The sequence below is a fragment of the Exiguobacterium sp. s59 genome (assembly GCF_018617475.1).
Lineage (GTDB): Bacteria > Bacillota > Bacilli > Exiguobacteriales > Exiguobacteriaceae > Exiguobacterium > Exiguobacterium aestuarii.
In genome coordinates, this window is sequence record NZ_JACSKG010000001.1 from 461,372 (window position 1) to 519,042 (window position 57,671).

60 protein-coding genes (2 of these 60 running past the window's edge) are annotated in these 57,671 nt (G+C 47.4%); all 60 read left to right on the top strand.

What is annotated here, in order from left to right; genetic code table 11:
• Positions 1-435: the 3' portion of a DNA-processing protein DprA gene (gene dprA / locus KNO91_RS02385; protein WP_214815903.1), read on the top strand. Its footprint begins 360 nt before the window's first position; 435 of the gene's 795 nt are visible here — the last part of the coding sequence; the start codon falls outside the window, past its left edge; its stop codon occupies positions 433-435.
• A gap of 65 nt (positions 436-500) precedes the next feature.
• Entirely contained in the window at positions 501-2,597 is a 2,097-nt protein-coding gene (gene topA / locus KNO91_RS02390) for a type I DNA topoisomerase (RefSeq protein ID WP_214788844.1), read from the top strand.
• Positions 2,597-3,907, top strand: coding sequence for an FADH(2)-oxidizing methylenetetrahydrofolate--tRNA-(uracil(54)-C(5))-methyltransferase TrmFO (gene trmFO / locus KNO91_RS02395; protein ID WP_214794107.1), 1,311 nt, complete (start codon positions 2,597-2,599; stop codon positions 3,905-3,907). Before topA ends, trmFO begins: the two co-directional genes overlap by 1 nt.
• Positions 3,908-4,091: 184 nt before the next feature.
• Complete coding sequence (locus KNO91_RS02400; RefSeq protein WP_214815906.1) at positions 4,092-4,973, top strand: tyrosine-type recombinase/integrase; 882 nt, start codon at positions 4,092-4,094, stop codon at positions 4,971-4,973.
• Between the two features lie 11 nt (positions 4,974-4,984).
• Complete coding sequence (hslV, locus tag KNO91_RS02405; protein WP_214788835.1) at positions 4,985-5,533, top strand: ATP-dependent protease subunit HslV; 549 nt, start codon at positions 4,985-4,987, stop codon at positions 5,531-5,533.
• Positions 5,530-6,900 (top strand): ATP-dependent protease ATPase subunit HslU, encoded by a 1,371-nt coding sequence (gene hslU, locus KNO91_RS02410; protein WP_214788832.1) that lies wholly within the window; start codon positions 5,530-5,532, stop codon positions 6,898-6,900. The genes hslV and hslU overlap by 4 nt, the downstream gene beginning before the upstream one ends.
• A 36-nt stretch (positions 6,901-6,936) precedes the next feature.
• Positions 6,937-7,716: a GTP-sensing pleiotropic transcriptional regulator CodY gene (gene codY / locus KNO91_RS02415; protein WP_214691812.1), complete on the top strand. Its 780-nt coding sequence runs from the start codon at positions 6,937-6,939 to the stop codon at positions 7,714-7,716.
• Positions 7,717-7,989: 273 nt separating this feature from the next.
• A complete protein-coding gene (gene flgB / locus KNO91_RS02420) occupies positions 7,990-8,358 on the top strand; it encodes a flagellar basal body rod protein FlgB (protein WP_214794100.1) in 369 nt (122 codons plus the stop codon).
• Positions 8,359-8,361: 3 nt separating this feature from the next.
• The gene (flgC, locus tag KNO91_RS02425) at positions 8,362-8,790 is read left to right on the top strand and encodes a flagellar basal body rod protein FlgC (RefSeq protein WP_214815910.1); all 429 of its coding nucleotides are present in this window, start codon (positions 8,362-8,364) and stop codon (positions 8,788-8,790) included.
• 13 nt (positions 8,791-8,803) lie between these two features.
• Positions 8,804-9,085, top strand: a complete 282-nt coding sequence (gene fliE / locus KNO91_RS02430) for a flagellar hook-basal body complex protein FliE (protein WP_214788822.1) — start codon at positions 8,804-8,806, stop codon at positions 9,083-9,085.
• A gap of 22 nt (positions 9,086-9,107) precedes the next feature.
• On the top strand, positions 9,108-10,679 hold the full coding sequence (fliF, locus tag KNO91_RS02435; RefSeq protein WP_214815913.1) for a flagellar basal-body MS-ring/collar protein FliF: 1,572 nt from the start codon (positions 9,108-9,110) through the stop codon (positions 10,677-10,679).
• Between the two features lie 5 nt (positions 10,680-10,684).
• The gene (fliG, locus tag KNO91_RS02440) at positions 10,685-11,692 is read left to right on the top strand and encodes a flagellar motor switch protein FliG (protein ID WP_074034724.1); all 1,008 of its coding nucleotides are present in this window, start codon (positions 10,685-10,687) and stop codon (positions 11,690-11,692) included.
• Positions 11,676-12,401: a FliH/SctL family protein gene (locus KNO91_RS02445; RefSeq protein WP_214815916.1), complete on the top strand. Its 726-nt coding sequence runs from the start codon at positions 11,676-11,678 to the stop codon at positions 12,399-12,401. The genes fliG and KNO91_RS02445 overlap by 17 nt, the downstream gene beginning before the upstream one ends.
• The gene (gene fliI, locus KNO91_RS02450) at positions 12,388-13,707 is read left to right on the top strand and encodes a flagellar protein export ATPase FliI (protein ID WP_214794088.1); all 1,320 of its coding nucleotides are present in this window, start codon (positions 12,388-12,390) and stop codon (positions 13,705-13,707) included. Before KNO91_RS02445 ends, fliI begins: the two co-directional genes overlap by 14 nt.
• Entirely contained in the window at positions 13,704-14,138 is a 435-nt protein-coding gene (locus KNO91_RS02455) for a flagellar FliJ family protein (protein ID WP_214788810.1), read from the top strand. Before fliI ends, KNO91_RS02455 begins: the two co-directional genes overlap by 4 nt.
• 1 nt (position 14,139) lies before the next feature.
• Positions 14,140-14,709: a MotE family protein gene (locus tag KNO91_RS02460; protein ID WP_214794085.1), complete on the top strand. Its 570-nt coding sequence runs from the start codon at positions 14,140-14,142 to the stop codon at positions 14,707-14,709.
• A gap of 22 nt (positions 14,710-14,731) precedes the next feature.
• Positions 14,732-15,796, top strand: coding sequence for a flagellar hook-length control protein FliK (locus KNO91_RS02465; protein WP_214815919.1), 1,065 nt, complete (start codon positions 14,732-14,734; stop codon positions 15,794-15,796).
• A complete protein-coding gene (locus KNO91_RS02470; RefSeq protein WP_214691822.1) occupies positions 15,768-16,196 on the top strand; it encodes a flagellar hook capping FlgD N-terminal domain-containing protein in 429 nt (142 codons plus the stop codon). Before KNO91_RS02465 ends, KNO91_RS02470 begins: the two co-directional genes overlap by 29 nt.
• Before the next feature lie 17 nt (positions 16,197-16,213).
• Positions 16,214-17,083 carry a flagellar basal body rod protein FlgG gene (flgG, locus tag KNO91_RS02475; protein ID WP_074034702.1) on the top strand — a complete coding sequence of 290 codons (870 nt, stop codon included), beginning with the start codon at positions 16,214-16,216 and terminating at the stop codon, positions 17,081-17,083.
• On the top strand, positions 17,083-17,301 hold the full coding sequence (locus tag KNO91_RS02480; RefSeq protein WP_031421671.1) for a flagellar FlbD family protein: 219 nt from the start codon (positions 17,083-17,085) through the stop codon (positions 17,299-17,301). The genes flgG and KNO91_RS02480 overlap by 1 nt, the downstream gene beginning before the upstream one ends.
• Entirely contained in the window at positions 17,294-17,746 is a 453-nt protein-coding gene (locus KNO91_RS02485) for a flagellar basal body-associated FliL family protein (RefSeq protein WP_214788798.1), read from the top strand. The genes KNO91_RS02480 and KNO91_RS02485 overlap by 8 nt, the downstream gene beginning before the upstream one ends.
• 9 nt (positions 17,747-17,755) lie before the next feature.
• The gene (gene fliM / locus KNO91_RS02490; RefSeq protein ID WP_214788795.1) at positions 17,756-18,745 is read left to right on the top strand and encodes a flagellar motor switch protein FliM; all 990 of its coding nucleotides are present in this window, start codon (positions 17,756-17,758) and stop codon (positions 18,743-18,745) included.
• A complete protein-coding gene (gene fliY / locus KNO91_RS02495) occupies positions 18,742-19,860 on the top strand; it encodes a flagellar motor switch phosphatase FliY (protein WP_214794079.1) in 1,119 nt (372 codons plus the stop codon). The genes fliM and fliY overlap by 4 nt, the downstream gene beginning before the upstream one ends.
• A 13-nt stretch (positions 19,861-19,873) precedes the next feature.
• Positions 19,874-20,239: a response regulator gene (locus KNO91_RS02500; protein WP_074034690.1), complete on the top strand. Its 366-nt coding sequence runs from the start codon at positions 19,874-19,876 to the stop codon at positions 20,237-20,239.
• Positions 20,236-20,730 carry a flagellar biosynthetic protein FliO gene (locus KNO91_RS02505; protein ID WP_214794076.1) on the top strand — a complete coding sequence of 165 codons (495 nt, stop codon included), beginning with the start codon at positions 20,236-20,238 and terminating at the stop codon, positions 20,728-20,730. Before KNO91_RS02500 ends, KNO91_RS02505 begins: the two co-directional genes overlap by 4 nt.
• The gene (fliP, locus tag KNO91_RS02510) at positions 20,727-21,392 is read left to right on the top strand and encodes a flagellar type III secretion system pore protein FliP (RefSeq protein ID WP_074034688.1); all 666 of its coding nucleotides are present in this window, start codon (positions 20,727-20,729) and stop codon (positions 21,390-21,392) included. Before KNO91_RS02505 ends, fliP begins: the two co-directional genes overlap by 4 nt.
• 11 nt (positions 21,393-21,403) lie before the next feature.
• The gene (fliQ, locus tag KNO91_RS02515; RefSeq protein ID WP_015881403.1) at positions 21,404-21,676 is read left to right on the top strand and encodes a flagellar biosynthesis protein FliQ; all 273 of its coding nucleotides are present in this window, start codon (positions 21,404-21,406) and stop codon (positions 21,674-21,676) included.
• Complete coding sequence (gene fliR, locus KNO91_RS02520; RefSeq protein WP_214794074.1) at positions 21,673-22,443, top strand: flagellar biosynthetic protein FliR; 771 nt, start codon at positions 21,673-21,675, stop codon at positions 22,441-22,443. The genes fliQ and fliR overlap by 4 nt, the downstream gene beginning before the upstream one ends.
• A complete protein-coding gene (gene flhB, locus KNO91_RS02525; protein WP_214788782.1) occupies positions 22,440-23,534 on the top strand; it encodes a flagellar biosynthesis protein FlhB in 1,095 nt (364 codons plus the stop codon). The genes fliR and flhB overlap by 4 nt, the downstream gene beginning before the upstream one ends.
• Positions 23,535-23,547: 13 nt before the next feature.
• Entirely contained in the window at positions 23,548-25,569 is a 2,022-nt protein-coding gene (gene flhA / locus KNO91_RS02530; protein WP_256441797.1) for a flagellar biosynthesis protein FlhA, read from the top strand.
• Positions 25,570-26,631, top strand: a complete 1,062-nt coding sequence (locus KNO91_RS02535) for a flagellar biosynthesis protein FlhF (RefSeq protein WP_214815922.1) — start codon at positions 25,570-25,572, stop codon at positions 26,629-26,631.
• Positions 26,610-27,449: a MinD/ParA family protein gene (locus tag KNO91_RS02540; RefSeq protein ID WP_214788773.1), complete on the top strand. Its 840-nt coding sequence runs from the start codon at positions 26,610-26,612 to the stop codon at positions 27,447-27,449. Before KNO91_RS02535 ends, KNO91_RS02540 begins: the two co-directional genes overlap by 22 nt.
• Positions 27,450-27,468: 19 nt before the next feature.
• A complete protein-coding gene (locus tag KNO91_RS02545; protein WP_214815924.1) occupies positions 27,469-29,466 on the top strand; it encodes a chemotaxis protein CheA in 1,998 nt (665 codons plus the stop codon).
• A gap of 12 nt (positions 29,467-29,478) precedes the next feature.
• Positions 29,479-29,910 carry a chemotaxis protein CheW gene (locus tag KNO91_RS02550; protein WP_074034681.1) on the top strand — a complete coding sequence of 144 codons (432 nt, stop codon included), beginning with the start codon at positions 29,479-29,481 and terminating at the stop codon, positions 29,908-29,910.
• A complete protein-coding gene (locus tag KNO91_RS02555) occupies positions 29,900-30,499 on the top strand; it encodes a chemotaxis protein CheC (protein WP_214788766.1) in 600 nt (199 codons plus the stop codon). The genes KNO91_RS02550 and KNO91_RS02555 overlap by 11 nt, the downstream gene beginning before the upstream one ends.
• Positions 30,492-30,977 carry a chemotaxis protein CheD gene (locus KNO91_RS02560; RefSeq protein ID WP_214794060.1) on the top strand — a complete coding sequence of 162 codons (486 nt, stop codon included), beginning with the start codon at positions 30,492-30,494 and terminating at the stop codon, positions 30,975-30,977. Before KNO91_RS02555 ends, KNO91_RS02560 begins: the two co-directional genes overlap by 8 nt.
• Positions 30,978-30,989: 12 nt before the next feature.
• On the top strand, positions 30,990-31,760 hold the full coding sequence (locus KNO91_RS02565; protein ID WP_214788760.1) for a FliA/WhiG family RNA polymerase sigma factor: 771 nt from the start codon (positions 30,990-30,992) through the stop codon (positions 31,758-31,760).
• Positions 31,761-31,772: 12 nt separating this feature from the next.
• Positions 31,773-32,162, top strand: a complete 390-nt coding sequence (locus KNO91_RS02570) for a hypothetical protein (protein WP_214788757.1) — start codon at positions 31,773-31,775, stop codon at positions 32,160-32,162.
• A gap of 152 nt (positions 32,163-32,314) precedes the next feature.
• Positions 32,315-33,055 carry a 30S ribosomal protein S2 gene (gene rpsB / locus KNO91_RS02575; protein WP_015881415.1) on the top strand — a complete coding sequence of 247 codons (741 nt, stop codon included), beginning with the start codon at positions 32,315-32,317 and terminating at the stop codon, positions 33,053-33,055.
• A 117-nt stretch (positions 33,056-33,172) separates the two neighbouring features.
• Entirely contained in the window at positions 33,173-34,054 is an 882-nt protein-coding gene (gene tsf / locus KNO91_RS02580) for a translation elongation factor Ts (RefSeq protein WP_074034676.1), read from the top strand.
• Between the two features lie 110 nt (positions 34,055-34,164).
• Entirely contained in the window at positions 34,165-34,890 is a 726-nt protein-coding gene (gene pyrH / locus KNO91_RS02585; RefSeq protein WP_214740153.1) for a UMP kinase, read from the top strand.
• Positions 34,887-35,447, top strand: a complete 561-nt coding sequence (gene frr / locus KNO91_RS02590) for a ribosome recycling factor (RefSeq protein ID WP_214788751.1) — start codon at positions 34,887-34,889, stop codon at positions 35,445-35,447. The genes pyrH and frr overlap by 4 nt, the downstream gene beginning before the upstream one ends.
• An 84-nt stretch (positions 35,448-35,531) precedes the next feature.
• The gene (locus tag KNO91_RS02595) at positions 35,532-36,269 is read left to right on the top strand and encodes an undecaprenyl pyrophosphate synthase (protein ID WP_214788748.1); all 738 of its coding nucleotides are present in this window, start codon (positions 35,532-35,534) and stop codon (positions 36,267-36,269) included.
• A 1-nt stretch (position 36,270) separates the two neighbouring features.
• Positions 36,271-37,068: a phosphatidate cytidylyltransferase gene (locus tag KNO91_RS02600; RefSeq protein WP_214788746.1), complete on the top strand. Its 798-nt coding sequence runs from the start codon at positions 36,271-36,273 to the stop codon at positions 37,066-37,068.
• Between the two features lie 14 nt (positions 37,069-37,082).
• Entirely contained in the window at positions 37,083-38,240 is a 1,158-nt protein-coding gene (dxr, locus tag KNO91_RS02605) for a 1-deoxy-D-xylulose-5-phosphate reductoisomerase (RefSeq protein ID WP_214794051.1), read from the top strand.
• A gap of 3 nt (positions 38,241-38,243) precedes the next feature.
• On the top strand, positions 38,244-39,494 hold the full coding sequence (rseP, locus tag KNO91_RS02610) for an RIP metalloprotease RseP (protein ID WP_214788740.1): 1,251 nt from the start codon (positions 38,244-38,246) through the stop codon (positions 39,492-39,494).
• A gap of 32 nt (positions 39,495-39,526) precedes the next feature.
• Positions 39,527-41,227, top strand: a complete 1,701-nt coding sequence (locus KNO91_RS02615) for a proline--tRNA ligase (RefSeq protein WP_214794048.1) — start codon at positions 39,527-39,529, stop codon at positions 41,225-41,227.
• Positions 41,228-41,297: 70 nt separating this feature from the next.
• The gene (locus tag KNO91_RS02620; RefSeq protein ID WP_214815927.1) at positions 41,298-45,590 is read left to right on the top strand and encodes a PolC-type DNA polymerase III; all 4,293 of its coding nucleotides are present in this window, start codon (positions 41,298-41,300) and stop codon (positions 45,588-45,590) included.
• A 113-nt stretch (positions 45,591-45,703) separates the two neighbouring features.
• Positions 45,704-46,180: a ribosome maturation factor RimP gene (gene rimP / locus KNO91_RS02625; protein WP_214788732.1), complete on the top strand. Its 477-nt coding sequence runs from the start codon at positions 45,704-45,706 to the stop codon at positions 46,178-46,180.
• A gap of 14 nt (positions 46,181-46,194) precedes the next feature.
• Positions 46,195-47,358, top strand: a complete 1,164-nt coding sequence (gene nusA, locus KNO91_RS02630; protein ID WP_214691843.1) for a transcription termination factor NusA — start codon at positions 46,195-46,197, stop codon at positions 47,356-47,358.
• A complete protein-coding gene (gene rnpM / locus KNO91_RS02635; protein WP_214788727.1) occupies positions 47,355-47,630 on the top strand; it encodes an RNase P modulator RnpM in 276 nt (91 codons plus the stop codon). Before nusA ends, rnpM begins: the two co-directional genes overlap by 4 nt.
• Entirely contained in the window at positions 47,627-47,923 is a 297-nt protein-coding gene (locus KNO91_RS02640) for a YlxQ family RNA-binding protein (protein WP_214788724.1), read from the top strand. Before rnpM ends, KNO91_RS02640 begins: the two co-directional genes overlap by 4 nt.
• Before the next feature lie 21 nt (positions 47,924-47,944).
• Positions 47,945-50,146 (top strand): translation initiation factor IF-2, encoded by a 2,202-nt coding sequence (gene infB, locus KNO91_RS02645; protein WP_214788721.1) that lies wholly within the window; start codon positions 47,945-47,947, stop codon positions 50,144-50,146.
• Positions 50,147-50,164: 18 nt separating this feature from the next.
• Complete coding sequence (gene rbfA / locus KNO91_RS02650) at positions 50,165-50,512, top strand: 30S ribosome-binding factor RbfA (protein ID WP_015881430.1); 348 nt, start codon at positions 50,165-50,167, stop codon at positions 50,510-50,512.
• A 41-nt stretch (positions 50,513-50,553) separates the two neighbouring features.
• A complete protein-coding gene (gene truB, locus KNO91_RS02655) occupies positions 50,554-51,468 on the top strand; it encodes a tRNA pseudouridine(55) synthase TruB (RefSeq protein WP_251126020.1) in 915 nt (304 codons plus the stop codon).
• 16 nt (positions 51,469-51,484) lie between these two features.
• Complete coding sequence (locus KNO91_RS02660; RefSeq protein ID WP_214794039.1) at positions 51,485-52,411, top strand: bifunctional riboflavin kinase/FAD synthetase; 927 nt, start codon at positions 51,485-51,487, stop codon at positions 52,409-52,411.
• Positions 52,412-52,535: 124 nt separating this feature from the next.
• Positions 52,536-52,805: a 30S ribosomal protein S15 gene (rpsO, locus tag KNO91_RS02665; RefSeq protein ID WP_074034662.1), complete on the top strand. Its 270-nt coding sequence runs from the start codon at positions 52,536-52,538 to the stop codon at positions 52,803-52,805.
• Positions 52,806-52,933: 128 nt separating this feature from the next.
• Positions 52,934-55,150 carry a polyribonucleotide nucleotidyltransferase gene (pnp, locus tag KNO91_RS02670; protein WP_214815933.1) on the top strand — a complete coding sequence of 739 codons (2,217 nt, stop codon included), beginning with the start codon at positions 52,934-52,936 and terminating at the stop codon, positions 55,148-55,150.
• Between the two features lie 51 nt (positions 55,151-55,201).
• Entirely contained in the window at positions 55,202-56,419 is a 1,218-nt protein-coding gene (locus tag KNO91_RS02675; protein WP_214788709.1) for a M16 family metallopeptidase, read from the top strand.
• Positions 56,420-56,503: 84 nt separating this feature from the next.
• Positions 56,504-57,671, top strand: the 5' portion of a protein-coding gene (locus KNO91_RS02680) for a UDP-N-acetylmuramoyl-L-alanyl-D-glutamate--2,6-diaminopimelate ligase (RefSeq protein ID WP_251126021.1). It continues 293 nt past the right edge of the window; the window shows 1,168 of its 1,461 coding nt (coding positions 1-1,168); the start codon lies at positions 56,504-56,506; its stop codon lies off the right edge, out of view.

A 57,671-nucleotide genomic window follows, 5' to 3' on the forward strand; every position in this document is an offset into this window, starting at 1 on the left:
GGCGGAGCGCTTGGCATTGATGGTCTCGTGCACGAGCATGCTTTAAATAAAAATTGTCCGACCGTGGCGGTGCTCGGAGCTGGACTGAACAACCTCTATCCAGCAGCGAATCGAAATATGCTCTTGCGAATTCCGAAGCAAGGAATTCTCTTGAGTGAATATGCCCCGAACACACCTGTTCAAAAATTTCAATTTTTGGAAAGAAATCGATTGGTGAGTGGTCTAGGTGATACACTCGTCGTCTTACAGGCGAGACGAAAGAGCGGGACGATGAACACGGTCGGACACGCGCTAGAGCAGGGAAAGACGGTCTTCGCGGTACCGGGTTCACCGCTTGATCCTCTAGCGGAAGGACCGAATCGATTGATTGAAGAAGGGGCGATTCCATTGACGAATTCCGATCAAATTATTCGAGATCTCAGGATTGTACGTTGACAAACCGGTGAGAACATGAATATTATGGTAGGGATTTAAATGACCTCTAAAAGGGGAGCAGATGTATGGCAAAATATTTGGTGATCGTTGAGTCACCTGCGAAAGCAAAAACAATTAAACGTTATTTAGGTCCGAATTATATGGTCAAAGCTTCGATGGGACACGTCATCGACTTACCGAAGAGTCAACTCGGTGTAGACGTCGAACATGACTTTGAACCGAAGTATATTACCATCCGTGGTAAAGGACCGGTATTAAAAGAATTGAAGACAGCGGCGAAAAAAGCCACAAAAATCTTTCTCGCGGCCGACCCCGACAGAGAAGGGGAAGCGATTGCCTGGCACTTGGCTCGCGCACTCGGCGTAGACGAAACGACGGAATGTCGCGTCGTCTTTAACGAGATTACAAAAGATGCGATTAAAGAATCATTCAAACATCCACGTAAAATCAATCATGACCTCGTCGACGCGCAACAAGCTCGACGTATTTTAGACCGCCTCGTCGGATACGGGATGAGTCCTCTATTATGGAAGAAAGTCAAAAAAGGATTGTCTGCCGGACGAGTACAATCAGTTGCCGTGAAGATGATTATTGACCGTGAACGTGAAATCAATGCGTTCGACCCAGAAGAGTATTGGACAATCAAGCTCGACTTGAATCACGATGGGGAAACGTTTGAGACTTCATTTTACGGAAAAGATGGGAAGAAAATGGAATTGAAGTCTGAAGAAGACGCTCAAGCCGTTCTTGACGCCATCAACGACGAATTTAAAGTCATCGACGTGACGAAGAAAGAACGAAAACGAAACGCTTCGTTGCCGTTCACGACAAGTTCGTTGCAACAGGATGCGGCACGTAAATTGAATTTCCGTGCGAAGAAGACGATGATGCTCGCCCAACAATTATATGAAGGGATTGACCTCGGTAAGAAAGAGGGGACGGTCGGTCTGATCACGTATATGCGTACAGACTCGACACGAATCTCGGACTTGGCGAAGGGAGAGGCGAAAGAGTACATCGAATCGACATTCGGTGAAGAATACGTCGCCTCACAGAAGCAAAAGGAAAAGAAAGCGGCAAACGCACAGGATGCGCACGAAGCGATTCGTCCGACTTCAGCACTCCGTGACCCTGCTTCTCTAAAACCTTATTTGTCTCGTGACCAGTTGCGCCTCTATAAATTGATTTGGGAGCGTTTGATCGCAAGTCAAATGGCGCCGGCAGTGCTCGACACTGTCAAAATCGACGTCGAATCGAACGGGATGATCTTCCGTGCGAATGGCTCGACCGTCAAATTCCCAGGTTTCATGAAAGTGTATATCGAATCGAAAGACGATGACATCGAAGATACGAATCAAGAGAAAGAGGGCTTGTTACCACCTCTTGAAGTCGAAGATACGGTCAGCTTCGAAGCGATTGAACCGAAACAACACTTCACGCAACCACCGCCACGTTATACAGAAGCACGACTCGTCCGAGCGATGGAAGAGCTCGGTATTGGTCGCCCGTCGACGTATGCGCCGACACTCGATACAATCCAACGCCGTGGTTATGTCGTCTTAGAAGAGAAGAAATTCCTTCCGACAGAGCTCGGTGAACTCGTGATTGAAATGATTGACGAATATTTCAATGACTTCATCACCGTTCAGTTCACGGCAGACATGGAGACGCTCCTTGACTCGATCGAGCATAAAGAAGTCGAGTGGACAGAAGTCGTGGCCCCGATTTATCGTTCATTCGAGAAGCGCTTAAAACGTGCAGAAGAAGAGATTGAGAAAATCGAAGTAAAAGATGAACCTGCAGGAATTGACTGTGAAGTATGTGGTTCGCCGATGGTCATCAAAATGGGACGATACGGTAAGTTCATGGCTTGCTCGAACTTCCCGAACTGTACGAACACGAAGCCAGTTCAAGTTGAGATTGGTGTACCTTGCCCAGACTGTAAGGACGGACAAATCGTGGAACGTCGAAGTAAAAAAGGTCGCCTCTTCTATGGATGCTCGAACTATCCAGAATGTGAGTTCGTCTCATGGGACAAACCAGTTGCGAAACCGTGCCCGGTGTGCGACAGTTTGATGGTCGAGAAGAAAATTAAAGACGGCGTGAAATATCAATGTACGAACTGTACCCATACCGAGGTACATCAGCAAGAGGAGGATTAATGTTGCAACAACGTGTAACTGTAATCGGGGCCGGATTGGCCGGCTCCGAAGCGGCTTGGCAACTCGCCAAGCGTGGCATTCAAGTAGATTTGTATGAAATGAGACCGGTACGTCAAACGCCGGCGCACCACACGGATCAATTCGCGGAGCTTGTTTGTTCGAACTCACTCCGTGCGAACGGTCTTCAAAACGCGGTCGGTGTTTTGAAAGAAGAGATGCGAACGCTTGACTCACTCATCTTGAAGGCGGCAGACACGGCAAGCGTTCCAGCTGGTGGCGCACTCGCTGTCGACCGTCATGAATTCGCTGGGTTCATCACCGAGAAACTGAAGAACCACGAGAACGTCACAGTGCATACTGAAGAACTAAAAGAAATTCCTGAAGGGATTGTCATCGTTGCGACAGGCCCACTGACATCTCCAGATTTGTCGGCATCGCTCAAAGCGTTCACAGGTGAAGATTATCTTTACTTTTACGATGCGGCCGCTCCGATTCTAGACGGAGATACGATCGATCGTGATAAAGTGTATTTGAAGTCGCGTTACGATAAAGGTGAAGCTGCTTACCTGAACTGTCCAATGACGGAAGAAGAGTTTGACGTGTTTTATGAGGAACTGGTCAAAGCAGAAGTCGTTCCACTGAAAGAGTTCGAAAAGGAGATTTACTTCGAAGGATGTATGCCGTTTGAAGTAATGGCCCAGCGTGGGAAGAAGACACTTCTCTTCGGACCGATGAAGCCGGTCGGTTTAGAAGATCCGAAGACAGGTAAACGTCCTTATGCGGTCGTACAGTTGCGTCAGGATAACTCGGCAGGAACGCTTTATAATCTTGTCGGTTTCCAGACGCATTTGAAATGGGGCGAGCAGAAACGTATCATCCGTCTCATTCCTGGACTTGAGAATGCAGATATCGTTCGTTATGGTGTCATGCACCGCAACACGTTCATCAATTCGCCGAGCTTGTTGAAACCGACGTATCAAGCACGCACGCGAGACACACTCTTCTTCGCTGGTCAAATGACAGGCGTGGAAGGTTACGTGGAGTCAGCGGCATCTGGATTGTTGGCAGGAATCAACGCAGCGAAGATGATCGCAGGAGAAGAGCTCGTCGTGTTACCACGTGAAACGATGCTCGGTTCGATGGCACACTACATCACGACAGCTGACGGCAAGCATTTCCAGCCGATGAATGCGAACTTTGGATTGGTCCCAACGTTAGAGGACGCTCCGAAGAAAATGAAAAAACAAGAACGGTATGAGCGTTACGCCAACCGAGCTTTAGAAACGATTCAGCAGTTTAAGGACCTTTGAACAAGAGAGCCATTTTTTGGCTCTTTTGTTTTGAAATAAAATTTCAATTGTGTATTTTGTTTCATACTTTGAAAATTTTCAGATTATTGAACGACTATCTATTGTCACCATACATTCTGTATGCTATGCTAATTTCGATTTGACGAGAACATGCGTTTTTACGTGTCATCGAGGAGGCGATAAAATGGGATTCTTAGAGGATCGACAATCATTTTTACGCTACTGCCAAATTGAACGTCGACTGTCTCCTCATACGAAACGCTCCTACGAGCAAACGCTCGACCAGTACGCCGCATATTGCCAATCGACGCATCAAGATCCCTACGATGCACAGACGGCGCGGCGTTATTTATATGTCCTTTATGAGAAACAATTGGCCACATCTACGGTGTCTCAGAAAGTATCTTGCCTTAAACAGTTCGGGAAGTATATGGCAAGAGAGCACGGAGGAGAGCCCTTGTTTCATGACCTGACTTCACCGAAAAAGCGACAATCCTTGCCGACGTTCGCCGTCCCGACCGAGGTCGAACAATTGTTAGAAGCGGCTTCCATTCAAGATGACCCTTTTTTACAGGCGAGAGACGTCGCCATCGTCGAAGTGTTGTATGGAACGGGCATCCGCGTCGCAGAGCTTTGTGGGATGAACCTTTCATCCTTTGACGAAGTCTTAGCTTTCGTTCATGTGATGGGCAAAGGGAAGAAAGAACGGTACGTTCCGATTGGTCAATATGCCGTACAATCATTGAAACAGTACATCGAAATACGTAAAGACGTCGGACTCCCGACAGAAAACGCATTATTTTTGAGTCAAAAAGGGAATCGGATGACAACAGACCAAATTCGGTATGTCATGAAGCGCTTGAGAAAACAGAGTGGGGTACATAAGCCGTTGACCCCGCACTCGTTGCGACATAGTTTTGCAACGGACTTATTGGAGCGGGGAGCTGACTTGCGCGCTGTCCAAGAGTTGCTCGGTCATGAGTCGTTGTCCACGACCGGACGCTATACCCACGTATCGACAGAACGACTACGTTCGATTTATCAAGCGACACATCCAAGAAAGTAGGAGGTTACGATATGTTTCATGCAACAACGATTTTTGCAGTTCGACACAATGGCCAATGCGCGATGAGCGGAGATGGCCAAGTTACGTTCGGGAATGCCGTCATTATGAAAAACAAGGCGAAGAAAGTGAGACGCTTGTACGGTGGTAAAGTCGTTGCCGGTTTTGCAGGTAGCGTAGCCGATGCTTTCACATTGTTTGAGAAGTTTGAATCGAAACTTGAAATGTATAACGGTAACTTACCGCGTGCCGCGGTCGAGCTTGCTAAAGAGTGGCGCGGTGATAAAATGTTGCGACAGCTCGAGGCTCTATTGATTGTCATGGACGCGGAACATTTGTTGCTCGTCTCTGGGAATGGAGAAGTCATTGAGCCAGACGATGGCATCCTTGCAATCGGGTCAGGCGGGAACTATGCACTCGCGGCAGGACGCGCGCTCGTCCGCCATTCTGCTGAGAAGTCAGCAGAAGAGATCGCAAGAGCCGCTCTCGAAATTGCCGGTGAGCTTTGCGTGTATACGAATGATCAAGTCATTGTAGAAACGATCGGAGGCGTTGCTGAATGAATCGAGAGTTGACACCAAGACAAATCGTATCGGAACTAGACAAGTTCGTCATCGGACAAAAGGACGCCAAACGGGCTGTGTCGATCGCCTTACGTAACCGTTACCGTCGCCAGAAATTGAGTGCGGACCTTCGCGACGAAGTCACACCGAAAAATATTTTAATGATTGGTCCAACAGGGGTCGGGAAGACCGAAATCGCCCGCCGTTTAGCTAAGTTAGTCGGAGCACCATTCGTCAAAGTGGAAGCGACAAAGTTTACGGAAGTTGGTTACGTCGGTCGGGACGTGGAGTCAATGGTTCGAGATCTTGTCGAAGCGTCCGTTCGTCTCGTGAAAGAAGAGAAGAAAGAAGACGTCAAGGAGCCTGCAGAACGAGCAGCGACAGAGCGGTTGTTAGACGCCTTGCAAGGGAAAGCGAAAGCTGCACCGAGTGCTTCAAACCCGTTTGAGGCATTGTTCGGTGGACAGACCCAACAACCAGAATCGACAACCGATACGTCAAAAAATGATCGGGCACAACTTCGCCGTCTTCTTGAACTTGGTGAACTTGAAGAACGGGTCATTGAAGTCGAACTGGAAGAAAAGCAGACGATGGATTTGTTCCAAGGACAAGGGATGGAAGGGTTATCGAACCTTCAAGATATGCTCGGACAAATCGTTCCGAAGAAACGGAAGCAACGTAAGTTGACTGTCCGTGAAGCAAGACCACTCCTCGTGGCGGAAGAAGCTGAAAATCTTCTAGATTTGAATGAAGTGCATGACGAAGCGGTTCAGCGCAGTGAACAGATGGGAATCATCTTCGTCGATGAAATCGATAAGATTGCGACGAAGTCACAAGACCATGCTGGTGTCTCTCGTGAAGGTGTGCAGCGCGATATCCTTCCGATTGTCGAAGGGTCTACGGTCGTTACGAAGTACGGACCTGTCAAAACGGATCACGTTCTCTTCATCGCAGCCGGTGCGTTCCATATGGCGAAGCCGTCTGATTTGATTCCGGAGTTGCAAGGTCGCTTCCCGATTCGCGTCGAATTGAATAGTTTGACGGAGGAAGACTTCGTCAAAATCTTAACTGAACCATCTCAGGCGTTGATCAAGCAATACACCGCATTATTAGAGTCGGAAGAAATAACGGTCCGATTCACACATGAAGCGATTGAAGAAATTGCGAAAATTGCGACGCATGTCAATCGCGAGACCGATGACATCGGCGCACGTCGACTCTATACTATTATGGAGCGTGTGCTTGAAGATCTTTCATTTGAAGCGGCAGACATGCCACAAACAAGCGTGGAAATCACCCCCGCTTACGTACAAGCTAAAGTCGGGTCAATCGCAGATGACCGAGACCTCAGCCAATATATTTTATAAGATTCTGTATGCACATACAGGGAGGAAATAGACATTATGAACTTACTAGACAAAACTCGCCAATTAAACACGATGCTTCAACAAGAAGCGAGTGCGCACGTTGACTTTAAAGAAATGGCGGATAAAATGCGTGAAGTACTTGAATCCAATACGTTTATCGTAAGCCGTCGTGGTCGCCTACTCGGCTTTGCGATCAAACAACAGATTGAGAACGACCGCATGAAGGCATTCTTGGTGGACAGACAGTTCCCAGAACCGTATGCTTCTAACTTGTTTAACGTGAAAGAAACAACAGCGAATATCGATATTGATAGCGAATATACGGCGTTCCCTGTCGAGAACCACGATTTATTCCTAAACTCGAAGACGACGATTGTCCCAATCATCGGTGGTGGTGAGCGTCTAGGTACGCTCGTGCTAGGTCGACTGGCAAACGAATTCACAGAAGATGACCTCGTCCTCGCAGAATATAGTGCGACGGTAGTTGGAATGGAAATTCTTCGTGAGAAGGCGGCAGAAGCAGAAACGTCAGCCCGTAAGAAGGCCGTCGTTCAAATGGCGATCAATTCACTATCGTATTCTGAGCTCGAAGCGATTGAACATATTTTCGAAGAGCTTGGTGGGAACGAAGGGTTGCTAGTTGCTTCCAAAATTGCCGACCGTGTGGGAATCACTCGTTCTGTCATTGTAAATGCACTGCGCAAATTAGAAAGTGCGGGCGTCATTGAATCACGTTCTTTAGGAATGAAAGGAACGTATATCAAGATATTAAATGACAACTTCTTGTTTGAGTTACAAAAACTGAAATCAAACTGAAATACAACTTTCGATGTGCATTTTCCATTGAAAACACTTTAATTTGGGACTTTGTTCCTAAAAAACCGCTTTCCTCTTAGAGGGAGCGGTTTTTTTTAGTACAAAAGTAATCATTTTCAGGATTTGTCGTTAATTCGACAAAAAGATGCGAACCCATTTACCTATGTTTTAAAAAATATCTTTCAGAACTGTTACAGATTTGTTTCAATGAAATAGTGGAATTTCCAAATCAGGTATATATCAGTAGTTACCATATGAAAGTGAGTGAGCACCATGAATTGGATTGGTAGTGACTATCAATTATTGAAACAAGCCATCAATCATTCAGTCCTCAATCAGAAAGTAATTAGTCATAATCTTTCGAATATCGATACCCCAAACTTCAAAGCGAAGCAAGCCGTATTTGAACAGACGCTTCAAAGTGAGATGCGTCTCAAACTCCAAGGCGGACGTCCGAGTGATTCGACGCAGTCTACTGTCGTCGATCGAGCTGGTGGGGCGATGCGAAGTGATGGCAACAACGTCGACTTAGATTATGAGATGAGTGAACTGGCCCGTAATCAACTCCAGTACGAGGCGATGATGGAACAATTAAATCGTAGACTCGGCGGATTAAAATCTGTCATTCGAGGAGGTCGTTAATCGATGGGGATGTTTGATAGTTTTCATATTTCAGCTACAGCGTTAACGTCTCAACGTTTACGAATGGATACCGTTTCAGCAAACATCGCCAATGCCCAGACGACGAGAGGGAAACTTGTCGATGGAGAATGGCAACCGTATACGAGAAAGATGACAGTGTTACAGGAAGCACCTTTCCGAAAGCAGCTAAATGCAGTCAATGGCGGAGTGCAAGTGGCTCAAATCATCGAGGACGATACTCCTTATAAACTTGCCTACAATCCGAGTCATCCCGATGCGGACGAGCGTGGGTATGTCCAAATGCCGAACGTTGACTTACTAAAAGAAATGGTCGACCTGATGGGAGCGACCCGTTCTTATGAAGCAAACATTGCCGCGATGAATGCATCAAAAGCGATGCTCGTCAAAGCGATGGAGATTGGAAAAGGATAAGGAGTGACGAAGGATGCAAATTAACCCAATTCAATTGATGAGCCCAGAGATCACACCATCAATGAAGAAAACGAACCCATCTCAATTTGGGTCATATTTGAATGAAGCGATGAATGCGTTGAACGAAACACAACAAGCGACAAGTCAAGCCCGAAAAGATTTGGCTGTCGGAAAAGCTGACCTTCATCAAGTCATGATTCAAAGTGAAGAGTCGTCGATTGCGATGCAACTTGCTATCGAGGTGAGGAACAAGGCCGTTGAAGCCTATCAAGAAATGATGCGAATGCAAGTTTAATTGTAGAGGATGACAAGTTGCGATGAATGAACAATTAAAAGAACGATTCAAGTCGATGACCGATGCGCTGAAATCGATGCCGGCGAAGCGGAAACTCGTATGGGGAATCTCCATTGCGATCATATTGATCGCAGCACTCGTACTCACATTCTTCCTATCGAGACCGAACATGGCTCCTCTATACACGAACCTATCTGCACAAGAAGCGGGTGAAGTGACAGAGAAGCTGACTGCGGACGGTGTGGAGTCGGAAATTAAAGCTACTTCGAACGGGGTCAGTGTATATGTTCCGAATGAAATGGTCGACCAGTTGAAAGTTAGCCTTGCGGCAGCCGGGATCCCGAAATCTGGGTCAATCGACTACAGTTTCTTTAGTGAAAATGCCGGTTTCGGAACGACGGACCGTGAAATGGCGGTCATCGAACGAAGTGCGATGCAGACGGAACTTGAGCGACTCATCACCCAAATTGAAGGAATCAATCAAGCGAAAGTCATTATTTCGCTTCCTGAGAAGTCCGTTTTCTTAGCGGAAGATCAAGGAGAACCGACAGCTTCGATTGTGTTAAATATCGGGGCCGGAACCAATTTAGAACCGAACACGGTCAAAGGTCTCTATCATTTGATTAGTAAAAGTGTTCCAAACTTGAAGCCTGAAAACATCTCGATCATGGACCAATACTTCACGTATTATGACCTCGATCAGACAGTCGTAGCAGGAGGATCTTCTTCTGATCCGTTGGCACTGAAGCGTCAAGTTGAAAAAGATGTCCGTCAACAAATTCAACAGATGTTATCTGTCCTTCTCGGAGAGCGGAGCGTCCTCGTCTCTGTCACAGCAGATATCGATACGACCCAAACGGCCGAAGAGCAAAACCTCGTCACGCCAGTCAACGAGGAAAACATGGAAGGCATCGTAACGTCTGCTGAACGAATCGCCGAGGCTTACACGGGTGGTACGGGGACGGCGACAGAAGCGACCGGAACAGGTGAAAATGACACAATCAACTTCCCTGCTGCTACAGGGGATAGCACAGAAGAAAGTGAAAAAAACCATGAAATCATCAACTATGAAGTAAATCGCATCACGAAACAAATTCAAAATGCACCGTATACGATTCGCGACCTTGGGGTGCAATTGATTGTTGAACCACCAGATGGTGCTACGAGCATTGACCCACAGCTCGAAGGGGATCTCGAGACGATGATGTATTCGATCATTCGGACATCATTAGCGAAGACGGATGAAGCGATTACAGATGCGGAGCTTGAACAAAAAGTAGTCGTTGTATCGCGACCATTCGCTGAAGCAGAAGAAGTGGCAACAACGGAGCAACCTACCCCATGGTGGATGTACGCCTCAGCAGCTGGAGCGGTCGTTTTGCTTGCCCTCATCTTCTTCGCCATGCGTAGACGTAAACAAGAAGTGGTCGAAGAAACGAACGAGTGGGAAGTTCCATATGAAGATGAAGTACCTGACCTAGACCTCGAAGAACGAGGCGAAGGGGCTGTTAAGAAGAAACAGTTAGAAAAATTAGCTGAAAGTAATCCAGAAGAGTTTGCTAAACTGCTTCGTACTTGGATGTCTGAGGAGTGAGTAACGTGAACTATGCCAAACAATCGAATCGAGAAAAAGCAGCGATGCTCATGATCTCGTTAGGTCCAGAAGTGGCAGCGAATGTTTATAAACATCTTTCGGAAGAAGAGATGGAGCAGTTAACGCTTCAAATCTCTGCACTCAAAAAAGTGTCCCCAGAAGAGAAAGAGAGCATTCTTGGTGAGTTCCACGAACTCGCAATGGCTCAAAGCTATATTACCCAGGGTGGAATCGGGTTCGCCAAAACAGTTCTTGAAAAAGCAGTCGGTGAAGAAAAGGCAATGGCGTTGATTCATCGTTTGACGTCGACGTTACAAGTTCGACCGTTCGAATTTGCACGAAAAGCCGATCCGAAACAGTTACTGAACTTTATTCAGAATGAACATCCACAGACGATTGCACTCATATTGGCACATTTGGAGCCAGTCAAGTCTGGTCAAATCTTATCCGAGCTCCCTCCTGAAATTCAATCGGAAGTTGCGAAACGGATTGCGACGATGGACCGACTCAATCCAGATGTCATTCATGAAGTTGAACAAATCCTTGAAAAGAATCTCTCGCAGACAGATATGCAGGATTATGCTCAATCGGGTGGTATCGAGGCAGTCGTCGAAGTATTGAATGGTGTCGATCGGACGACGGAACGTACAATTCTCGATGCACTTGAAATCGAGGACCCGGAACTCGCAGAAGAAATCAAGAAGCGGATGTTTGTCTTCGAAGATATCGTCACACTCGATTCTCGGGCAATTCAGCGGATCATTCGAGAAGTGGCGAACGACGACTTGTTGCTAGCGCTCAAAGTGTCGTCGGAAGAAGTAAAACAAATTATCTTCAAAAATATGTCTCAACGGATGGTCGAAACGTTCAAAGAAGACATGGAATTTATGGGACCTGTTCGATTGCGTGATGTTGAAGAGGCACAAAGTCGAATCGTTGGAATTATTCGTCGCCTAGAGGATGTTGGTGAAATCGTAATCAGTCGAGGTGGAGGAGATGACATCGTTGTCTAATGTGATCAAACGTCAACGCGCGACATCGCATATTCCTCAACGGATTGAATCGAAACGATTGGAATCATCCATCCCTGATTCAACTGAGAGCACCGACCATCATCAAGTGATCGAGTCGCGTTATGAGAAGTTAAGACAAGACGAAGATGCGTTCCAGCAGTTTCAGTTAACCGAAATGGAGAGACTAGAACACTTAAAGCAAGAAGCGTTTGAACAGGCACGTTCGGAAGGTTATGAAGCAGGTCTCCTTCAAGGAAGACAAGACGGATATGCAGAGTTTGAGGACATTACAACGCGTTTAAACTCTGTTTCCACCGAACTCGAACAACTGTTTCAGGAAAAATGGAAACAGGCGGAAGTTTCACTCATTGACTTAGCGATTGCAGTAAGTGCGCATGTGACGACGGACCTTGTCCGAAAAGACGAGGCGTTGTTTGCGGCGATGATCCAAGAACAGATGGCTCAACTCATCGATGCGGAAGCATTGACGATTTACGTTCATCCGACTCGGCTTGCTTCAATCCAACGATTTGAATCGATGTGGCGCGATGAAGAGACGCCACCATTAAAATATCGTGGAGATAGTTCTTTAGATGAAACGTCTGTGCGGATTGAGTCACCACATCGAGGAAATGAAATCGATCTTTCGTATAGCTTCGAGAGAATCCAAGCCAAAATCGAGGAGGTTTTAGCGGATGGCGCTTATTGAGCAGGTCATCAATACGATCAAACAGTCTACGGATGGCGAGTTTACTCGCAAAATCGGTCGAGTGTGTCGGGTCGTAGGATTGATGATTGAGTCAAATGGACCGAGTGCATTTGTCGGGGAGCGATGTTTCATCATGCTCCCTTCAAATGAGACGGTTGAAGCGGAAGTGGTGGGCTTTAATGAAGAGCGCGTCCTTCTTATGCCATACGGTGAAACAACGCAGATTGCACCTGGTTGTTTAGTGAAAGGTACCGGGAAGATGCTCCAAGTCCCTGTTGGTGAGGAACTGATTGGACAAGTGCTCGACGGTCTGGGGCGTCCGCTTTCGGGAGACCGACTCGTAACTGGTAAGCGGTATGACGTCCAGCGAAAACCGCCTAACCCTTTGAATCGTCCCCGGATTTTAGATGCCTTGTCGACTGGCGTTCGTATGATCGATGGGTTGCTGACTGTTGGGAAAGGGCAACGTGTCGGACTATTTGCTGGTTCTGGGGTAGGGAAATCCACGTTACTCGGGATGATTGCCAAGCGCTCTTCGGCAGATATTAACGTCATCGCCTTAATCGGAGAACGTGGTCGAGAAGTAAAAGAATTCATTGAAAAAGAGCTCGGCCCAGAAGGCATGGCCCGGTCTGTCGTCATTGTAGCGACGAGTGACCAACCTCCCCTCGTCCGATTGAAAGGTGCTTACACCGCAACCGCAATCGCCGAGTACTTTCGAGACCAAGGTAAAGAAGTGGTGCTCATGATGGACTCGGTGACACGATTTGCGATGGCTCAACGTGAAATCGGGCTCGCGACTGGTGAACCACCGACATCGAAAGGGTACACACCTTCTGTCTTTGCGATGCTCCCTCAATTATTAGAACGAAGCGGTACGGCAGCAACCGGATCGATTACAGCGTTCTATACAGTACTCGTTGATGGTGACGATATGAACGAACCGATTGCCGATGCGGTGCGTGGGATATTAGACGGACACTTCGTTATGGACCGAGCGCTTGCAAACCGTGGACAGTTTCCCGCCATCCACGTGTTGAAGTCAATCAGTCGTGTCATGAACCAAATCGCTTCTCCAACACATCGTGAAGCAGCACAAACGTTTCGTAGTTGGCTAGCGACTTATATCGATGCCGAGGATTTGATTAACATCGGCGCATATAAAAAAGGTTCGAACCCAGCGATTGATACGGCAATCGAGAAATATCCATACTTACTGACATTTTTAAAGCAATCGATTGATGAAGATGCTGCATTCCAACAAACGATGGCTCATTTGTCAGACATCGCGCGAGGTGAATCATGAACAGACTCATTCTAGAACGAATCATGCCAATTGCTGAACATGAGAAAGAAGATGCCGCTACTGAAGTAAGAGGGTTGAAAGCAAAACTCGAAACGGAGATGGAAGCGTTGTATGATCTTCTCCTCATGTATGAATCGTTGATTAAACATCAAGATGAACAGCAAGGACGTATTGATTTACTCATGTCTCAGTATCGAGAAAAGACGCGTGAGCAAGTAAAACGTCAAATCGAAACACAACAGCTCGTCGTTCAACAAGCGCGCAATCGTTATCACGCATCACAAGAACGCTTGCTCGGAAAAGTAGTGGAAGAAAAGAAATATGTGACACTTCATGAAAAGGTCAGTTTAGAAGAGATGACAGCGGCAAAACTCACAGAGCAATTAATGATGGACGAACTCGCTGTGATTCATCATGGGAAAGGGAAGTAGCATGGCAAAAGAGAACAATAAACGAGGCAAACAAATGATTGTGGCGTTAGTCCTCATCCCAGCAATCTTCATCTTGGTTGGCGGAATGGTCGTCATGAACTACGCGATGGACCGTCCACTTTTATCCGTACCATTCCTACCAGTTAGTGAGGATGGAAAGACAGCAGAAACACCGAAGACTTCTGAGACGAAAGTAAACGTGACAGGGATCGACAGTGACGCCACGAACCGGTTGAAAGCAGCAAACAGTGAGATTGAAAAACTTCGAAATGAAAATGTGGAACTGACGAATGAAGTGAAAGCGCGACAAGAAGAAATCACCGATTTAATTCGGGAACGTGACCGACTCGTCTCCGAGCTAGCGGCAGCCACAACAGAAAAAGAAACCACTTCTGACATTGTCAGTGTGTATGAAGAGATGTCCGCCAAACAAGCGGCGGCCATTATGGGGGAACTAGAGAGTCCACAGGTGGCGGAATTGCTTAAAGAATTATCACCAAAGCAACAGGCGGATATTTTAGGGCGGATGAATGCGCAGCAGGCTGCGGTTGTGACGCAGCTTCTCCAGTGAACATGGGAAAGGAGGACACACATTGAATATCGCATTATTATCACAAGCGATTCAAGGTTCGATGGCACGTACCGAAGCGACAGATGGGAATTCACAAGGAACGGGCGGCTTTTTAAGTCTCCTCTCGGCGATGCTCGCACCAATGCAAGGATCTGGAGAGCAGACAGCGCTTCCTCAACTTGAAGAAGGTGTGCTTCCTGAAGAGTCAGTCGACTTTGAAAAAGTGGCACAGGAACTCGAAACGTGGTTTCAAAAACCTGACACATTGAATTGGCTAAAATCACTTCCGCAAGATGCGTATCGGACGTTTATGGATGCATATGTAGGTGTACTCGGACAATTGTCTACGTCATCTGTAAATGTTGATTCAGCGCTCCCAATCGTTGCTCAGGCGGTCGCAACAAGTAGTGACATCGTGCAAAAGACGGATTTGTCTGCAAAAACAGGGTTGACACAGACTGTGCCAAATCAAGAACTTGGGAAGCACGTTCAAACGATTCAACGGGTGGTCACACAGTTTAATGGACCAGCCGGCAATATGAAGGAAGTTCCCGTTCTACCACAAGTTGAAACCGTGAAAGTGGCGAAAGCGCTCCCTCAGGCAAGTGGTGTTGACTGGTTACCGAAAGGATTAAACTGGTCGCGACCACAAATTGATGTAGAAACCGTCATGTACGCCTCAAAAGGTTCCTTACCTGAAAACTTACAGGCGAGAATTGAGTCCGCGCTTCAAAAAGCACCGTTTTCGAGCGGAGCGGACGGTTCGAAAGTGTTTACGGTACGTCTATATCCAGAACAACTCGGTGAGCTCGTCGTCAAGCTTGAACGACATAACGGGGAACTCGTCGTCAAATTGTTCGCAAGCAATCAAGAGGCGAAACAATTGCTTCAGTCACAAGTTCAGCAGTTGCAACAAACGTTAACGCCTCACTCCCAAAACGTTCGGGTCGAGGTCAACTTGACACAACAAGCACTCGACACGAAGTCGGCGTTGCCAGATGGCTCCGAGCAACCGGAACAGGAGCAATCGCAGGAACAACCAAAAGGAGGGTCTGAGGATGACGAGCATCCAACCGAAGACGAATGATTTTACACTGCCAGACCAGTCACTTCCAAAAGCGACAAATCAATATGACAAAGACATGTTTATGAAGTTGCTGCTCGCTCAAATTGCGAACCAGGACCCAATGTCGCCGATGGAAGACCGTGAGTTCATCGCTCAGATGGCTCAATTCTCTTCACTTGAACAGATGCAAACGATTTCGAAGCAACTCGACTCTGTGCTGGTCGACCGCCATATGGCTTCGATTTCCGAATTTAGCAGCATGATTGGTAAAACGATTGACTACAGTTCGGAATCGAGTGAAGAAACGACGAAAGGCTCGGGTCGTGTCGTCTCGATTTCTCGATCTGATTTAACTGGATACATGGCTGATCTTGAAGACGGCACATCGGTCAGCGTGTACGACATCACTTCCATCAAATAAGTATAGGAGGAATTATTATGTTAAGAGCAATGTACTCAGGGATCAGTGGTCTTAAGAACTTCCAATCGAAATTAGACGTCGTCGGGAACAACATCGCCAACGTCAACACGTTCGGTTATAAAAAAGGTCGTGTCACGTTCAAAGACCTCGTCAGTCAACAAGTCGGTAGTGCGTCAGGCGGTAATGGGGCGACGGCCGGAGGGATTAACCCTAAAGAGGTCGGTCTTGGTGGAACGATGGCGACTGTCGATAACGTATACAACCAAGGAGCGATGCAAAATACGGGACGTGCGTTAGACGTCGGTATTTCAGGAGAAGGTTTCTTCGTCACAATCGTCAACGGTCAAGCGCAATACACACGTGCCGGTAACTTCTATACGGACAACAACGGTGACTTGGTAACAGGTGAAGGAACTTACTTGTTAGGAACGGGTGCGAAACCTGCGGCTAACCTTCCTGCGCCGAACTTAACTGGAAATATTCCTGACGTCGTAGCTGGATCGACGGCTTACGGTAAAATCTCAATTCCAACAGACGCACGTTCATTGTCAATTGGAAAAGACGGTCAAGTGAGCTATGTCGACGCAGCCGGTGCGTTGCAGACGGCAGGTTATATCGTGACTGCGAACTTTAGCAACAACGCTGGTTTATCGAAAGTCGGCGCCAACAACTTCTTGCAATCACAAAACTCAGGTGATCCACTCATCGGAGCGGCCGGTGATTTAGGGCGAGGTAACCTCGTTTCGGGCGCACTTGAAATGTCGAACGTCGACCTTTCTGAAGAATTTACAGAAATGATTGTGGCACAACGTGGTTTCCAGGCGAACACACGAATCATTACAACATCGGACGAGATTCTTCAAGAGCTCGTTAACTTGAAACGCTGATGATTCGCGTCACAGCATTTCGGGGTGAGGAGTTCGTGCTCAACGCTTTGCTGATCGAAACAGTGAAAGCAGAGCCTGACACGATAATCCAACTGTTTAATGGCAAAACGTATCTCGTGAAAGAAACGAAAGATCAAATCATTGAACGAACTGAAGCCTTTTACCGCTCAATCGGTTTAGTCGGAACGATGTTCACAAGAGGTGAAGAAGATGAGTGAAGAAGAAAAGAAAAAAGGTGGCGGCCTGAAAGTTGTTATCATTTTACTAGTCGTCTTACTCGTCATGGGCGGAGCCGGCTTCATGACGTATAAGTACGTTTTCGGTGACAACGTCACAGCAAAAACGAAACCGGTCACCGCTGAAGAGTTGGCGGAGCGAAGCTTCATGACCGACGACATGACGACGAATATTCAAGATGAGCGTTTCATCAACGTTCAATTCACGATTGTCACAGATTCACTTGAAACAAAAGAGAATCTAGAGCTGCGCAAGTTTCAAGTGCATAATGTCATTCTTGGTGACTTGGCCGGGATGACAAAAACACAGTTGGCAACGAAAGAGGATATGCAAAAGTTTGAACAGACATTACGAGAACAACTTAACGGACTGCTTGAAGAAGGTGAAGTCCAACGCGTCTATATGACGAAGAAAATTATTCAGTGAGGTGGCATCATGGGAGAAGTACTGTCTCAACAAGAAATTGATGCCTTACTATCTGCACTAAGCAGTGGGGATGTCGAAGCGGATTCTTTTCTCGCGCAAGAAGAAGAAAAGAAGGTTCGGCAATATGACTTCAAACGAGCCGTTCGATTTTCTAAAGATCAAATTCGAAGCCTGACTCGGATTCATGAGCATTTCACACGTATGTTGACGACGTTTTTCTCGGCACAACTTCGCACTTATGTTCAATTCACCGTCAACTCGGTCGAACAACTACCGTACGATGAATTCATTCATTCTATCCCGAGTATGACGATGATTAACTTGATTGAAGCGCCGCCGTTAAACGGAAGATTCATCATCGAAGTCAATCCGAACATCTCTTATGCGATGCTCGATCGTCTACTTGGTGGACCGGGTGTGGAAATGGACAAGATTGAGTCGTTCACAGAGATCGAGATGCGAATTTTGACGCAATTGTATAAACGTGCCTTTTCAAGTTATGGAGATGCATGGGAGTCAATTGCAGAAATCAAGGCAGAAATGGCTGCTGTCGAAGTGAATCCGCAGTTCCTTCAACTCGTTTCACCTAACGAGACGGTCGTCCTCATCTCCATTGGAGTGACGATTGGGGAAGTGAGCGGGACGATTAACGTTTGTCTTCCGTTCGTGACAATTGAACCTGTCTTGTCGAAACTTTCGAGTCATTATTGGATGCAGGAAGCGAATCGTCGGAATGCGAGTCAATCGAGCAAAGAGCCACTCAAAGCCCAGTTGATGAACTCGACGGTCGAGGTTGTCTCACTACTCGGAGAGACGACAATTACGTTCGGCGATCTGCTGCATCTTGAAGTTGGGGATTGTTTGGCACTTGATCAAGTGGCAAAAGAGCCTCTATCCATCATGGTAGGGGAAAATAAAGTATTTAAAGGGCAAGTCGGTGTGAGCGGGAAGCGGATGGCGGTTCAAGTGCTTCACCGTGTGAAGGAGGAAGAGCAATGAGTGAAATGCTGTCACAAGATGAAATTGACGCGTTACTACGTGGAACAAGTGACAATACGCCGACGCCAAAGGCGGAAAACGAAGAGCATTTAGATTCGATGGAAAGCGATGCTCTCGGGGAAATCGGAAACATTTCGTTTGGAAATTCGGCAACGGCTTTGTCAACGTTACTACAGCAAAAAGTAGAAATCACGACACCGGTTGTCAGTGAAGTGAGAATCGAGGAGTTGCGTGAGCGTTATCCTACGCCACATGTCGCATTACGTGTTGGGTATACGGAAGGGATAAAAGGGGAGAATGTCCTCGTTTTGACTCGCGAAGATGCCGCTATTATCTCTGACCTCATGTTAGGTGGGACAGGGGAGAACGTCGATCCTGAAAGCCTTGATGAGATTCGCTTATCAGCCGTTCAAGAAGCGATGAACCAAATGATGGGCGCAGCCGCGACATCTTTATCGACGGTGTTTTCGAAGAAAATTGACATCTCTCCACCACTTGTCGAGGTGTTTGACGCAACAAAAAATCAAACGATTATCGATCGTCTTGAACTTTGGGAAACGATGGTGCTCATTGAGTTCAATCTCAAAGTAGGTACATTGATTGATTCCACAATCGTTCAAATTGCTCCAATTCAATTCGGAAAGCAATTAGTCGATGAATTGATGAAAGCGACCGGTGAAGCACAAACGGCAGTGGAGCCTGTAAAAGAACAACCGAAAGCCGAGGCCCCGAAACCTCAGCCGCAAGCTCAACCGCAGGCGCAACCACAACCGGAAAAGCAAAAATCGATGCCAGAGGTCGCGGTAAGCCAAGCAGAATTCATGCCGCTCCAATCACCAGCTCCACAAGAGTCTGTACCGGCAAACCTAGGGCTATTATATGACGTGCCGTTAAACGTGACAGTCGAACTAGGCAGAACGAAAAAATCTGTCCGGGAAGTACTCGAGTTATCACAAGGTTCCATCATCGAGCTCGACAAGCTAGCTGGCGAACCGGTTGATATTTATGTCAACCAACAACGAATTGCTAGAGGAGAAGTTGTCGTGATTGAAGAAAACTTTGGGGTACGTGTAACAGAAATTATTCAACCGCATGAGCGGATCGGAATCGTCTAAGGAGGAATTTAGAATGAGTGCAAAAGTATTAGTAGTAGATGACGCAGCGTTCATGCGCATGATGATCAAGGATATTTTGACAAAGAACGGATATGACGTAGTAGGTGAGGCAGAAAACGGAGCTGACGCGGTCGTGAAGTATCGTGAGCTCACACCGGATCTTGTCACACTTGATATCACGATGCCAGAGATGGATGGTCTCGCGGCATTAAAAGAGATTCGCAGCTTCGACTCGAATGCAAAAGTCATTATGTGTTCGGCAATGGGGCAACAAGCGATGGTCATCGATGCGATTCAAGCAGGTGCGAAGGACTTCATCGTTAAGCCGTTCAACGCGGAACGTGTCATCGAAGCGGTCTCTAAAACGGTCGCACAATGAAGAAATGGTGGTTGATTATTCTCCTCGTGGTCGGACTTTTCGTTCCGGCCACGGTTGAGGCCGCCACCGTAGACCAACAATTCGAGCAAAAACAGACAGAAGAATTGGAAAGTAACGTTCCAACGACAGCGTCAACGATTGGGAATGGCGTGAAAGTCGTGTTGAGTCTCGTAGTCGTGGTCGGCGGTTTTATCGTCTTGATGCGTTGGCTCGGTTCCAAAACACAAGGTGTGAAAGCGACTCAGCATATGAAACACCTCGGAGGCGTCCCACTCGGAAAGGACCGTTCCGTCCAACTTGTGAAACTCGGGGATCAAGTCTATGTCCTCGGCGTCGGGGAATCGATTCAATTGATTGATCGACTCGATGCGGAAGCGATGGATGAAGAGCAGTCAGAGCCTTTATCACTCCGAACGACGAATTCGAATGCATTTTTAGATACCTTTAAGAAACAACTTGCTCAATTAGAAGAAGTGAGGAAGAAGTCATGACAACGTTTGAGCAATTAATCAATTTAGAGACACCAGACAGTACGTCAACTTCGATCAAACTCTTGATTTTATTGACGTTATTGACACTTGCCCCTTCTTTTTTAATTTTGATGACATGCTTCACACGTGTCGTCGTCGTACTATCTTTCATTCGACCGGCGCTCGGTACACAACAAACACCGCCAAACCAGTTGATTGTCGGATTGGCTTTGTTCATTACATTGTTCGTCATGTCTCCCGTTCTCTCTGATTTGAATGAGAACGCGTTAAAACCTTATCTCGATGACAAAATCTCACAAGATGAGGCGTTTGATGAAGCGAGCGGGACGATGAAAGAATTCATGTCGAAATATACAAGACAGGAAGATTTGCAACTGTTTTTGAAATATGGGAACTACGAGCAACCTGAATCACTTGATGATGTACCGCTTCTCGCTCTCGTTCCGGCTTATGCGATTAGTGAGTTGAAAACGGCTTTCCAAATCGGATTCATGATTTTCTTGCCATTTTTAATTATCGATATGGTCGTCGCAAGTGTGCTCATGTCGATGGGGATGATGATGCTACCACCGGTCATGATCGCCTTACCGTTTAAATTATTACTATTTGTATTGGTCGATGGCTGGCACTTGATTGTGGAATCATTGCTTAGAAGTATGTAGGGGGAACGGACATGACACAAGAAATGGTCATTTACTTGGCAACAGAGAGTGTGTGGACATTATTAAAAATTTCAATGCCGTTGCTGCTCATCTCACTGATTGTCGGTCTCGTGATCTCGATTTTACAGGCCACGACTCAAATTCAAGAACAGACGCTTTCGTTTGTTCCAAAAATCATCTCGGTCTTCATCGGTCTTGTCATTTTTGGACCGTGGATGCTTCAACAAATTGAGGGGTTCACACGATTGATTTTTGAGCTGATGGTCGAGGTTGCGTCGAAATGAACGCAGTTGACTTCATCAGTATGTACGGTCTGACGTTTGCGCGACTCTCTGGCTTTTTTGTCAGTGTCCCATTGTTCTCGACGAGACAGTTGCCGGTCATGCACCGGGTAGGCTTCAGTGCATTTTTAGCGTATTACGCTATGTTCACCATCACCGAGCCGATTCAAATGACGAATGGGTTTGTGCTTCAGGTCGTGTATGAGGTCATGATTGGGCTTTTACTCGGTCTATTGATTAACATTCTCTTTTTCGCTCCGCAAATTGCCGGAGGGGTCATCGACCTTCAACTTGGACTCGCGATGGCTTCCGCATACGATCCGATGTTTGGCGGACAGTCACCACTAATTGGACGATTTTATTATATTTTTACGCTGTTCATTTTATTGACGAGTAATTTACATTTACTCCTGATTGACGGCATTTATTACAGTTTTCAAATCTATCCACCTGGTCAACCGATGATTAACTTCACGGAAGCCTCACTCATGATGGCAGTGAAAGTGGTCACGATGACGATGATGGTCGCCTTGCAATTGGCCTTGCCGATGATGGCATCTTTATTGCTTGTCGATTTGGCACTTGGTTTTTTAGCAAAATCGGCGCCACAGTTCAATATCTTTGCAATCGGCTTTTCCTTCAAACTGATTGCCGGATTTGCCGTCATGGTCTTGTTGATGGGATTGACACTGACAGGTATTAGTCAGTTCATTCCGTTATTACAAGACGTGATGCACGATTTTATGCTCATACTAGGAGATGCCTCATGAAGAAGCCTCTATATCCTTTATCGGTCAATTTGCAGTTTTTTGCAGGTGAAAAAACAGAAAAAGCGACACCGCGTAAACGAGAGGATTCACGAAAGAAAGGGCAAGTCGCCAAATCCGCTGATTTGACGGGAGCATTCGCGCTCTTTGCCATGTTTCTCATGCTGTCATTCTTCGGACCGATGATTGGGCAACAGTTGCTCTCATTAGTCGGAGATTTACTCAGCCCCCAATACTTACTGTTCAATATATCTGAGGGCATGTCAGGGATGATCATTGACTTGATGCTTCGAGTCGGATTGATTTTGGCGCCATTCTTTATCGTCGCTGTCGTGTTTGGGATTCTCATCAATTATTTACAAGTTGGAACGCTTTTTTCCTTAGAAGCGATCCAGCCAAAGCTCGAGCGAATCGACCCGATTAAAGGGGTGAAACGTATCGTCAGCATGAAAGCGGTCGTCGAATTTTTAAAGTCCTTATTCAAATTTTTAATCATCCTGACAACCGCTATCGCTGTCCTTTGGCAAAACCAAAAAGAATTGTCCCGGATGGCCGTCGAACAGATTCGAGAATCCATCGTCGCGCTCGCAGGGATCACGATTGAACTTGGTCTCTGGGTGAGTGTCGCATTGCTCGCACTCGCATTACTCGACTTTTTTTATCAACGATTTGATTTCGAAAAATCGATTCGAATGTCAAAGCAAGACATAAAAGACGAGTATAAAAACTCAGAAGGTGACCCGCTGATCAAATCTAAGATTAAGCAACAACAACGAGAAATGGCGATGCGACGCATGATGCAAGAAATTCCGAATGCCGACGTCGTCATCACGAACCCGACCCATTACGCGGTCGTCATCCGCTACGATGATACGAAAGACTTTGCCCCGCTCGTTGTGGCAAAAGGGGTCGACCGAGTCGCCTTTCATATTCGAGATGTCGCAAAAGAGCACAATGTGGCGATTGTTGAGAACAAGCCGCTTGCACGGGCGCTATATGCGCAAATCGATATCGGAGAAGTGGTAGACGAATCGTTCTATCAAGCGATTGCGGAAGTGCTCGCATTCGTCTATCAAATGAAGCAACCGTCTTGAGGAGGAGTATGTGTTGGCAGTAAAAGCGAAAGACTTTGCAGTTTTGATTGGTGTCTTGATGATTGTCATCATGCTGATCATCCCGTTACCGGGCTTTTTATTAGATTTTTTAATCATCGTAAATATTTTAATCGCCCTCATGATCTTACTAGTGGCGATGAATGCCAGAGAAGCGCTCGACTTCTCCGTATTCCCTTCCCTCTTATTGATTGTGACGTTGTTTCGTCTCGGTTTGAACGTATCGACGACCCGTTCGATTCTCTCAAACGGTTACGGAGGGGAAGTCATTGCGACGTTCGGTGATTTCGTAATCGGAGGAAATGTCCTTGTCGGATTCGTTGTCTTCCTCATTCTCGTCATCATTCAGTTCGTCGTCATCACAAAAGGTGCCGAGCGTGTATCTGAGGTATCTGCCCGCTTCACGCTCGATGCGATGCCAGGGAAACAGATGGCCATCGATGCTGACTTGAACTCCGGACTAATTGACGACAAGGAAGCGCAGATGCGTCGCCGTAAAATTCAAAGCGAGGCCGATTTTTATGGTTCGATGGATGGGGCATCCAAGTTCGTCAAAGGGGATGCCATCGCTGGTATCATCATCGTGACGATTAACTTGATCTTCGGAATCATTATCGGTGTCGTTCAGATGGGATTACCGGTCGGAGAAGCGTTCACAACGTTCTCGCTCATGACGATCGGGGACGGACTCGTCAGTCAAATCCCGGCACTCTTGATTTCAACGGCAACCGGAATTATCGTGACCCGTGCCGTCTCGGACGGCAATTTAGGAGAAGATGTGATCGACCAGCTTGGTCAAAACCCATCGCTTCTCTATATCGCCGGCGCCATCGTCTTCATGCTCGGTTTCGTGTCACCACCACTTATCCCGGTGACGATGATCATCGCAGGTACGGCCTTCTTCGGAGCCTATACGATGCGACGAAACATCCGGCAGGCGACGGAAGATCCAATCATGGAAGACGAGCCTTCGACAGCTCCGACGGAATCTGTCGTCTCGCTCTTACAAATCGATTCGATTGAATTCGAATTCGGATACGGATTGATCCCACTTGCGGATGAGTCGCAAGGCGGTGACTTGTTGGACCGTGTCGTCATGATTCGTCGTCAACTCGCGCTCGAGCTCGGATTCATCTTACCAACGGTTCGGATTCGCGACCATTTACAGCTTTCGCCGAACGCGTATCGCATCAAGGTGAAAGGAAACGTCGTCGCAGAAGGTGAGTTGTTGCTCGACCATTACTTGGCGATGAGCCCAGGGATTGAAGACCCGGAAGTATATGGGATTGAAACGACGGAACCGGCATTTGGTCTTCCGGCCCTCTGGATTGATGAGGAGACACGGACGCGAGCAGAAATGAGTGGATATACCGTCGTAGATCCGCCGTCCGTTGTCGCGACACATCTGACCGAAACGCTGAAGAAACATGCTGCCGATTTACTCGGTCGTGAAGAAACGAAACAACTCGTCGAGCATTTGAAGGAAACCCATCCGGTTCTCGTTGAAGATGTGACGCCTTCAGTGCTTTCAATCGGTGAAATTCAAAAAGTGTTACGTCACTTGTTACAAGAAAATGTATCGATTCGTAACTTGCCTCTTTTGTTCGAGACAATGGCTGACTACGGGAAAGTGACAAAAGATGCAGAAATCCTCGGTGAATATTGCCGTCAAGGGTTGTCACGCCAACTGACCGACCAAGTCAAACCACCTGAAGGTCCATTGTATGTGGTCACGTTAGGTGGTCAGACGGAACAGACCGTTCAAGACGCCGTACAAAAGACGGAGTTTGGGAACTACTTGGCACTCGACCCAGAGCAGGCGCGCGACATTATCGAGCGCACAGGAGAACAACTGTCGATGTTTGAACGGTATGGAGCGTCAGCGGTCATTTTATGTTCACCGACGATTCGACTATTTGTTCGACAGTTGCTTGAACGATACTATCCAGATGTTCCCGTATTGGCATATAACGAATTACTCAGTTCCGTTGAAGTGAAAAGTATTGGGGTGATTTAAATGCAGATTAAAAAATTTACAGCGAAAACGATGGCTGAAGCGATGACGAAAGTGAAGCAAGAGTTAGGTGATGAAGCGGTGATCCTAAATTCACGGCAAGTGAAGACCGGATGGTTCGGTTTATTCGCTTCGAAACAAGTGGAAGTCATCGCTGCACTTGAAAAAGAGCAAACGGTCACGAAACCTAGACAGTCTGTATCGGTTCAAACAAAGCCGATTCAAACGGTATCACCTCAAACACCACCAGCACCTCGTATGGTAGGAGGAGCGGCGCCAAGACTCCATACGTCACTACAACATGTCGAAGCGTTACTTTCGACGGAGTCGTTCGCGGAAGAATCGTGGGAAGAGACGTTGAACGAGCTCTACTATACGACGAAGTCTGTAGAAGCGGCTGAACAGTACGTGTATGAACAAGTCAAATCGTCCTTCGGCGAGCCAGCTGAGGCGAAACGTTATGTCATGGTCGTCGGACCGACCGGCGTCGGCAAAACGACGACACTTGCCAAACTAGCTGCGCATTTCAAGTTGAAAGAAGGCAAGACAGTCGGGTTGATCACGACTGACACATATCGAATCGCAGCCATCGAACAGTTGAAGACGTACGCTGAAATTATGAGTATCCCCGTCGAAGTGGCATATGATTTCCATGACTTTAAGCGGGCAAAGCAATTATTTGCCCGAAAGGACATCGTGTTGATCGACACGGCAGGTCGCAACTTCCGAGATCCTGCGTACGTGGAAAAGTTTCACGAACATCATGACTTTACGGAAACGAGTTTATCGCTCGTGTTAAGTTTGACATCAAAAATGAAAGATATGGATATGATCTACTCCCAGTTCGAGTCACTCCCACTCAGTTCGCTCATCTTCACAAAAGCAGATGAGACGAGTGACATTCACGCGATGTATCGAATGGTGAAAAAGAGCGGTCTTCCTGTCGCATGGATGACGGACGGTCAAGAAGTGCCGGATGATTTGATTCGGGGAGATGCGGATGCGTTGACGAAACGACTGTTTGAGAAAGAAGGGTGGACAAGATGGACCAAGCAAGGCGTTTAAGAGCAATCAATGATGTCCATCCGACGACCATCGCCTTTGCGAGCGGGAAAGGCGGTGTCGGAAAGACGAACGTATGCGTGAACACGGCTATCGCTCTTTCAGAGCTCGGAAAGCGGGTATTGATTGTCGATTTTGATATCGGGATGGCCAACGTCCATATCTTAATGAACGCAATGAAGTCGAGAACGATGATGGAGTCCGTAAAAGCTCGCATTCCATTGGCTGCAGCTGTTCAGAAAAATGTGCATGGTGTCGATATATTACATGGAGGGAGTGGACAAGACCAACTCGTCCATCTCTCAGAAGATGACATGCAATTTCTCATGCGAGAACTCGAAGTACTGACCGCATATGATTACGTCCTCTTCGATATGGGCGCTGGGGCGACGGATACCTCGCTGCAATTTATTGCAGGGTGTGATGAAATGTTTTTGATTTTAACGCCGGAACCGACCTCGCTCATGGACGGATACGCATATACAAAACTAGTGCATCATCAATATCCAGACTTACCGCTGGGTGTCATCGTGAACCGAGCCCAGTCTGGAGAGGAAGCACTACAATGTTTCGAACGGATGGAAGTCGCATGCAAGCAGTTCTTAAATAAGACGATTCGATTCCTCGGATTTTTACCAGATGACCCTTCAGTCAGAAAGGCAGTCATCGCCCAAGTCCCGTTTTATCAATACAATCGAAAAAGTGATATTAGCTGGCGGCTCGAACGAATTTTGACAACGCTTACGGGAACGCCTCCGAAACCACGTCACTTGATGGACCGTTTGATGGGGAACTTACGGAAACAGTGGAACCGAGTATAACGACAGGGAGGCAAATGAGATGGACGTGAACGAATACTTAGGGTTGTTTTTAGATGAATCCCAAGAACATATCCAATCAATCAACACACAGTTACTTAAGCTAGAACAATCGGGTGGGGCGGATGTCGTTCAAGAGATTTTCCGATCTGCGCATACGTTAAAAGGGATGTCCTCGACGATGGGGTACGAACACGTCGCCAATTTGACGCATGAGATGGAAAGTGCACTCGACCTCGTTCGTGGCGGAAAAAAGGAAAGCAACCAACTATTGTTGGATACGATGTTCATCGCTATGGAACAGATGGAGGACATGATTGCTGACATTGAGAACGGCGGACGAGGTGCGAACGTGGATGTTTCTGAAACGGTCGCTGCCTTCCAATCGTTCATCGGTGGAAAAGAGGTCGTGGTCACAGAGGTAAAAGAGTCAAATACATTCGAAGTCGACCTTTACACGAATTCGGTCATCGAACAGGCGAAACAGACAGGATTCGAGGCCTATCAAATCACCGTGAAATTATCAGACGCTGTCGTCCTGAAAGCAGCTCGGGCGTATATGGTGTTCGATCGTCTCCAAGAATTGGGCGAAGTCGTACGCACGAACCCGGAGACAGAGGAAATCGAGCAAGAGCAATTCGATTTGTCGTTTGACGTCTTATTCCTATCACAAGAGGCAACGGAAGTCATTGAACATGCCATCGCCCAAGTGTCGGAAGTGGAACGTGTCGAAGTCAATGTGTTCACAGGAACGTCAGAAAGCGAACCAGAAGTCGCAGTGACAGCCGAAGTGGTAGTACCAGAACCAGTGGTACAGAAAGCCTCAGACCAAGAAGAAACAGAAACAAAAGATACGAAGGAACAAGTGGCTGCACAGGCTCAAGCGAAAACGATTCGCGTCAACTTAGAACGAATCGATCGTCTCATGAACTTGTTCGAGGAATTCATCATCGATCGTGGACGTTTAGAACGACTCGCTGATGAGGTGGGTCAACCAGAATTGAACGAAACCGTTGAAAAAATCAAACGAGGTACGAACGAACTGCAATCTCTCGTGTTGACACTACGGATGATGCCGATTGAGCAAGTGTTCAATCGCTTCCCACGCATGGTTCGCTCGGTCGCAAAAGAAATCCACAAGAAAGTTCAATTGGATATTTCGGGTGCGGAGACAGAACTTGATCGTACGGTCATTGATGAGATTGGAGACCCGCTCGTTCACTTGATTCGTAATGCGATCGATCATGGAATCGAACGCCCTGAAGTTCGCGTGAAAGCAGGCAAACCGGAACAAGGAATGCTCGCCCTTCGCGCTTATCACGGCGGCAACCGTGTCTTTATCGAGATTGAGGATGACGGTGCGGGGATCAACGTTGACAAAGTTCGTGCAAAAGCATTGGAACGTGGCGTGATTTCAGATGAAGAGGCGACTGTGATGTCTGAGAACGAGTTGGCGATGTTAATCTTCGCTCCAGGCTTCTCGACAGCTGACGTCGTGACGGACCTTTCAGGTCGCGGTGTCGGACTCGATGTCGTGAAAAATAAAATCGAGTCACTCGGTGGTGTCGTTTCGTTAGAGACGGTTGCAGGACAAGGGACGAAATTCCAGGTAAGTCTGCCACTCACCCTCTCGATCATCTCGGCCATGCTCGTACAAGTCGGTGAGGAATCGTATGCGATTCCGTTGTCATCGATTCTCGAGACGACTTTGCTTGATGAAGCGGACATCTTGACGGCGCACCGCGAGCGTGTCTTTGATTTCCGTGGCCAGTTGGTTCCGCTCGTCTATTTAAAAGAAATGTTCGGAATCGAATCGGAGACGAAGTCGCAATTCCCGGTCGTTGTCGTTCGAAAAGGAAACAAACTTGTCGGTGTCGTCGTCAACGATTTGATCGGCCAGCAAGAAATTGTCATGAAACCGCTCGGTACGTATCTTGAAGGGATTCCTGCTATCTCAGGTGCGACCATTCTCGGTGACGGTCGCGTCGCTCTTATCGTAGATAGTAACGATCTCTTTTAAGGAGGAATATAGATGGAACAGAAATGGGTAGTCTTTTCACTTGAAGAAAATACGTACGGAATCGATGTACAATCGGTCCGTTCAATCGAGCGACTTCAGCCGATCACACGCGTCCCGAACGCCCCGTCACACGTGAAAGGGGTAATCAATCTTCGGGGTGTCGTCACACCGGTCATCGACCTTCGTTTGCGCCTCGGTTATGAAGAAATCGAACCGACGGATGAGACGCGTATTTTAATCGCATCATTGAATCAAGGGGATGCGGGCTTCATCGTCGACCGCGCAAACGAAGTGGTTGAAAGTGATGAAGTGCGGATTGAACCGATTCCTGAATCGAGTCGCGACATGATTTCAGCACACTTGACAGCCATCGCTAAAGGAGAAGACAAACTCTTCTCACTTCTCGATGCGAATGCGTTGTTTGAGGAACAGTATGCTGAGTGAGTTTGAGCAAGACTTGTTAAAGGAACTGGGAAATATAGGGTCTGGTCATGCGGCTACTGCATTATCCGCCATGTTAGCCAAACCGGTGAATATCACGGTCTCCTCGGCTGAGATGGAGCCAATCTCGTATTTGCCTGATCGAGTGGGTGGTCCGGAGCGACATGTCGCTTCGGTGCTACTCGAGTTAGACGGTGAGATACGCGGCATGATTCTCATTTTGTTTGCCGTCGAGGACGCCGAACAGATGGTATCGACACTCATTGGGATGCCATTCTCGTTCCAATCAACTGATGAGCTAGGGATATCGGCTTGGGAAGAAGTCGGGAATATTATGAGCGGTGCTTATGCCCGGGCACTTGGTGACTGGCTACAGACACCAATCATGATTCAAGTGCCGGCAACGGCAATCGATATGGCTGGGTCAATCGTCGAGTTTGTCGTGACATCGGTTCAACCTGAAGAAGATGCTGCATTGTACATCGACACGACATTTATGATTGATCAAAAAGTAAGCGCTGGGCATGTGTTGTTCCTACCGACACATGGTTCGCTCAAACGTATTCAAGAACGGTTGCTCGGCAATGGCTGACGTATTAAAAATCGGCATCGCCGAATGGAAACAAACGACAGCACCGAATCGCCTCCGTACAGCTGGACTCGGGTCGTGTGTTGGAGTCATTTTATATGACACTCGTCTCCAATTGGCGGCAATGGCGCATGTCATGTTACCCGACTCGACCATTGCTCGGAAGAATCAAACGATTGAAGTAGGAAAATATGCAGACACAGCCATCGACACGCTCGTCCGTTCTCTTAAACGAGAAGGAGCGACGCGGTTACAAGCCAAAATGGCAGGTGGCGCTCAAATGTTTCAATTTAAATATGAGAATGAAGCGATGCGAATCGGAGAACGGAACGCCGAGGCGATTCGCCAAGCATTAAAAGTTCATCGGATTCCGCTCGTGGCCGAAGATTGTGGCGGACATAACGGACGAACGATCGAATTCGATGTAGCGACTTCGATTTTATCGATTCGGACGGTGAGCGTAGGCACGAAAGAACTATAAGGGGGGATCGACATGACGACTCATCTTACACAGTTGTGGGATCGCTGGAATACGGACCGTGATATGGATACAGCAAACGAACTACTAGCACATTACGAGTTTCTCATCCACTACCACGTACAACGGATGATCGTGACGCTTCCAAAAAGCGTCGAACGCGACGAATTGAAAAGTTTGGGTTACATGGGATTGTACGATGCCCTTATGAAATATGATCCAGAGCATAACAATAAATTTGATACGTACGCTGCCTTTCGGATTCGGGGAGCCATCATCGATGGGTTGCGAAAAGTAGATTGGTTGCCTCGTTCGGTTCGGGAGAAAGTAAAAAAAATCGACCACGTGGCAGAACAGCTTGAACAATCGTTACATCGCGCCCCGACGAAGCATGAGCTAGCAGTCGCTTGTGACCTTCCTGTTTCTGAAATTGAACGGACGATGGCAGAAGGGTATTTTGCCAATATGCTGTCGATTGATGAGGCTGTGACGTTACAAGAAGAAGGCAAAGTGATGTCTGTCACGTATTTCGACCCAGACTCTGAAAAACCGGAAGATACACTACTGCAACAAGAGTTAATTGATGTGCTCGCGACAGAAGTCGACCATTTGTCCGAAAAAGAGCGGCTCGTCGTATCGCTATTCTATTTTGATGAACTGACATTGACCGAAATCGGTGAAGTGCTCGAACTGTCCACCTCTCGCATTTCTCAAATCCATTCAAAAGCGTTGAAGACGTTAAAGCAGGCACTAGGACGGTCGTATTTAGAAGAAAAGACATCGTAAGGAGATGAACAGGTGTATATTGTATATGTGATCACGGCTTGTTTGGTTGCTTACGGTTTTTTATTCGGATACCGTCAAGTCCAGGCGTTACAAGAACGGGTTGAGCGACTCGAACGAGAGAAACAGGAGACGGAGACGTTGCTTCTCTCGTTCATGGAGTCGATGAACGATCTTGTCACGAAAGAACCCGTAGAGCGTAAAGCGGACGTTCATCAGGAGGATGTGTCCGTACCTGTTGAAACAAAAGCGGATGTCGTGTCAAACGACTTAGATGAAGACAAGTCAAAACCGTCAATTGACGTAGATGATGTGTTATTGCGGCACTCGGTCCGAGATGCTGCCCGCATTCTTGGAAAAGGGGAAGGTGAACTCGCGCTATATGCGAAACTTCGCAAAAAGTGAGAGTTGCCGGATTTCGTGACATATGCTATAGTAGTTCTCGGTGTTAAACACATCACACACGTCTCGGGATGGTATTCCTCGGTGCCGAAAGGTCGGAATACAACAATGAACGAGGCGGAGGACTTTTTTAAACCACAAGGAGGAAATTTATCATGGCAGTAATTTCAATGAAGCAATTGCTTGAAGCTGGTGTACACTTCGGTCACCAAACACGCCGTTGGAACCCAAAAATGGCGAAATACATCTTCACAGAGCGTAACGGGATCTACATCATCGACCTTCAAAAAACGGTCAAAAAAGTAGACGAAGCTTACAACTTTGTTCGTGAACTCGCGGCAGAAGGCGGAAACGTCCTCTTCGTAGGTACGAAAAAACAAGCTCAAGATACAATCAAAGAAGAAGCAATCCGTTCTGGTATGTTCTTCATTAACGAACGTTGGTTGGGTGGAACACTCACTAACTTCTCAACAATCAAAAAGCGTATTAACCGCTTGAAGCAACTCGAAAAAATGGAAGAAGACGGCACGTTCGAAGTACTTCCTAAGAAAGAAGTCATCATCTTGAAGAAAGAAATGACTCGTCTTGAGAAGTTCCTCGGCGGAATCAAGGATATGCCTGGAGTGCCTGACGCCCTCTTCATCGTTGACCCACGTAAAGAGCGTATCGCAATCGCGGAAGCTCACAAATTGAACATCCCAATCGTTGCGATTGTCGACACAAACTGTGACCCAGATGAAATCGACTACGTCATCCCAGCGAACGACGATGCAATTCGTGCAGTTAAATTGCTCACTTCGAAAATGGCTGATGCTATTATCGAAGCGAAGCAAGGTGAAGAAGAAGTTGCTGAAGAAGCTGTAGCGACAGAAGCTGAAGCTACAGAAGCTGAGTAATCAGTGAGACAATAGGTGATAAAGGGAAAGCCTTTTATCACCTTTTTTTAGGACAAGTATTCAAAAAGCCTCGTGCTTTTTCTTAAAATTCGTTAGTTTTACAAGGAGGAATTTCCGATGGCAGTTACAGCAGCAATGGTAAAAGAACTTCGTGAAAAAACAGGAGCAGGAATGCTCGATTGCAAAAAAGCACTCGTTGAAACAGACGGTGACATGCAAGCAGCAATCGACTTCCTTCGCGAAAAAGGAATCGCTAAAGCAGCAGCAAAAGGTGATCGTATCGCCGCTGAAGGTTTGACAGCAGTAGCAGTTGAAGGCAACAAAGCTGTGCTCGTCGAAATCAACTCAGAAACAGACTTCGTTGCGAAGAACGAGAAGTTCCAAACACTCGTAAACAACGTAGCGAAAGCAGTACTCGCTTCAGGCGCAACAACTGCAGAAGCAGCACTCGCAGCTGACTACGAAGCAGGCAAAACGCTTGAAACGTACATCCAAGAAGAAGCTTCTACAATCGGAGAGAAAATTTCACTCCGCCGTGTAGCTGTTCTTGAAAAAGCTGACGATGCTGTATTCGGTACGTACCTCCACATGGGTGGTCGCATCGGTTCTGTCGTTGTAATCGACGGCACATCTGACGAAACAGTTGCAAAAGACGTAGCGATGCACGTTGCAGCAGCACGTCCACTTTACGCGACACGCGACGAAGTATCAGCTGAAGAAATCGACCGTGAGAAGAAAGTCTTGACTGAGCAAGCTCTTAACGAAGGCAAGCCTGCTAACATCGTTGAGAAAATGATTGCTGGTCGCATGAACAAGTACTTCGAGGAAATCTGCCTCGTAGACCAAACGTTCGTAAAAGACGGCGACTTCAAAGTTGGGAAGTACGTAGAATCTAAAGGCGGGAAAGTCAACTCGTTCGTACGCTTCGAAGTAGGAGAAGGTATGGAGAAACGTGAAGAGAACTTTGCTGAAGAAGTTATGAACCAACTTAAAAAATAATCTGCGTCATCGCATATGATGCAACCAAAATTGGGAACACGTCTGTATAACCTTGAGTTAGTTCGTTAAGGGAGCGTGTTCCCTTTTTTCAAGCAAGAGGAGGCAAAGTTATGGAACCGAAATATAAACGAATTGTGTTAAAATTGAGTGGAGAAGCGCTCGCTGGAGATCAAGGTTATGGGATTGACCCTAACATTGTAAACTCAATCTCAAATCAGATTAAAGAATTGATCGAGATGGGTGTAGAAGTGGCCGTTGTTGTAGGTGCCGGAAACATTTGGCGTGGAAAGACGGGTAGTGAACTTGGAATGGATCGGGCAAACGCAGACTATATGGGAATGCTCGCGACCGTCTTAAATTCACTTGCTCTTCAAGATAGCCTTGAAACGTACGGTGTCCAAACGCGCGTCCAGACATCAATTGAAATGCGACAAGTTGCTGAACCATACATTCGTCGCCGTGCGATGCGTCATCTTGAAAAAGGTCGCGTCGTCATCTTTGCAGCAGGGACAGGGAACCCATACTTCTCAACGGATACGACAGCTGCACTTCGCGCTGCTGAAATCGAAGCCGATGTTATTTTAATGGGTAAAAACAATGTCGACGGCGTCTATTCTGCCGATCCAAAATTGGATGCCACTGCAGTGAAATATGATACGTTGTCTTACCTTGATGTCCTAAAAGACGGACTTCAAGTCATGGACTCAACGGCAACCTCGCTCTGTATGGACAATCACATTCCATTGATTGTATTCTCATTGCTTGAAGAAGGTAACATTAAACGTGTCGTACTCGGAGAACATATCGGGACGGTAGTAGGAGGAGTCAATTCATGAGTGTCAAAGAAGTATTGAAAACAGCTGAAGAAAAAATGGAAAAAGCGCACACATCACTTAAACGTGATTTTGGTACGCTTCGCACTGGCCGCGCCAGCGCATCGATTTTGGATCCTGTTCAAGTTGATTACTATGGCGTTCCGACACCACTTAATCAAGTGGCAAACATCAATACACCGGAAGCGCGTTTGCTCTTGATTCAACCGTGGGATAAATCAATGGTTTCAGAAGTGGAAAAAGCGATTCAAAAGGCAGACCTCGGATTGTCTCCATCTTCTGACGGAACAGTCATCCGTTTGGCGATTCCTGCTTTGACGGAAGAGCGTCGTAAAGAATTGGTTAAAATCACGAAGAAATATGCGGAAGAAGCGAAAGTCGCTGTTCGTAACGTTCGCCGTGACGCAAACGAAAACTTGAAAAAACTCGAGAAAGATGGCGAGTTAACAGAAGACGATCTCCGCGGATATGCAGATGACGTTCAAACGTTGACGGATTCGTATATCAAGAAGATTGATGAATCTGCAGCAACGAAAGAAAAAGAAATCATGGAAGTGTAATCACGGAAGTGGTATACCAAAAAGCTGTGTGGGGACCCTTTTTCTGAGAGGGTCCTTCTTTCATACAATCAGGAGGATAACAGAATGTTTAAATGGGTGAATCCTAAAACAAAAGTCGAGGCGGAGTTAAGTGTTCCTGAGCACGTAGCCATCATCATGGATGGAAATGGACGTTGGGCCAAAAAACGTGGTCTCCCTCGCATCATGGGTCACCGAGAAGGGATGAAGTCAATCCGCGAAGCCGTTCGGACAGCGCAAGAACTCGGGATTCAATCACTGACGCTTTACGCATTCTCAACGGAAAACTGGACTCGTCCGGAAGAGGAAGTCTCGTTTTTAATGAAATTGCCAAAGCAGTTTTTAGAGACCGATTTGAAAGAGCTTCATGAACAAAACGTTCAGGTGCTTGTCGCTGGTGATACGACAAAACTACCTCGCGAGACGCGTGAGGCTGTCGATCAGGCGAGAGAACGCACCGCTACAAACACGGGATTGAAACTCGTCTTCGCGCTCAACTATGGTGGTCGGGATGAACTCGTCCAAGCGATGCGTAGCATTGCCGAAGATGTACAATCTGGTATGCTTATACCAGACGCTGTGGATGACCAGTTAATCGGTGAACGACTCATGACCCACGTTCAAGATGTGGACCTCATCATTCGCACAAGCGGTGAACAACGACTTTCAAACTTTTTATTGTGGCAAAGCGCATATGCTGAACTCCATTTCACGGAAGTATTGTGGCCTGAATTTAAGCGTGAGCATTTTGTAGAAGCGATTGAATCTTACAACGCGCGCACGCGTCGTTTTGGTGGGGTGTAACATGAAGACACGAATTATTACAGGACTTTGGGCAGGAGCAATCTTTATTACCGTGATCGCGCTCGGTGGTAACGCCTTTGTTTCATTAATGGGGATTCTCGCTCTCATTGGCTTGAGCGAGTTTACGTTGATGCGAAAACACAAGCTGCTGGCATTCCCATTTTTAGTGACATCACTTCTTGTCGCCTTTCCTTTCGTTTTATTATTGCTGGAGACACAAATCGTTACAGGTGAAATGCCATTCACAATCGAACAGTGGCTCGTGCTAGGCCTAGTTTTATTACTGTTTTGGACGGTTGTCACAAAAAATCGATTCACCTATGAAGATGCCGGGTTCTACTTCGTATCCGCTGTCTACTTGGTCGTCGGTTTCTCGAGCTTCGCACTAGTACGACTGTCTGAAGACGGTTTATCAAAAGTGTTGCTCATCTTGTTTATGATTTGGGCGACAGATTCAGGGGCTTATTTCACGGGGAAGGCGTTCGGGAAAGCAAAACTTTGGCCATCCATCAGTCCGAATAAGACGATTGAAGGAGCAATTGGTGGGATCGTATCTGCCGTTGTCCTCGGGGTCATTTTCGTGTGGATCGATCCGATTCTACCGATATTGGAAGTCATCATTTTAGCCATCGTCGTAGCCGTCGTCGGACAGCTCGGTGATTTGGTGCAATCCGCGTATAAACGCCAGTTCGGAGTTAAAGACTCTGGTCATCTATTACCTGGTCACGGAGGAATCTTAGATCGATTTGATAGTATGATTGCGGTCTTTACTGTTATTTGGGTGTTTAATCTGCTATGAGAAGGAGTGTCGAGATGAAGCGAATTAGCTTAATTGGGGCGACAGGTTCGATTGGCGTGCAGACATGTGACGTCATCGAACAGCACCCCGATCTGTTTGAACTTGAGGCATATGCATTCGGCACGAACGTCGATGTCGCCACGGAATGGATTAATCGACTTAGACCTAAATATGTTTCGGCGACAAGTATCGAGGTACTCGAACAACTGAAACCACGCCTTACATATGAACCTTTATACTTCATTGGTCCTGAAGGGCTCAAAGAGTGCGCGACTGCAGAACGAGCTGATATCGTCGTGACGGCGGTAGTGGGAGCGGTTGGCCTCGAGCCGACGCTTGCTGCCATTCAAGCAGGGAAAGATATTGCGCTCGCCAACAAAGAAACACTCGTTACAGCAGGACATCTCGTCAAAGCTGCTGTGAAAGAACATGGGGTTAAACTTTTACCGGTCGATAGCGAGCATTCTGCCATCTACCAATGTTTGAATGGAGAACGCAGAGAAGATGTTTCAAAAATCATTTTAACGGCGTCTGGCGGAAGTTTCCGTGATCGTTCACGAGAAGAATTAGCTGACGTGACGGTTGAAGATGCATTGAATCATCCGAACTGGTCGATGGGGGCGAAGATTACGATCGACTCCGCGACGATGTTCAATAAAGGTCTTGAGGTGATCGAGGCACACTGGCTGTTCGATATCGACTATAATGATATTGAAGTCATCTTGCATCGTGAATCGATCATCCATTCGATGGTTGAATTTAAAGATGCGGCTGTGATGGCACAGCTTGGAAACCCGGATATGCGGGGCCCGATTCTTTATGCGCTCTCAGAACCGAAGCGGCTTGAAATTGAGGGGAATAAGCGGTTAAACTTGAAAGAAATCGGAAAGCTACATTTTCAAGAGGCAGATTTCAATCGTTACCCGGCTCTCCGGTTAGCGTTTGAAGCAGGAAGAATTGGCGGTTCCATGCCAACCGTCCTGAATGCGGCCAATGAGATGGCAGTGGACTTGTTCTTGAACGGTCACATCACGTTCTTAGAAATTGAACGACTCGTTGAAGAAGCAATGGCTCAACATGAAGTGATTGCCGAACCGACGCTATCGCAAATTCTAGAAGTCGACCGAGCAGTACGTCAACAGATTCAGCAAGGAATTGAAGGTGGGGAATAAATCATGACGACTTTTATCGCCATCGTTCTGATGTTTGGAGTTCTCATTTCGGTACACGAATGGGGACACCTCGTCATGGCGAAACGGGCAGGCATTCTCTGTCACGAGTTTGCAATCGGATTCGGTCCAAAAATTGTTTCATTCCGTAAAAATGAAACGCTCTATACCATTCGTCTCTTACCAATCGGTGGCTATGTCAAAATGGCCGGGGAAGATTTTGAGCCGATTGAAGTACGTGCAGGTCAACATGTCGGACTTCGTTTAACCGAACAAGGCACTGTCGATCGTGTCTATTTTCAGCCGGACACCGCTACGGATGTTCAAGTTGTCGGTACCGTTGATAAATTTGACGCGACACATGAGTTGAAAGTACAGCTCCTCATCGATGAGGAGGTACGTGTCTATTCGTTAGAACGGGATACACTTCTTGTCGACCAAGGGATGGAAATTCAAATCGCACCGTATGACCGCACGTTCGGTGCCCAATCGGTATGGAAGCGTGTCTTGGCGATTGCAGCCGGTCCAGCGATGAACTTTGTCTTGGCGTTTATCTTGCTCATCATCGTCGGTCTCGTTCAAGGAACGCCGACGAACGATGGTCAAATCGGTACCGTTCAACCTGATTCGGCCGCCGATGAGGCTGGTTTGATGAGTGGGGATGAAATCGTATCGATTGAAGGGGAACCAATCACAGATTGGCTCGACTTACGTACCGCATTGGCGGATCGTGCTGACACGCCAACAGACGTCACATACGTCCGTGATGGTGAGGAAGCGACGGTCACAGTCACACCACAGGCGGTTGAACAAAACGGCGAAACTGTCGGGATTCTTGGTGTCACGAACGCGTTGGAACGTTCACCAGTTAAAGCTGTGACGACAGGTGCCGAGACGACGTGGACGATGTCCACGCTCATCTTCTCAGCCGTCGGTGATTTGGTGACGGGTCAAGTCGGTGTCGATCAATTGGCAGGACCTGTCGGAATCGTACGTATGACAGATGAAGTGGCAGCGAGCGGTTTGATCATGCTGTTGAACTGGACAGCACTTCTTTCCGTCAACCTAGCTATCTTCAACTTGCTCCCGCTTCCTGCATTAGATGGAGGACGATTGATTTTCCTCCTATTCGAAGCGGTGCGCGGGCGTCCAATCGATCCGAAAAAAGAAGGATTCGTTCACTTTATCGGGTTCGCATTATTGATGATTTTAATGTTGATTGTCACCTGGAACGACATTCAATCATTCTTCAAATAAGCTGTTTGTAGAGAAGGGAAACGTTGAACTGTATGAAACAATCTAGATTGCTCATGCCTACCTTGAGAGAAGTACCGGCTGACGCGGAAGCTGTCAGTCATCAACTTCTCGTCCGTGGAGGATTCATTCGTCAAAATGCGGCTGGAATCTATTCCTATCTTCCACTCGGACATCGCGTGTTACACAACATTCAAACGATCATCCGTGAAGAGATGAATCGTGCCGGTGCGCAAGAATTATTGATGCCTGCCATCCAACCGGCAGAACTTTGGGAAGAGACAGGACGTTGGGGCATCTATGGTCCGGAGTTGATGCGATTGACTGACCGTCATGACCGCCGCTTCGCCCTCGGTGCGACGCATGAAGAATTAATCACGTCCATCGTACGAGACGAACTGAACTCGTATAAAAAACTCCCAATGAACCTGTATCAGATTCAAACGAAGTATCGTGATGAACGTCGTCCGCGCTTCGGTTTACTTCGCGGACGTGAGTTCTTGATGAAAGATGCATACTCATTCCACGCGACGCAAGAAGATTTAGATGAAGAGTATACAAACATGTATAACGCGTACTCACGTATCTTTGATCGTACCGGTCTCAAATATCGTCCGGTCGTCGCAGACTCAGGTGCAATCGGCGGGAAAGACACGCATGAATTCCAAGCGCTTGCTGATATCGGGGAAGACACGATTGTCTATACAGATTCGTCGAACTATGCAGCAAACATTGAAATGGCAGAAACACTCGATCGTTATGAGATGCAACAAGCTGACGTACGTCCACTCGAAAAAGTGGACACGGAAGAAAATCGTACGATTGAAGACGTAGCGAAATTCCTGAACGTCGATCCGAAGACGACGATTAAATCTGTCCTATTCAATGTTGATGGAGAGACAGTGATGGCAATCGTCCGTGGCGACCATGAAGCAAATGAAGTCAAAGTGAAAAACGCACTCGGTGGACTCGATATTCAACTTGAAGACGAAGCGAAAATTGTTGAGCTATTCAATTGTGCGCCAGGTACGCTTGGACCAATCCATGCGCCGGTTAAAGTCGTTGCCGACTATGCGGTCAAGTATCTTGTAGATGCGGTCTGTGGAGCGAATGAAGCAAACACGCACTTCACAGGTGTGAATGCCGAACGTGACCTCGCAGAGATGACGTATCATGATTTACGTTTTGTCGTGGAAGGCGACTTGGCACCTGACGAATCGGGTCCAGTCCGTTTCGCACGCGGAATTGAAGTCGGACAAGTCTTCAAACTCGGGACACGTTATTCAGAAGCAATGGGGGCGACATTCCTGAACGAAGAAGGTCGCGCTGAACCACTCATCATGGGTTGCTACGGAATCGGTGTGTCACGGACGCTCTCAGCAATCGTGGAGCAACATCATGACGACCGTGGAATCATCTGGCCACGAAACGTGGCGCCGTTCGATCTTCATTTGATTGCCATTAACGCAAAAGACGAGACGCAAGTTGAACTTGCAAACCGTCTTTATGAAGAACTCGGTCAAACGTACGATGTCTTGTTCGATGACCGAAAAGAGCGCGCGGGCGTCAAATTCGCCGATGCGGACTTGATTGGCCTTCCGATTCGCGTCAACGTCGGAAAGAAAGCTGGCGAAGGAATCGTTGAAGTAAAAGTTCGGGCAACAGGTGAAGTGATTGAAACGTCAATCGATGAATTGAACGAAGTCATCACTTCAAAATTTAGCGAAGTTCATTAATGGATGAAGGTGACAGCGTAAGCGGTCACCTTCATTTGTCGAATTGGCATAAAGGGGGGAATACGGACCCGTGGAAGCAAATCAAAAAATGCAATTATTGTTGAGTGATCTTGGCATCACGACAGAGACAGACCTATTCGACCAAGCAGAGCTCTCACGACTCGTCGTCAATAAAAAACGACGAACGTGGACGTTTTATTTTACATTTCCAACAGTCTTACCGTACAACGTACATCAATTGTTCATGAGTCGGTTAGAAAATCGTTACGCGACGTTCGCAGATGAAGTGTATGCTCGGTTCACGACAGCAAAAGGTGGAAGTGAGCAGGACTATATCGATTACTGGCCACGCATCGTCAGTGAATTGAGCCAAGTGTCCGGTGCGATGCGAAGCTACTTCGGATCGGTGTCACCACGATTTGAACAAAACAAACTGTTGATTCCGGTGCGGTCCGGACCTGAGGCAAGCTATGTGGACAAAGAACTCTGTCAAGAGGTCCAAGCGCTCTATAGCGCTTATGGCTTCACGAAAAAACCGTGTCAGGCACATTTCTCTGAAGATGCGGAGGCTAGTCAAGCTTTACGTGAACAAGTCGTTCAAGAGGACATCGAGCAGGCAAAGATGGCGCTTGCGGCACAGTTCGCCAAAGCGACGGAAACGAACGATGAACCAATCACAGAAATTCGGATGGGTGCACTCATCAAAGATGAAATCGTCCCAATCAAGACGATTATCGAAGAAGAACGCCGCGTCGCGATTCGTGGTCTCGTCTTCTCTGCGGAGCGGAAGGAACTGAAGAGTGGGAAAAAGCTATTCACCTTCAAAATGACGGACTATACGGATTCGCTCATCGTGAAAGTATTTGCGCGCGATGATGATGACGACCGGATGCTCAGTGCCGTCAAAAAAGGCATGTGGATTCAAACCGCAGGACGGGTCGAGGATGATTCGTTCATGCGTGAACTATGCATGATGGCGTCACAACTCCAAAAAGTAAAAGTCGAGCCGCCTCGAGATGAGTGGGAAGGTGAGAAGCGGGTCGAACTCCATGCCCATACGCAGATGAGTCAAATGGACGCGGTTACGAACGTGTCCGCGCTCGTTGCACGTGCTGCGAAGTGGGGGCACCGTGCGATTGCCATCACTGACCACGCTGGTGTCCAAGCGTTCCCGGAAGCGTATTATGCCGGGAAGAAAAATGACATCAAAGTGCTATACGGAGTCGAGGCAAACGTCGTCAACGATGGCGTCCCTGTCGCTTATCATGCGAGTGATGTGTCACTTGACGACGCGACATACGTTGTCTTTGACGTCGAGACGACCGGACTTTCTGCCGTCTACAATAAAATCATCGAGCTCGCTGGTGTCAAAATCAAGGACGGGGAAATCATCGATCGCTTCGAGGCGTTCGCTGACCCGAAACACGCGTTGTCGGCGACGACGATCGAATTGACTGGAATCACGGATGATATGGTTCAAGGGCAGCCTGACCCGGAAGTCATCACGAAACAGTTCGTCGAATGGTGTGGTGACAGTATTCTCGTCGCCCATAACGCATCGTTTGATATGGGCTTCCTCGAGGCGACACTCCGGAGCGGAGGACATGAACCGGATGATTACCCGGTCATTGATACACTCGAACTAGCTCGTACGTTGATGCCGACACTGAAAAATCACCGACTGAATACACTCGCGAAGCGATTCGATATCGAATTGACCCAACATCACCGTGCGATTTATGACGCCGAGGCGACAGCCTATTTGTTGATGAAGCTACTCGACCTCGCCAAACAGATGTTTGAGATGACGACGCACCGTTCGTTGAACGCAAAAGTTGGGAGTGACGTGTCGAAAATTCGTCCGTTCCATGCGACGATTTATGCGAAAAACAAAAAACCGGGGCTTCGTCACCTATACGAACTCATCTCACTCTCCCATATCGATTATTTATATCGAATGGCACGCATGCCACGTTCAGAACTCGTGAAACGTCGTGAGGGACTATTGATTGGTTCAGCTTGTGACAATGGTGAGATCTTTGACGCTGCTTTGAACAAGTCGGATGATGAACTCGAGAAGATGATGTCATTTTACGACTTTATCGAAATCCATCCACCTGCGCTTTATCACCATTTGATTGATAAAGAGATTGTCGCAAACGAGATGGAGCTCCGAGAAATCATTAAGCGAATCATTCGCGTCGCCGAGAAGGCCGAGTTACCGGTATGTGCAACGGGAAATGTGCACTATTTGGACCGGTCTGACCGGTCGTATCGTGAGATTTTGATTCGTACCCAAGGTGGAGCGAACTTTATTAATACACGTAAAGAGTTGCCACACGCCCATTTCCGGACGACGAAAGAAATGATGGAAGAGTTCAAGTTTTTAGGTGAAGACTTGGCACGTGAAATCGTCATCACGAACCCGAACGCGATCGCCGATCAAATCGAATCGATTCAAATCATCCCGGATGACTTGTATACGCCGAAGATTGAAGGGGCGGATGATGAGGTTCGGAATATGAGCTACGACATGGCTCGTTCGATTTATGGTGACGAGTTGCCTGAAATCGTTGAAGCACGTCTAGAAAAAGAATTGAAGTCGATTATCGGTCACGGATTCGCGGTCATTTACTTGATTTCACATAAACTCGTTAAAAAGTCGTTGGATGACGGTTACTTGGTCGGTTCGCGTGGGTCGGTCGGGTCTAGTCTCGTCGCCACGATGACGGAAATCACTGAAGTTAACCCGTTGCCACCACACTATGTCTGTCCAAACTGTCAGCATTCACACTTCTTCAACGACGGTTCGGTCGGTTCGGGATATGACTTACCGGATAAAGAATGTCCGGAATGTGGTACGTGGTACAAAAAAGATGGACATGATATTCCGTTCGAAACGTTCCTTGGATTCAAAGGAGACAAAGTACCGGATATCGATTTGAACTTCTCGGGTGAATACCAACCGCATGCCCACGCCTATACAAAAGTATTGTTCGGCGAAGAGTATGTGTATCGTGCTGGAACAATTGGAACAATCGCGGATAAGACGGCATATGGATATGTGAAAGGTTATGCGACCGAGAACGACAAGATTTACCGAAACGCAGAAGTCGATCGGCTCGTCTCTGGGGTCACTGGCGTGAAACGGACGACGGGGCAGCACCCGGGTGGGATTATCGTCGTCCCGGACTACATGGACATCGCGGACATCTCGCCGATTCAGTATCCGGCGGATGACAACTCGTCAGAATGGAAGACGACACACTTTGACTTCCATTCGATCCATGACAACTTGTTAAAGCTCGATATTCTCGGACACGATGACCCGACCGTCATCCGGATGTTACAAGACTTGTCAGGGATTGATCCGAAGACGATTCCGACAGATGATCCGACGGTTATGAAAATCTTCTCGTCTCCAGAAGTACTCGGGGTGACGCCAGAACAGATTGAGTCGAAGACCGGTACACTCGGGATTCCTGAGTTCGGGACGAAGTTTGTTCGTCAGATGTTAGAAGAGACGAAACCGTCCACCTTCTCAGAACTTGTTCAAATTTCAGGTCTGTCTCACGGGACGGACGTTTGGCTCGGGAATGCGAACGAATTGATTTATAACGGAACATGCGAACTGAAAGATGTCATCGGTTGTCGTGATGACATCATGGTTTATCTGATCTATGCAGGACTCGAACCATCCTTCGCTTTCAAAATCATGGAGTCCGTCCGTAAAGGGAAAGGTCTCACGGATGAGATGGAGTCGGAGATGCGGGAGAACGATGTGCCGGAATGGTATATCTCATCTTGTAAGAAAATCAAATATATGTTCCCGAAAGCGCACGCGACGGCTTACGTCTTGATGGCCGTCCGAATCGCATATTTCAAAGTGCATCATCCAATCCTGTACTATGCGACGTACTTTACCGTTCGCGCTGGAGACTTTGACTTGTCTGCGATGATCAAAGGTCCTCAAGCCGTCCGCAAAGCGATGTCGGATATCCGTGAGAAAGGGTTCGATGCAACCGCGAAAGATAAAGGGTTGCACACGGTACTCGAACTTGCGCTCGAGATGCTTGAGCGGGGCATGAAGTTCCAAAATATCGACTTGTATCGTTCGAGCGCGACTGAGTTCTTGATTGAGGACAATACGTTGATTCCTCCTTTCAATGCGGTCGATGGACTCGGGACGAATGCGGCAAAAGCCATTGTCGAGGCGAGAGAAGAAGGACAGTTCCTCTCGAAAGAAGATTTGCGTAAACGAGCGAAGCTGTCGAAAACGGTCATTGAGACACTTGATACGATGAAATGTCTTGAAGGCTTGCCTGATGAGAACCAACTCTCATTCTTTGATTTTGGGGTGTAAGTTGCGATTTGTCGGGAAAATATGATATATTGGTATCGAACAAAGTTGGATACTACGACGGAAAGGAGTAGGGAACCCTACTCCTTTCTTGTATGTAAAAGCCAGAAGGAGGGATGAGAGTGTCCAAAATAACAGAAGTCGTTGAATCGATTGCGTTGCCAATCGTCGAACGAGAAAACATGGAATTGGTCGATGTGGAATTCGTAAAAGAGGGTCCAGACTATTTCTTGCGCGTTTATATCGATAAACCAGGGGGCGTCGATTTAGACGATTGCGTCAATATCAATGAACAACTCTCGGAAAAACTGAACGAAACCGATCCGATTGAACAGGCTTATTATCTTGATGTCTCGAGTCCTGGTGCGGAGCGTCCGCTGAAAAAGCCGAGCGATTTCGAACGTGCAGTAGGCAAAAACGTCTACATGAAAACGTTCGCTCCGATCGATGGTGCCAAAGAGTTTGAAGGAATTTTGACGGCATATGATGGGGAAACGGTCGTGATCGAGACACGCATCAAGACAAGAAAAAAAGCGGTATCGCTACCGGTAGACAAAATTGCACAAGCCCGCTTAGCGGTCACGTTTAGTTAAGGAGAGGGAAGAAGATGGGTCCACAATTACTCACTACAATCGATCAGATTGCCAAAGAAAAAGGAATTGATAAAAATATAATTATCGACGCTCTCGAACAAGCGCTCATTTCTGCTTATCGTCGAAACGTCGCAAACCCGAACGAGCATGTGAAAGTCGAGTTCGACCAGGTGACAGGAGATATCCGTGTCTACGCACTTTTAGAAGTTGTAGAACGTCTCACACAACCAGACCAACAGCTCTCGCTTGAAGAAGCACATGAAATCGACCCGAACTATGAGCTCGGTGATTTCCATAAAGAAGAAGTCACACCAAGTGATTTTGGACGTGTTGCGGCGATGACTGCGAAACAAGTCGTCACACAGAAAATGCGTGAAGCTGAACGCGAACGGATCTACAACCACTTCGCTGACAAAGAAGATGAAATCATGACAGGGATTGTTGAGCGTTTTGACCCGCGCAACTTGTATATCGGTCTTGAGAATAACATCGAAGCGGTCCTTACTCCGAACGAACAAATGCCGAACGAATCGTATCAGATTCATGACCGTATCAAAGTATACGTGACAAAAGTCGATTCGACGACAAAAGGTTCTGGTGCTGCGATTCAAGTATCGCGTACGCACCCGGGACTTTTACGCCGTCTCTTCGAACTTGAAGTACCAGAGATTTCAAACGGTACAGTCGATGTCATGTCTGTGTCACGTGAAGCAGGAGACCGTTCGAAGATTGCCGTACACTCGGATATCGTTGACCCGGTCGGCGCATGTGTCGGACCGAAGGGACAACGCGTCCAAACAATCGTCGACGAATTGAACGGGGAAAAGATTGATATCGTTCGTTGGTCTGAAGACCCGAAAGAGTTCGTTCGAAACGCACTTAGCCCGGCGCAAGTCGTTGCCGTCTATGTCAATGAGCCTGCAAAATCGACAACGGTTGTCGTACCTGACTATCAATTGTCACTCGCAATCGGAAAACGTGGTCAAAACGCGCGTCTCGCTGCGAAGTTGACTGGTTGGAAAATCGACATTAAGAGCGAGACAGATGCGGAAGCGCTCGATTTGTTCGATACGTTCGCTGAAAAAGTTGAATCAGAGCCAGAAATTGTTCAAAATGAAGTTGAACAAGACTTATCAGATGCTTCAGTTGAAACAGCTGTGGTGAAAGAAGAGGAATGACCATGAAGCAAAAGAAACTTCCTTTGCGCAAGTGTGTGGTCACACAAGAAATGCTCCCGAAGAAAGAATTGATTCGTGTCGTTCGAACGCCTGAAGGTGACGTAGTCATCGATCAGACCGGTAAAGTGAACGGTCGCGGTGCCTACTTATCAAAAGATCTCGATGTCGTTCGTCAAGCAGAGAAAAAACGGACGCTCGATCATCATTTGAAAGTAAAAACGAGCGATACCTTGTATGAACAGTTGAAAGCTGTCGCAGGTGACGAATCATGAGTAAGTGGGAATCATTGTTAGGCCTTGCCGCTCGAGCAAGGAAAGTAACGATGGGAGAAGAGTTTGTATTAAAGGATGTGCGAGCGGGTCGTGCCAAGCTCGTCATTCTAGCCGGAGATGCAGGTGACTCGACGAAAAAACGAGTCACCGACAAATGTGCATCTTATCAAGTGCCGTTGATTGAAGTGAGTGATCGCTATACAATCGGGGCCGCGCTTGGGAAAGATATGCGTGTCGTCGTATCGGTGACAGAATCCGGATTTGCGAACAAGCTTAAGCAACTTCTCTCTTAACTATTAACGGAGGTGGATGCTTTGGGAAAACGCGTCTATGAATTTGCAAAAGAACAGAATGTAACGAGTAAACAAGTCATTACTCAATTAGAAAAATTGAACAAACCGGTGAAAAACCATATGGCCGTTCTCGATGATGAGACAGTCAAGCAGTTGGACCGTGTGTTCAATCCAGAAAAATATCGTGCTGAGAAGCAAGCGGAAGCGAAAGCTACTTCAACTTCGAACGAACCGAAACAAGAGAAAAAAGAACAAGCACGTCCGCAAGCGGCACAACAAAACCGTGGCGGTCAAAACAATCGCGGTGGTCAAAATCGTAACGACAACCGTAACAACGACCCACGCAATAAAAAACGTGGAAAAGGGAAAGGTAAAGGCAAGCCGGTAAAAGCGGCAGTGCCACAAGAAGCCGATCCAAACTCGAAGACAAGTCAGCGTAAAGCGGCTCGTCTCGCACAAGAAGCAGAGATGGGGAACGTCATCAAGTATGACGACGTGCTCAGTGTCTCTGACCTTGCAGAAAAAATGAACAAAAAGCCGAACGAGATCATCATGAAGTTGATGGGTCTTGGCGTAATGGCGACAATTAACCAGACGCTTGACGACGAAACGATCGAATTGCTCGCTTCTGAGTTTGGCTTTGAAGTAGAAAAAGAAGTCGTCGTGGACGAAACAGACTTCGAAACAGTTGAGATTGACTTCTCACAATATGATCTTGAAGAGCGCCCAGCGGTCGTCACAATCATGGGTCACGTCGACCACGGTAAAACGACACTTCTTGACTCGATTCGTAACACGAAAGTCGTCGCAGGTGAAGCAGGTGGGATCACGCAACATATCGGTGCGTACCAAGTCTCTGTAAACGATAAGAAAATCACATTCCTCGATACGCCAGGTCACGCGGCGTTCACAACGATGCGTGCACGTGGTGCGGAAGTGACAGATATCGCCATCATCGTCGTTGCGGCTGACGATGGCGTCATGCCACAAACGGAGGAAGCGATCTCGCACGCGAAAGCAGCGAACGTTCCAATCATCGTTGCGGTCAACAAAATGGACAAAGAAGGGGCAAACCCTGATCGTGTCAAACAAGAATTGACGGAGTTCGGTCTCATTCCTGAAGAGTGGGGCGGCGAAACGATCTTCGTTCCGATTTCTGCCATCAAAGGTGAAGGAATCGATGAATTGCTCGAGATGATTCTTCTCGTATCTGAAGTCGAAGAGTACAAGTCGACGCCAGACATGCCAGCTCGTGGATCAGTCATCGAAGCGAAGCTCGACAAAGGTCGCGGACCTGTCGCAACACTTCTCGTTCAACACGGTACGCTTCGTATCGGTGACCCAATCGTCGTCGGTAGCACGTTCGGTCGTGTCCGTGCAATGGTTAACGACATCGGTCGTCGTGTGAAGCAAGTCGGTCCATCGACACCGATCGAAATCACAGGTTTGAACGATGTGCCACAAGCCGGTGACCAGTTCATCGTCTTCGAAGATGAGAAGAAAGCACGTGCCATCGGGGAAAAACGTTACCAACGTTACCTCGAATCACAACGCCGTGAATCAGCGAAAGTCAGCCTTGACGACTTGTTCAGCCGTATTCAAGAAGGTGAAGTGAAAGACTTGAACGTCATCATCAAAGCAGACGTACAAGGTTCAGCTGAAGCATTGGCTGGTTCACTCCGCAAGATTGATGTAGAAGGCGTTAAAGTCAACATTGTTCACCAAGGTGTCGGTGCAATCACAGAAGGTGACGTCATCCTCGCATCAGCGGCGAACGCTGTCATCATCGGTTTCAACGTTCGTCCTGACGGTAACGCCCGTTCAATGGCGGAACAAGAAAATGTTGAAATGCGTCTCCACCGCATCATCTACAACGCGATCGAAGAAATCGAGAGCGCGATGAAAGGGATGCTTGACCCTGAGTTCGTCGAAGAAATTACAGGTCAAGTCGAAGTCCGTGACGTCTTCAAAGTATCGAAAGTCGGTACGATTGCAGGTTGTTATGTGACTGAAGGTAAGATCACACGTGACGCTGGTGTCCGTGTCATTCGCAACGGAATCGTCGTATATGAAGGCAAGCTCGATACGCTTCGCCGCTTCAAAGATGACGTGAAGGAAGTTGCGACTGGATATGAGTGTGGAATTAAAGTAGAGAAATTTGATGACATTAAAGTAGAAGATGTCATTGAAGCGTTCGTCATGAAAGAAGTCGAACGTAAATAATGTGAGGAGGGATCACGTATGAAAATTCGTGCCCAACGTGTTGCCGAGCAAATGCGTAAAGAGATTACAGACGTCTTATTACGGGAAGTGAGTGACCCACGTACAAAAAACGCTACAATCACAAGTGTTGACGTGACAGGGGACTTACAACAAGCAACGGTCTATTATACGGTGCTCGGTGATGAGGAAGATGTGAAAGCAGAAACGCAAGCAGGTCTCGACAAAGCGAAAGGATTTATCCGTCGCGAAATCGGGAACCGCATCCGTCTTCGTAAAACACCAGAAATCTCGTTTGAGTACGATTCATCGGTCGCATATGGTAGCCATATCGATTCATTGATTCGTGATTTGAACAAAGATCAATAACTTGAAAGGGGGACATCGTTCTCCCTTTTTTGTATGGAGGGATGAAATTGGAACCGAACGGAGTGCTTGTACTCGATAAGGACCGTGGCATGACGAGTCATGACTGTGTGTTCAAATTACGAAAATTGTTTCAAACGAAAAAAGTCGGTCACACGGGTACGCTTGACCCGGAAGTGACAGGTGTGTTGCCAATCTGCTTAGGACGCGCAACGAAATTATCTCGTTTTATAACTGACGAAGGTAAGCGTTACGTGGCCGAGGTGACGATTGGCACCGCTACGATGACGGAGGATGCGCATAGTGAGGTCGTGGAGCAAAAGGACGTCGCACCGAATGGGTTGGATGAAGCTCAGATTGATGAAGCGATGCGTCAATTAATTGGGACGATTGAACAAATCCCACCGTATTATTCGGCTGTCAAAGTAAATGGGAAGAAATTGTACGAGTATGCCCGAAAAGGACAGACTGTAGAACGCCCACGTCGGATGGTAGAGATTCACCGTCTAGAACGGACGAGTGGATTGACGTTTGAAGAAGGAGTATGTCGTTTCCGAATGGAGATCGATTGCGGAAAAGGGACGTATATTCGTACACTTGCCGTTCAAATCGGGGAGAAGCTGGGTTACCCTGCCCATATGAGCGAACTCAGACGGACGAGTTCTGGGTCATTCGAGGAGGCACATGCCGTATCGCTTGAAACGCTACAGGCACTCGAGACTGTCGAAGAACGAATGGCGCATGTCATCCCGCTCGAGGATGTCATCAAACGTTGGCCTGCCATCACGATCCCAAAGAATCGGGAACGCTATATTCGCAATGGTGGGAAGTTGAACGGCGTTTCGCTCGAATTTGAGTTATTTACTGTCTATAATGAAGAAGGAATCCCTCTTGCTTTATATCGAAGACAAGATGGAACGACAGACGCTACAGTCGAGGTCATGCTGGCCATCGACTAAGGGGGAAATTGACAGTATGGAAACAAGACATCTCACCTATCCTGAAACACCTGACCTGTATCCATCGGTCATGGTGCTTGGTTTTTTTGATGGTGTTCATAAAGGACATCAAGCCGTAATCAATCATGCCAAACGCGTGGCAGCGGAACATAACCTTCCGGTGACGGTCGTCACGTTCGACCCACACCCGAAACAAGTGCTTTCGAACAAACCGGACGCGGTCCGTTATATCACACCTTTATCTCGGAAATTGAAGCGAATCGAAGCGCTCGGTGTCGAGCGGTGTCTCGTCTTGACGTTTACGAAAGAGTTGGCTGGATTATCCCCTCAACAGTTTGTCGACGATTATTTGATTGCTGCGGGAGCCGTACATGTGACGGCAGGATTTGATTACTCGTACGGCAAGTTTGGCGAAGGGACGATGGAAACACTTCCATACCATTCGCGTGATCAGTTCACGACGTCCGTCGTTACGGAACAGACGATGGATGGAGAGAAGGTATCCTCGACTCGGATTCGTAAACTATTGGCTGAAGGTCACGTTGACGCAGCACATGAGTTACTCGGTGCCCCATATGTCATCTGCGGTGAAGTGATTCACGGAGATGCGAGAGGGCGAACGATCGGATTTCCGACTGCGAACGTGTTGATGGACGCCTCTTATGTCATGCCACGACTCGGGGTGTATGCGACACGCGTCACGCTCCCAGACGGCCGGACGTTCAAGGCGATGACAAACGTCGGACGTCGCCCGACTTTTTATGAGACGGGAGCAGTCTCTGTTGAGAGTCATCTCTTTGACTTTTCGGAGGATTTGTACGGGCAAGTGATTGAGATTGAGTGGATTCAATATATCCGCAACGAGCGAGCGTTCGATGGGTTGGATGCATTGGTCGCTCAACTAAAACAAGATGAGGTGTCGGCACGCTCAATCCTATCTTGACTTTCGGTTGCGGTTACGCTATCCTTGTCAAGTACGCAAAGTACACCGTTTCGCTTGGCTGGTCGATTCACCAACGCCGGCTCGGCAACACGGCAATTTTTTATTAAATGGAGGTGGAGAGGCAATGGCACTCTCAAAAGAACGTAAAAACGAAATTATCGCGGAATACGCGACTAAACAAGGTGACACTGGTTCACCGGAAGTACAAGTGGCAGTGTTGACTGAACAAATCAACACATTGAACGCTCACCTTCGTACACACAAGAAAGACCACCACTCACGTCGCGGTCTCTTGAAAATGGTTGGACGTCGTCGTAACTTGCTTACGTACCTTCGTAACAAGGACGTTACGCGCTACCGTGAATTGATTCAACGCCTCGGTCTCCGTCGTTAATCGATCGAGACTGTTTAACGGGCTGGGACAACGTCCTAGTCCGTTTCTTCTTTTTTAAGGAAAATGATTAGACATTCGTAAGATAGAGTTACATAATAAACTAGATAAGGTTTGAGAGGAGAATGTACATGTTAGGTACGAAACAAGTATTCTCTACAGAGTGGGGCGGACGCCCATTGTCTGTAGAGGTCGGTCAACTTGCGAAGCAAGCAAATGGATCGGCGCTCGTTCGTTATGGCGACACGGTCGTCCTTGCGACAGTTACGGCTTCAAAAGCACCAAAAGATTTAGACTTTTTCCCATTGACGGTCAACTATGAGGAAAAATTGTATTCAGTCGGTAAAATTCCAGGGGGATTCCTTCGCCGTGAAGGACGTCCGGGGGAAAATGCGATTTTGACATCACGTCTCATCGACCGTCCGATTCGTCCGCTCTTCCCAGACGGATTCCGTCATGACATCCAAGTCATGATTTACGTCATGTCGAACGACCCAGACTGCTCGGCAGAGATGGCGGGAATGCTCGGAACGTCAATCGCACTCTCGATTTCAGATGTACCGTTTGATGGCCCAATCGCAGGTGTTACTGTTGGACGTGTTGACGGCGAATTCGTCATCAACCCGACAACGGCTCAAATGGAGAAAACAGACCTTGAGCTTCAAGTTGCCGGTACATCGACTGCAATCAACATGGTTGAAGCTGGTGCGAACGAAGTGCCAGAAGACGTCATGCTTGAGTCAATCTTGTTTGGACATGAAGAAATCAAACGCTTGATTGCCTTCCAACAAGAGATTACAAATGCAGTTGGCAAACCGAAGTTTGAATATACGGTCTCGAAATATGATGAGGCATTCACAGCTGAACTTGAAGCAGCTCGACCAGAAATCGTCGAAGCGGTTCAAGTTGAAGAGAAGCATGCTCGCGACGAAGCCATCAACGAAGTGATTGCGAAATATGTGGCATTGTATGAAGAGCGTCTTGCTGATGAGCCATCAAAACTTGGAGAAGTTTCAGGCATCTTGAACAAGTTCGTCAAAGATGAAGTTCGTCGCTTGATCACGGTCGACAAAGTGCGTCCAGACGGTCGTCGTCCGGATGTCATCCGTCCGCTCGCTTCAGAGGTCGGATTGCTTCCACGTGCACACGGTGTTGGTCTCTTCACACGTGGTCAAACACAAGTTATGTCGGTTGCGACGCTCGGTGTCATCGGTGATGCACAAATCATTGATGGAATCGGTTTAGAAGAGAATAAGCGCTTCATGCACCACTACAACTTCCCACCATTCTCGGTCGGTGAAGCACGTCCGGTCCGTGCACCAGGTCGTCGTGAAATTGGTCACGGAGCACTCGGTGAACGCGCACTCTTGCCAATCATTCCAAAAGAAGCAGATTTCCCGTATACGATTCGTCTCGTATCGGAAGTGCTTGAGTCAAACGGTTCAAGTTCACAAGCTTCAATTTGTGGATCGACGCTCGCCTTGATGGATGCTGGTGTACCAATCAAAGCGCCGGTCGCTGGGATTGCCATGGGTCTCATCATGGAAGGAGAGCACTACACGGTCTTGACAGACATTCAAGGACTCGAAGACCATCTCGGTGATATGGACTTCAAAGTTGCTGGAACGAAAGACGGGATCACTGCCCTTCAAATGGATATCAAGATTGCTGGAATCACGCGTGAAATCTTAGAAGAAGCACTCGAACAAGCTCGTGTCGGTCGTCTACACATCCTTGACCATATGCTCGAAACGTTAGACGCACCACGTACACAATTGTCGAAATATGCACCGAAAATTATCACGATGACAATCAACCCGGATAAGATCCGCGATGTGATTGGACCAGGTGGTAAGATGATCAACAGCATCATCGACCAAACAGGCGTCAAGATCGACATCGAACAAGATGGAACGGTGTTCATTGCTTCGACAGACCAAGAAGGTATCGATCTTGCGATGAAGATGATCGGGGACATCGTACGCGAAGTCGTCGTCGGTGAAGTATTTGATGCAACGGTACGCCGCATCGAGAAGTTCGGCGCGTTCGTCGAGCTCTTCAAAGGAAAAGATGCACTCGTACACGTCTCAGAATTCAGCCTAGAGCGTGTCGCGAACGTCGAAGACGTCGTGAAGCTCGGTGATACGATTCAAGTTAAAGTTACAGAAATTGATGATAAAGGTCGTGTCAACGCATCGCATAAAGCGCTCATCTTAGAAGGATTGTCTCCTGAAGAGCGTGAAGCGTATGAAGCGAAACGGAAGGCTGCACGTGAAAGCCGTCCACCTCGTGAAGGCCGTCCGCCACGTCGTGACGGGGACCGTCGTCCACCGCGCTCGACAAATTAATTATTCTGGCCATCGTCTTGGTGCGATGGCCTTTTTCATAGGAGTGAGAATATGGAATGGATGACACTACAAAACGGTGTCCGCGTCATCATCGAACCGATTGAAGGCTCTCGCAGTACGTCGACCGGTGTCTTTATTAAAGCCGGAACACGAACGGAGTCGTTTGAAAACATCGGGATCAGTCATTTGATTGAACATATGTTGTTCAAAGGGACGTCGTCGAAAAACGCGAAAGAAATTGCTTCCTTTTTTGATGAACTCGGTGGAAGCGTCAACGCCTTCACCTCGAAAGACCATACTTGTTTTTATGTGAAGACACTTGACGAACATGCGGTCATGGCGCTCGACGTCTTGACGGATATGTTATTTGATTCGGTACTTGATGAGACCGAATTAGAGAAAGAGAAACGGGTCGTCGTGGAAGAAATAAAAATGTATGAGGATACGCCAGAAGACCTCGTCCATGAACTGTTGGCGATTGCGGCATATCGTGATGATATTCTCGCACAACCAATTCTTGGAACAGAGGAGAGCGTCAATCGATTGACGCGGGATCAGCTCGTTGACTATTTACAAGAGCGATACGTGGCAGAAGAAATTGTCGTCTCCATCGCTGGACATGTCTCTGAAGAATTGATGGAGGCAGTGAAGCGTAGGTTTGCCAACATCCCTTCTAGGGAATCGTCGAAAGAACTCACTCAACCAGAACTGTTCGATGACACGTTGACGAAACGAAAGGAAACGGAACAGGCGCACCTCTGTTGGAACTACGAGGCCATTTCGGCAACGGATGACCGGTTACCCCACTTGGCACTCATGAACAATGCCATCGGTGCGACGATGTCCTCGCGCCTGTTTCAATCGATTCGTGAAGAAGAAGGATTGGCCTACTCGATTTATTCATACTACACGACGTTTGCGGATCATGGGACGTTCACCATCTATGTCGGAACGTCACCAGACACGTTGAATCAAGTCGAATTCATTTTAGAGAGAGAATTGAAGCGTCTCTTCGAAGAAGGATTGACGGATGAAGAAGTCGATAAAGGGAAACGCCAATTAAAAGGTTCACTCGTCCTAGGGAATGAAAGCTCGAGCGCACGCATGAACCGAAATGGTCGAAACTTGCTGTTACTCGATGAAGTAGAGCCGATCGAACACGTGATTCAAAAAGTGGAGCGAATCGAGCGCGATGAGGTCAATGCATTGATTCGTGAAGTATTGACACATCAACCAGCGAAGTCATACGTCCTCCCAAACGAAGCGTGACTTGAAACCGAATTGTAAGTTCTCTACACTGATTAAGAGGTATTCTTTAGTTTGGATAGGATACAGGTGAAAGAAGGGAAAGACTTGAACTTAACGGATTTAGTGAAGACGATACAACTAATTAACCAACCAAATCTTGAAGGCATCGTGGTGACTCACGTGACAACCGATTCGCGGGAAGTTGTCCCGGGGACATTGTTTGTCGCCATCAAAGGATATACGGTCGATGGACATGAATATGCGTCTCAAGCGGTAGAACGAGGGGCAGTTGCGGTTGTCAGTGAACGACCGCTCGAACTTTCCGTTCCGAACTTGATTGTGCGTGATAGTTCTCGCTCAATCGGGCTTTTGGCATCAGCATTTTATGCGTATCCTTCTGAACAGATGCGACTGTTCGGAATCACTGGAACGAACGGTAAAACGACAACGACGACGATTTTACGGGACGTCCTCGACGTCCTCGGACACTCGACCGGATTGATTGGCACAGTCGAAGTGCGAATTAATGACAAAGTCGTGCCGAGTAAAAACACGACACCTCAAAGTTCAGAACTTCAACAATTGTTGGCGCAAATGCGTGATGAAGGTGTGACGGACGTCATGATGGAAGTGTCATCGCACGGTTTAGAGCTCGGCCGCGTCATCGGAACGGATTTTGATATCGTTGGATTCACGAATTTGACGCATGATCATCTTGATTTCCACGGGACGTTCGAAAACTATGCGCGAGCGAAGGGATTGCTCTTCGCACAGCTCGGTCAAATGGCTTCACGCGGGAAAGTGGCTGTCTTGAATGCAGATGATGCACAGAGTGCCCTATATGAGACGATGACAGGTGCAAAAGTATTGACGTATGGAATCGACACGATGGCTGATTTGATGGCGTCTGAGATTGAACAGACGTTGTCTCAAACGAGCTTTGTGTTGAACTATCAAGGCACACGCCTACCGGTGACCGTTCAGTTTATCGGTCGTTTCAACGTGTATAATTTATTGCTCGCGACAGGTTGTCTCCTTGCAGCAGGATACTCATTGGAGAAAATCGCTCGAGCACTTGAAATGATTCATCCGGCCAAAGGACGCATGCAGCGCCTAGACGTTCCAGGTTACAACGTATACGCGGACTATGCTCATACTCCGGATGGGATTGAACAATGTTTAAAATCGCTCGTCGGCGTACCGAAAGAGAAGATTGTCTTTTTAATCGGTACAGGCGGTAATCGTGACGTGACGAAACGTCCGGCTATGGGGG

What these genes read in the sequence shown, in the direction of transcription:
- rpsO (WP_074034662.1), top strand. Translation starts at nt 52,536, where the DNA reads ATGGCACTCTCAAAAGAACGTAAAAACGAAATTATCGCGGAATACGCG.
- topA (WP_214788844.1), top strand. Translation starts at nt 501, where the DNA reads ATGGCAAAATATTTGGTGATCGTTGAGTCACCTGCGAAAGCAAAAACA.
- KNO91_RS02505 (WP_214794076.1), top strand. Translation starts at nt 20,236, where the DNA reads ATGAAGAAATGGTGGTTGATTATTCTCCTCGTGGTCGGACTTTTCGTT.
- pyrH (WP_214740153.1), top strand. Translation starts at nt 34,165, where the DNA reads ATGGAACCGAAATATAAACGAATTGTGTTAAAATTGAGTGGAGAAGCG.
- KNO91_RS02550 (WP_074034681.1), top strand. Translation starts at nt 29,479, where the DNA reads ATGGAACAGAAATGGGTAGTCTTTTCACTTGAAGAAAATACGTACGGA.
- flgB (WP_214794100.1), top strand. Translation starts at nt 7,990, where the DNA reads ATGAATTGGATTGGTAGTGACTATCAATTATTGAAACAAGCCATCAAT.
- KNO91_RS02565 (WP_214788760.1), top strand. Translation starts at nt 30,990, where the DNA reads ATGACGACTCATCTTACACAGTTGTGGGATCGCTGGAATACGGACCGT.
- fliR (WP_214794074.1), top strand. Translation starts at nt 21,673, where the DNA reads ATGAACGCAGTTGACTTCATCAGTATGTACGGTCTGACGTTTGCGCGA.
- fliF (WP_214815913.1), top strand. Translation starts at nt 9,108, where the DNA reads ATGAATGAACAATTAAAAGAACGATTCAAGTCGATGACCGATGCGCTG.
- rnpM (WP_214788727.1), top strand. Translation starts at nt 47,355, where the DNA reads ATGACCATGAAGCAAAAGAAACTTCCTTTGCGCAAGTGTGTGGTCACA.
- truB (WP_251126020.1), top strand. Translation starts at nt 50,554, where the DNA reads ATGAAATTGGAACCGAACGGAGTGCTTGTACTCGATAAGGACCGTGGC.
- hslV (WP_214788835.1), top strand. Translation starts at nt 4,985, where the DNA reads ATGTTTCATGCAACAACGATTTTTGCAGTTCGACACAATGGCCAATGC.
- fliM (WP_214788795.1), top strand. Translation starts at nt 17,756, where the DNA reads ATGGGAGAAGTACTGTCTCAACAAGAAATTGATGCCTTACTATCTGCA.
- rimP (WP_214788732.1), top strand. Translation starts at nt 45,704, where the DNA reads ATGAGAGTGTCCAAAATAACAGAAGTCGTTGAATCGATTGCGTTGCCA.
- fliP (WP_074034688.1), top strand. Translation starts at nt 20,727, where the DNA reads ATGACAACGTTTGAGCAATTAATCAATTTAGAGACACCAGACAGTACG.
- pnp (WP_214815933.1), top strand. Translation starts at nt 52,934, where the DNA reads ATGTTAGGTACGAAACAAGTATTCTCTACAGAGTGGGGCGGACGCCCA.
- KNO91_RS02400 (WP_214815906.1), top strand. Translation starts at nt 4,092, where the DNA reads ATGGGATTCTTAGAGGATCGACAATCATTTTTACGCTACTGCCAAATT.
- KNO91_RS02500 (WP_074034690.1), top strand. Translation starts at nt 19,874, where the DNA reads ATGAGTGCAAAAGTATTAGTAGTAGATGACGCAGCGTTCATGCGCATG.
- KNO91_RS02445 (WP_214815916.1), top strand. Translation starts at nt 11,676, where the DNA reads ATGACATCGTTGTCTAATGTGATCAAACGTCAACGCGCGACATCGCAT.
- frr (WP_214788751.1), top strand. Translation starts at nt 34,887, where the DNA reads ATGAGTGTCAAAGAAGTATTGAAAACAGCTGAAGAAAAAATGGAAAAA.
- fliQ (WP_015881403.1), top strand. Translation starts at nt 21,404, where the DNA reads ATGACACAAGAAATGGTCATTTACTTGGCAACAGAGAGTGTGTGGACA.
- KNO91_RS02600 (WP_214788746.1), top strand. Translation starts at nt 36,271, where the DNA reads ATGAAGACACGAATTATTACAGGACTTTGGGCAGGAGCAATCTTTATT.
- KNO91_RS02470 (WP_214691822.1), top strand. Translation starts at nt 15,768, where the DNA reads ATGACGAGCATCCAACCGAAGACGAATGATTTTACACTGCCAGACCAG.
- KNO91_RS02460 (WP_214794085.1), top strand. Translation starts at nt 14,140, where the DNA reads ATGGCAAAAGAGAACAATAAACGAGGCAAACAAATGATTGTGGCGTTA.
- KNO91_RS02480 (WP_031421671.1), top strand. Translation starts at nt 17,083, where the DNA reads ATGATTCGCGTCACAGCATTTCGGGGTGAGGAGTTCGTGCTCAACGCT.
- rpsB (WP_015881415.1), top strand. Translation starts at nt 32,315, where the DNA reads ATGGCAGTAATTTCAATGAAGCAATTGCTTGAAGCTGGTGTACACTTC.
- KNO91_RS02540 (WP_214788773.1), top strand. Translation starts at nt 26,610, where the DNA reads ATGGACCAAGCAAGGCGTTTAAGAGCAATCAATGATGTCCATCCGACG.
- KNO91_RS02660 (WP_214794039.1), top strand. Translation starts at nt 51,485, where the DNA reads ATGGAAACAAGACATCTCACCTATCCTGAAACACCTGACCTGTATCCA.
- trmFO (WP_214794107.1), top strand. Translation starts at nt 2,597, where the DNA reads ATGTTGCAACAACGTGTAACTGTAATCGGGGCCGGATTGGCCGGCTCC.
- KNO91_RS02595 (WP_214788748.1), top strand. Translation starts at nt 35,532, where the DNA reads ATGTTTAAATGGGTGAATCCTAAAACAAAAGTCGAGGCGGAGTTAAGT.
- KNO91_RS02675 (WP_214788709.1), top strand. Translation starts at nt 55,202, where the DNA reads ATGGAATGGATGACACTACAAAACGGTGTCCGCGTCATCATCGAACCG.
- KNO91_RS02560 (WP_214794060.1), top strand. Translation starts at nt 30,492, where the DNA reads ATGGCTGACGTATTAAAAATCGGCATCGCCGAATGGAAACAAACGACA.
- dxr (WP_214794051.1), top strand. Translation starts at nt 37,083, where the DNA reads ATGAAGCGAATTAGCTTAATTGGGGCGACAGGTTCGATTGGCGTGCAG.
- hslU (WP_214788832.1), top strand. Translation starts at nt 5,530, where the DNA reads ATGAATCGAGAGTTGACACCAAGACAAATCGTATCGGAACTAGACAAG.
- rseP (WP_214788740.1), top strand. Translation starts at nt 38,244, where the DNA reads ATGACGACTTTTATCGCCATCGTTCTGATGTTTGGAGTTCTCATTTCG.
- rbfA (WP_015881430.1), top strand. Translation starts at nt 50,165, where the DNA reads ATGAAAATTCGTGCCCAACGTGTTGCCGAGCAAATGCGTAAAGAGATT.
- KNO91_RS02555 (WP_214788766.1), top strand. Translation starts at nt 29,900, where the DNA reads ATGCTGAGTGAGTTTGAGCAAGACTTGTTAAAGGAACTGGGAAATATA.
- KNO91_RS02545 (WP_214815924.1), top strand. Translation starts at nt 27,469, where the DNA reads ATGGACGTGAACGAATACTTAGGGTTGTTTTTAGATGAATCCCAAGAA.
- KNO91_RS02640 (WP_214788724.1), top strand. Translation starts at nt 47,627, where the DNA reads ATGAGTAAGTGGGAATCATTGTTAGGCCTTGCCGCTCGAGCAAGGAAA.
- KNO91_RS02485 (WP_214788798.1), top strand. Translation starts at nt 17,294, where the DNA reads ATGAGTGAAGAAGAAAAGAAAAAAGGTGGCGGCCTGAAAGTTGTTATC.
- fliI (WP_214794088.1), top strand. Translation starts at nt 12,388, where the DNA reads ATGGCGCTTATTGAGCAGGTCATCAATACGATCAAACAGTCTACGGAT.
- nusA (WP_214691843.1), top strand. Translation starts at nt 46,195, where the DNA reads ATGGGTCCACAATTACTCACTACAATCGATCAGATTGCCAAAGAAAAA.
- flgC (WP_214815910.1), top strand. Translation starts at nt 8,362, where the DNA reads ATGGGGATGTTTGATAGTTTTCATATTTCAGCTACAGCGTTAACGTCT.
- flgG (WP_074034702.1), top strand. Translation starts at nt 16,214, where the DNA reads ATGTTAAGAGCAATGTACTCAGGGATCAGTGGTCTTAAGAACTTCCAA.
- tsf (WP_074034676.1), top strand. Translation starts at nt 33,173, where the DNA reads ATGGCAGTTACAGCAGCAATGGTAAAAGAACTTCGTGAAAAAACAGGA.
- KNO91_RS02455 (WP_214788810.1), top strand. Translation starts at nt 13,704, where the DNA reads ATGAACAGACTCATTCTAGAACGAATCATGCCAATTGCTGAACATGAG.
- KNO91_RS02615 (WP_214794048.1), top strand. Translation starts at nt 39,527, where the DNA reads ATGAAACAATCTAGATTGCTCATGCCTACCTTGAGAGAAGTACCGGCT.
- codY (WP_214691812.1), top strand. Translation starts at nt 6,937, where the DNA reads ATGAACTTACTAGACAAAACTCGCCAATTAAACACGATGCTTCAACAA.
- flhB (WP_214788782.1), top strand. Translation starts at nt 22,440, where the DNA reads ATGAAGAAGCCTCTATATCCTTTATCGGTCAATTTGCAGTTTTTTGCA.
- fliY (WP_214794079.1), top strand. Translation starts at nt 18,742, where the DNA reads ATGAGTGAAATGCTGTCACAAGATGAAATTGACGCGTTACTACGTGGA.
- KNO91_RS02535 (WP_214815922.1), top strand. Translation starts at nt 25,570, where the DNA reads ATGCAGATTAAAAAATTTACAGCGAAAACGATGGCTGAAGCGATGACG.
- fliE (WP_214788822.1), top strand. Translation starts at nt 8,804, where the DNA reads ATGCAAATTAACCCAATTCAATTGATGAGCCCAGAGATCACACCATCA.